Origin of the sequence: uncultured Algibacter sp., from assembly GCF_947490405.1 — a bacterium.
Classification (GTDB): Bacteria; Bacteroidota; Bacteroidia; order Flavobacteriales; family Flavobacteriaceae; genus Algibacter_B.
Window position 1 is genome coordinate 57,672 of record NZ_CANLGU010000008.1, and the last position, 57,671, is coordinate 115,342.

The window sequence follows — 57,671 nt, forward strand, 5'->3', positions numbered from 1 at the left end:
CTTATTTAATGTTTAGTTTTTTTCTGTAAGGTTTGTAGGTTTTTTGATACTATTTGTTAGTTTTGTGTGTTTTGATTAATAAAATAACACTAAACTTTAAACATTATCAAAAAAAATAAAAACCACTCATGCCTTTAATACAAGTTCAAACTAAAATTAATGCGGATTTAGAAATATGTTTTGATTTAGCTAGAAATATAGATTTTCATAAAGAATCTTTAAAGCATACTGACGAAATTCCCATTGCTGGTAAAACTTCAGGACTAATAAAATTAGGCGAATGGGTTAGTTGGGAAGCTAAACATCTAGGATTTGTACAGCATTTAACTACTAAAATCACAGCGTTTGAAAGTCCAAATTATTTTGTAGGTGAGATGATTTTAGGCGCTTTTAAATCATTTAAACACGAGCATATTTTTAAGGTCTCTAATATGGGAACTCTAATGATTGACAAATTTCACTTTGAATCTCCTTATGGTTTTGTTGGAAAGTTTGCCAACTGGTTATTTTTAAAAAAATACATGACCAAGCTTTTAAGTATAAGAAATACAGCCTTGAAAGAACGCGCAGAGATAGAACAATTGAAAAAAAACTTAAAAAGAAGAAATGTAAAAGGTTATTTATATTCTTGAGTTTAGAGTAACTATTCCATTCTTTAAGTTATTATTGTTGAGCTTTGAGCATCGTAATTTGAAATTTTACTTTAAGCCTATCGAGATAAGTGTTTTTAACTTCGTTTTATGCAAAAAGCGAAAACATTCTGGTTAGGTATAGGTATTGGTGTTTTAGGAGTTGTTTTATTCTCTTCTAAAGCTGTTATGGTAAAATTAGCTTACAAGTATCAAGTAGATGCCATAAGCATATTGCTTTTGCGTATGTTATTTTCATTCCCTTTTTATGTAGTTATTGCTTATTTGTATCGCAATCAAAATGAAACTATTAGTATTGATAAAAAAGAATACTTATGGGTTGTTTTTTTTGGTTTTATAGGGTATTATTTAGCAAGTTATTTTGACTTTGTTGGACTAACATACATTAAGGCTAGCTTAGAGCGAATCATTTTATTTTTATATCCTACGCTAGTACTACTTTTAAATAAATTCTTTTTGAAACAACCAATTACCAAAATCCAGACAGGTGCCATAGTTTTAACTTACTTTGGTGTAGTTTTGGCTTTTTCAGAGGAGATAAATATATCTGGAAAAGAATCAATTGTTGGTGGTTTATTTATATTGCTGAGTGCACTTACCTACGCATCGTATTTGGTGGGAAGTGGTTGGCTTATTCCAAAATTTGGTGTTATGAAATTCACTGCCTATGCTATGTTAGTTTCATGTTTCTGTGTGTTTATTCATTTTAGTATAATCGGTAAAACGGATATTTTTAGTTTTTCTTGGCAGGTGTATCTCTTAGGGTTTTTAATTGCAATTTTTGCAACGGTTATTCCTTCTTTTCTAGTATCTGCATCCATTAAAATGATAAGTTCCTCAAATTTTGCTATTGTTGCAGGAGTAGGCCCTATTTCCACCATTATTTTGGCTGCAATTTTTTTAAATGAAAGATTAACGTTGTTGCAACTATTTGGTGCTTTGGTAGTTATAACTGGAATTCTATTAGTTTCTTTGAAAAAACGCAATAAAATCTAAGTTGAGGTAATCAACAATATTTATTTTTCATTGTTAATTACTTTGTATCGCAGCTATTTTATTTTTTGAAAGGTTGTACTATATTAGCGTGCTAGCTTCTATTTTTACTGATAAGAAGTTTTAAAATTCACTCGTTTTTATGGCTCAAGAAACCAAATATACCGAAGACAATATACGTTCACTAGATTGGAAAGAGCATATCCGTATGCGTCCAGGAATGTATATTGGCAAATTGGGTGATGGTTCTTCACCAGATGATGGTATATATATTCTTCTTAAAGAAGTTTTAGATAACTCCATAGACGAGTTTGTAATGGGGTCAGGTAAAACTATTGAAATTTCCATTCAAGGCACTAAAGTTATTGTTCGAGATTATGGTCGAGGTATTCCCTTGGGAAAAGTTGTTGATGTAGTTTCTAAAATGAATACTGGAGGCAAGTACGACTCAAAAGCATTCAAGAAATCGGTTGGATTGAATGGAGTTGGTACCAAAGCTGTAAATGCACTTTCAAATTATTTTAGAGTTGAATCAAACAGAGATGGTAGATCAGCCTCAGCTGAATTTGAAAAGGGAGAGCTTATCAATAAAGAAACGCTTGATGATACAACTCGAAGAAAGGGGACAAAAGTTTCATTTATACCAGACGAAACTATTTTCAAAAACTATAAGTATAGAAGTGAGTACGTTGTAAAAATGCTTAAGAACTATGTGTACTTAAATCCAGGTTTAACCATAGTTTTTAATGGAGAAAAATACTTTAGCGAAAACGGTTTAAAAGATTTACTAGCAGAAAAGATTGCTGAAACAGATTTGTTATATCCTATAATTCACTTACGTGGAAATGATATTGAGATTGCATTAACGCACAGTAAAACACAGTATAGCGAAGAGTACAATAGTTTTGTTAATGGACAGAATACAACTCAAGGAGGTACCCACTTAAATGCATTTAGAGAAGCGATAGTTAAAACTATTCGAGAGTTTTATGGAAAAAACTACGATGCTTCTGATGTAAGGAAATCTATAGTAAGTGCCATAGCTATAAAAGTGATGGAGCCAGTTTTTGAAAGTCAAACTAAAACTAAATTAGGTTCAACGGATATGGGTGGTGATTATCCAACGGTAAGAACTTATATCAATGACTTTGTAAAGACAAACCTAGATAACTACTTACACAAAAACACAGATACAGCAGAAAAAATACAACGTAAAATTTTACAAGCAGAGCGTGAGCGTAAAGAATTATCTGGAATAAGAAAATTAGCCAAGGATAGAGCAAAAAAAGCTAGTCTTCACAATAAGAAATTAAGAGATTGTCGTGTTCATTTTGGAGATACTAAAAATGAAAGAAATCTAGAAACAACACTGTTTATTACAGAGGGGGATTCTGCTTCAGGTAGTATTACAAAATCTAGAGATGTTAACACGCAAGCCGTTTTTAGTTTAAAAGGAAAACCACTAAACAGCTATGGTTTAAGCAAAAAAATTGTTTATGAAAACGAAGAGTTTAACCTTTTACAAGCAGCTTTAAATATTGAAGAATCTCTAGAGGATTTACGTTATAATAATGTAGTAATTGCAACTGATGCTGATGTTGATGGAATGCATATTCGTTTATTGTTAATTACATTCTTTCTGCAATTTTTCCCAGAAGTAATTAAGGAAGGGCACTTATATATTTTACAAACACCACTATTTAGGGTAAGAAACAAGAAAGAAACTATTTATTGTTATTCTGAAGAAGAGCGTGTAAATGCCATTGCTAAATTAAAGCCAAAACCAGAAATCACGAGATTTAAAGGATTAGGTGAAATATCTCCTGACGAATTTAAACATTTCATTGGAGATGATATTCGTTTGGATCCTGTGATGCTTGATGATAATATGTCAATAGAAGAGTTATTAGCATTTTACATGGGGAAAAACACCCCAACACGTCAAGAATTTATTATTGAAAATCTAAAGGTTGAGTTAGATTTGATTGAAGAAGAAAACTAAACATATTATTGTGAACGCTGATTTTAAATCGGTGTTTTTAGAAAAACTAATTTTATGTTGTACAATAAAAATAAAAAAATAAAGCAAAGATCTTATGACTATTTGCATAAGTATGATGTAACAGCTAAAGCAAAAAAACGTAGAAAAAAAGGAAGAACTTACCTTAACGGTAAACCAAAAAATTAAGGAGTTTTAATGACTGAAGACCAAAATGACGATTTAATAAACGATAATAACGAGCCTCAAGAAACAATTACCAGAGTCACTGGTATGTATAAAGATTGGTTTTTAGATTACGCTTCGTATGTTATTTTAGAGCGAGCTGTACCAGCAATAGAAGATGGTTTTAAACCTGTACAACGACGCATCATGCATTCCATGAAGGATCTTGATGATGGACGCTATAATAAAGTAGCAAACATTGTTGGGCATACTATGCAATATCATCCACATGGAGATGCCAGTATTGCTGATGCTATGGTGCAAATTGGTCAGAAAGATTTATTGATAGATACTCAAGGAAACTGGGGTAATATCTTAACAGGAGATAGAGCAGCAGCATCCCGTTATATTGAAGCACGTATTTCCAAATTTGGTTTAGATGTTGTTTACAACCCCAAAATAACCGAGTGGCAAGCCAGTTATGATGGCCGAAGAAAAGAGCCAGTAAATCTACCTGTTATGTTTCCGTTACTTCTTGCACAAGGTGGGGAAGGAATAGCTGTTGGGTTGTCTACTAAAATACTACCTCATAATTTTATTGAACTTATTGATGCTTCTATAAAGCATTTACAAGGGAAAAGATTTACTATTGTTCCTGATTTTCCAACTGGAGGTATAGCTGATTTTTCTAATTATAACGATGGAAATAGAGGTGGAAAGGTTCGTGTTAGAGCTAAAATTTCTCAGTTAGATAAAAACACCTTAGTTATTACTGAGTTGCCATTCGGAACAACAACGTCTTCATTGATTGACTCTATCTTAAAGGCTAACGATAAAGGAAAAATCAAGGTTAAAAAGATTGAAGATAATACGGCTGCAGAGGTTGAAATTTTAGTGCATTTACCTTCGGGTTTATCTCCAGATAAAACCATTGATGCTTTGTATGCATTTACGAGTTGTGAATCGTCTATTTCACCACTAGGTTGTGTAATTGAAGATAACAAGCCACTCTTTATTGGTGTTTCTGAAATGCTACGGCGTTCTACTGATAATACAGTACAGCTTTTAAAACAAGAACTAGAGATAAAACTAGGCGAGTTAGAAGAGCAATGGCATTTTGCATCTTTAGAGCGTATTTTTATTGAAAATAGAATTTATCGTGATATTGAGGAAGAAGAAACATGGGAAGGTGTTATTGCTGCTATTGATAAAGGTCTCCAGCCTCATACTAAACATTTAAAACGTAAAGTAACTGAAGATGATATTGTACGTTTAACCGAAATACGAATTAAGCGTATTTCAAAATTTGATATTGATAAAGCACAACAAAAAATTGATGCGCTTGAAGATCAAATTGCTGAGGTAAAACATAACCTAGAGCATCTTATCGATTATACAATTGCCTATTTTAAAAGACTAAAAAAAGAATATGGAGAAGGTAGAGCGCGTAAAACAGAAATAAGAACCTTTGAGGATGTAGATGCTACCAAAGTTGTTATAAGAAATACGAAACTATATGTGAATCGTGAAGAAGGTTTTATTGGAACTTCATTACGTAGAAATGAATATGTCTGTGATTGTAGTGACATAGATGATATTATAGTTTTTACAAAAGAAGGAAAAATGATGGTAACAAAAGTGGACTCTAAAACTTTTGTTGGTAAAGATATTATCCACGTAGCTGTTTTCAAGAAAAAAGATAAACGTACTATTTATAATATGATTTATCGAGATGGTAGAAAAGGGCCATCATATATAAAACGTTTTGCTGTAACCAGTATAACTAGAGATAGGGAGTATGATTTAACTAATGGTAATAAAGGCTCAGTGAATTTGTATTTTTCAGCTAACCCTAATGGAGAAGCAGAAGTTGTTAGTATAAATCTAAGACAAGCTGGTAGTATTAAAAAGTTAAAATGGGATATTGATTTTGCAGATATTATAATTAAAGGGCGTGCATCAAAAGGAAATTTAGTTACTAAATACCCTGTTAAGCGTGTTGAATTAAAAGAGAAAGGTGTTTCAACATTAAAACCTCGAAAAATTTGGTTTGATGATACCGTACAGCGTTTAAATGTAGATGGTAGAGGCGAACTTATAGGCGAATTTAGAGGGGAAGATAAATTACTTATAATTAATCAGTCTGGAATTATTAAAACGGTTACACCAGAAGTAACGATGCATTTTGACGACGATATGATTGTAATGGAAAAATGGATTCCTAAAAAACCTATTTCTGCTATTTATTTTAATGGTGAAAAAGAACTGTATTACGTTAAACGCTTTTTGATTGAACAAGAAGGTCGAGAAGAGTCTTTTATTTCAGAGCATCCAAATTCGCAATTGGAAATTGTATCTACAGATTGGAAACCTATGGCAGAAGTTGTTTTTGCCAAAGAACGCGGTAAAGACCGAAAAGATAATCTTGAAGTTAATTTAGAAGAATTTATTGATATTAAAGGAATTTCGGCTCAAGGAAATCAATTGACAAAAGATAAGGTGAATCAGGTTAACTTATTGGATTCATTACCTTACGAAGCTCCAGAAGAAGTGCATGCTGATGATTTAGAGGTTGTGGATGAAAAAGAGGTGTCTTCTGAAAACAACTCTTCCGACGATCCAGAAGAAGATGAAGGACAAATAACATTATTCTAAAACAATCTAAAATTGTTACAAATAGCTAAACCTAAAAGAGTTATTAACGGGTTTAGTAACGTTTTGGTTTTATTACCAAGTATTCTATTAATTTTTTGCTGTTTTTATGTTTTTGTAGCAGATAATCTTTTGTCTTTTGTTTGCTCTATTGGTATCCCTATTCTTTTTGTTTTTAATTTACTATTAGGCGTTTATTGGTTAATTAAGAAAAAAAAACATTTTTTACTAGCATTAACAGCTTTAGCGATTTACTTTATTTATTTTGATTCATTTATTCAATATAATCAAGTAGAAGAAGACTTAAAGAAGGCGTCAAGCTCTAAAACATTATCTCTTTTATCTTATAATGCAAATGGATTCAATAAAAATAATGGTGACAATGAAGATACAGATCTAAAAATTATAAATTTTATTAAGTCAAAAAATGTGGATGTTTTTTGTATTCAGGAATTCTCTGCAATCAAATACAAATATTTTTTAAAAGAGTATCCATATTTTTCTAAGACTAATATAGTGGCAGGTAGTGGTAAATCGGTTATGGCCATATTTTCTAAGTACCCCATCACAAATAAAGACTATGTTAATTTTCCTAATTCTGATAATGGCGCTATGTATGTTGATTTAAAAGTTAACAACCAATACATTAGAATTTATAATATACATTTAGAGTCTTATAAATCAGATGCTATGCATCAGTTAAACAACCCAAAAAGCTATTCTGCTGTAATAAAGAGAATTGCTAAAGCTGAAAAAATAAGAAAAGAGCAAGCTGTCTTGGTAAAAAATCATATTGATAACTTTGGTGGTAAAGTAATTACATGTGGTGATTTTAATGCCACTCAGTTTTCATCGAGTTATGATATTTTAAGTGACTCCATGAAAGATTCTTTTATCGAATCTGGAAAAGGATTTGGCTCAACTTATAAATTGTATAACTATCCGTTTAGGTTAGATTATATTTTAATCGATAATAATTTTAAAATTCTTTCTCATGAGAATTTTGAACTTGAACTATCTGACCATGAACCCATCATTTCTGTAATCGAATTAGAGTAACTTAATTACGTTCGCTTTAATTGTTTTTGAATTTTTTTAATAGCAGATTCAATAGATTTTTCAGGCTCTATTATATTGTAAGCACCCCAAAATCTTGGATCAGAAAAACCGGAAGCTTTTTCGCTTAATATTGTTGAAGGACGAATTAATTGGTTTCTGTTTTTAACAAGATTAGTATCGTAAGTTTTCCAATCTGTAATAGCCATTTCGCTACTTAATGTATATACATTATTAAAAAGCTTCCCTTTCCAATTAACTTTAAAAGTTAATGAAATATTACTATAAGCATAATGCCATTTGCCATTTGTAGTTCTATAATTAACACGGTACGAAGCTTCTGTTGGATACACATCAACTTTTCTTGGTTTTTTTCTAACGTACAACCTACTCGATAATTCCTTATTAGAAACATTTAAACTATACACGGCATTGCTAAGTGCAAACGTTTCAGCGACAATATATAGTTTGCCATAATATAGAGGTTGCTCTACGTGATCTTTCTGCTTGAAATTAATTACATAGATTGTTCTATCATTAATACTTGTAGATTTATCAAAACTAAAATTATAAAAATCCATGTCTTCTTCAGTAAAAATAAATTCAGGATATTTAATGATATCTGTATATAAGTTACTAAATGGTCCACCTTGTAACTTAAGTGCAATTGTGTCTAATTTAGAATAATTTGTGTTTTTTCTGGCCTTTATTAGTTCAATATGATCGTTTCGTATATTGTTATATGGTTGTTTATGAATTTTTACAACGGCTTCAGAAAGTGAAGCGTTTTTTCTTCTTTTCTTTATGGTTTCTCTGTAAAAAGCAGTCATCAATGTTCTATCGTTATTGTAAATACTACTTTTCTTTTTAAGAGTTTCTTGTACTATTTCTTTTGCGTTTTTTGAGGATGTAGTAATGCTTACCTCTTTTAATTGAGTGGTAGCAGGTTTAAGGAGTATCTTTACATTATTTTTTAGAGAAGAAACTTTTAGTATTTTATCCTCATACCCTAAGTGCGTAATAACAACATTGCTTTCAATTAAGCTATTTGGAATTTTTAAAAGAAACTCACCATCACCATTACTTACTGTACTTATGTTAGAACCTTGAATAACAATACTTGTAAATACTAAAGATTTTTTTGTTTCACTATCTATAATTTTGGACTCTACTTCTTTAAAATTTATATCGGCTTGTTGTGATATAAGTATATTAGAAGACATTAGTGTTAGTGAAAAAACAAAAATGAGCTTATAAATCTGTAACTTTTTCATGACTCTAGTTTTTTGTTAGGCAGCTATAAGATACAAAAAATTACTTGTAGATATTTAAATTTTAACTTTTTCAGTAATAATTGGAATTCTAGTAAATTTCTGTATTCTAGATGTTTAATGAGTTTTTTTAGTTGCCATTGTATTTTTTTTGATAAACTCAATTTTTGAAATTTATGGTAAAGATGGATTTTTTGAAAGCTATTTCTTTTTATCATATTTCCAAAAAGCATATATGAACGGTTGTATAACTCTTAACCAATTTTTAAGACTCGAAAAAACAGAATAGCTGTATATTTACATGATTTTTAATTAAAACATGAAGCAAAATCACATAGCATTTCACAAAACTGGGTACTTTTCATCATTAATTTGTGATTACTTGGATGAGAAACCTGAATTAAAGCAGCTTTATAATTACTTTCCTAAGCTTAATAATTTTGAAAATCAAATTAATCAAAAATCTAAATCTTTTTCTTTAGAAAGTAGAAATGTATTAGTTTCAACATTAAATAAACAATATCAAAATACTGACACTTCTAAATTAACATCAAAGCATATAGAGATCCTAAGCTCTAAAAATACATTTACAATTACCACAGGGCATCAATTAAACTTATTCAGTGGGCCACTATATTTTCTTTATAAAATTATATCAACAATAAATCTTTCAAATGAATTAAAGAAGAATTATCCAGAGTATGATTTTGTCCCTATTTATTGGATGGCTACTGAAGATCATGATTTTGAAGAAATTAACTATTTCAATTTTAAAGGCAAAAAGTTCCAGTGGAATAGAGAGGCAAATGGAGCAGTAGGTGAGCTTTCAACAAAAGGATTGGATGAGGTTTTAGAGATGTTATCTCTAGATTTAGGAGTTACAACAAATGCTGAAGCTATTAAAGGTCTTTTTAAAAGCGCCTATTTAGAGCATGATAATCTTGCTGACGCTACTCGTTTTTTAGCAAATGAATTATTTAAAGATTATGGACTAGTTATTATTGATGCGAATGATGCTGAATTAAAACGTTTATTTATCCCTTACCTTGAAACAGAATTATTCAATAAAACCTCATTTAATGAGGTCTTAAAAACTAATAAGAAGCTTTCAAAATTATCAGAACATTATAAAATACAAGTAAACCCAAGAGAGATAAACCTTTTTTATTTAGATAAAGGTATACGAGAGCGTATTGTTTATGACGAAAATGTTTTTAAAGTACTTAACACAAATATTGTTTGGAACAAGAGTGAAATAAAAAAAACATTACTTGAGTTTCCTGAACGGTTTTCACCTAATGTAATTATGCGTCCTTTATACCAAGAGGTGATTTTGCCAAATTTATGTTACATAGGTGGCGGTGGAGAATTAGCATATTGGATGCAATTAAAAGATTATTTTGAAAAAGTAGACGTTGTGTTTCCTATTCTATTATTGAGAAATTCGGTTTTAATTAAAAACAGTAAGCAAACTAAAAAACTTCAAAAATTAAATATATCAAATGAAGACTTATTTTTAAGAAAAGATTCTTTAATCAATAAAAAAGTAAGAGAAATTTCGAATATTGATATTGATTTTTCAACTCAAGCAATTCATTTAAAGCAGCAATTTAAAGATTTATACAAACTGACTGAACAAACTGACAAATCGTTTCTTGGAGCAGTAAAAGCTCAAGAGATAAAGCAGTTAAAAGGGCTTGATAATCTTGAGAAGCGATTATTAAAAGCACAAAAAAGAAAACTTTCTGATGAAGTTCAAAGAATGACAGATATTAAAAATGAACTATTTCCAAATGGGAGTTTACAAGAGCGCAACACAAATTTTTCTGAATTTTATTTAGAGTATGGCGAACAGTTGATTCCGAAACTAATAGAGAGTTTAGAGCCTTTAAAAGGAGAATTTACCATAATAACAATTTAAAAAAGCAAACCAATTATTGGCTTGCTTTTTTGCTAACTCAAAAAAATAATGGTTTTTAATTACAATCAGGATCTGTAGAATCTGCACGACTTTCTACATGAAGAATATCTCCAATTGTGTTTGTGCCCCTTACTGTTAGTTCTATATATTTCGATCCTATTGTAGTGACTAAACCGCCATTGGCATTTGTAAATAAAAATTGTGTAAATATTTCATCACCAGTTAACTCAGTACCTCCAGTTTGATAAGTGCCTTTAATACGGTAACGCTGTATAAAAGGGACTTTTACCTCTCTATAAATTTGAGTCGCGTCATACACATATACTGCAGTGCCTGGTATAACTTCAATGGTTCTGCTGGCTGTAAATGATCGCTCTTCACTATTAATATCGCTAACGTATTGGGTGTTAGTACTGGTTATACTAGTTTCTTGTTCATAACTGGCTGTAGCTTCAGCTGAAACGTTTACACCAGTTCCAAAAAATCCCATTTCTGTTGATACACCTAAAGTTAAAGAACGACCTACTGTATTTCTTGAGGTCATGCTGAAAGATTCCTCAAAAGAAGCTTGAGAGGTTTTGGTTTTAGATTCGTTAAGTGTAAAAGTTTGTGTTAATGGACCTTGTGTGCAGTTAGAAAGTTTTGTATTGGTTTCGGTAAATCCAGAAGTTGGAGGAGGTAGAATAGGTGTTAGAAACTTTGTGTCTAGCACTTCAATATTCCAGTCTATATCTACTGTTAAAATTCTAAAATATGCTGCCTCGTAGTCTGAATTTGATGTAGCAATAAGTCGTGTTCTTCCATTAATTATTCTTTTTCTGAGAGCACCTTTTTCCTTGGGAGAAATTCTATAAAAATTGTTATTATTATCACGAACAAATTTAAATCTATGATCAACAGGTAAAGTGTTTAGGTCGGTGTCTTCAACAAACCTAGTTTGATCTTGAAAAAGATAAGCGTCTCTTATTCTTAAAAACAAGTGCTTAGAACCTGACGTTACACCACTAATAATAGCAAAATATTCAGGGTCATTTGGAATTCTTTTAAATGTAAATTGATGGAGATTTTTTAGGGGATTAGTATCTTCAAAATCATAATTATCCCTTAAATGGACAGGGACACCAAACGTATCGCCAACATTATAATCAACAAAAGCAGCTAATTTACTTTCATTCTGGTTTTCTTTTACTATTTGTATATAATATGGGATGTCTTCTTTAAACGTTAAGTTATTTCTAACGTCGTTTAAAGTATTATTATCAACTTCTTGAGCGTCGGGATTGCTTTTAAAAGACAAAATTGAAAAGCTCTTGCTTGCTAGTGAGTTATCATTTTCATCATGTATATCTACATCAATGGGAACACCAGCTTGTAATTGTGCCTGAGCCTCTTTACTTAAGTCTTCAGCTTTAATTGATAATTGAGCTAAATAGGTATCTGAGTCGATTGCAATAGTTTGATTAAAATTGCCAGTATTAGCATCAACTGTTATAATTGCTTTGGTAGGTTTATAGCCTTTTTTTGCAATTTCTCTAGTGCTAAAACTTAAACCTAGATCGCCAGCATAGGTGTCTAAATCGTCTACAGTTATACCTTGTCCTTTCACTAATTCTCCGTTTTCATTGCCTGAGCTTGGTGAATCATCTTTACTACATCCAATAATTATATTTATTGTAAAGAGTAAGATGACTGTTTTAAATAAATGGTTTTGTGGTTTCATAATAGTCATTGTTAATAGGTTTATAATACGGTTTTGTGTGACCTTGCGCTTTAAAGGTCTGCAGACCATAGTAGCGCAAGAGACCACAAAACGGTTGTTGTCAAATTAATGACACCACAAACCTATTTCATAAAACTGCTTAATGAAAAAACTAAGGGTAGACAAGAGGTAGACACCCTGAAATTAGATAAACGACAAATAGTAGACACTTAAAAAAAAAACACTGTTTCTTAAAGTCTTAAGACCAAGTCTTGAAGCGAATCGTCAGTATTTATATTTAGTTTTTTTCGAAGACGATACCTTGCTTTTTTAATACCTGCTGGAGAAATATTAAGAATATTAGCTATCTCTTTTGAAGATAAATTCATTTTTAAAAGTGACATTAAGCGTAACTCATTTGGAGTTACTTCAGGAAACTTTTGTTTTACAACACTGTTAAAATCTTTATGAACCTCCTGGAAGTATTTAGTGAAGTTTTCCCAGTTATTATCATCTTTCAAATCAAAATTAATAGTTCTTATTAATTGTTGATACCCATTTTGACTGTTATCAGATGCGTTAAATTCTTTTGCTTTTTGTTTTAAACCCTCTAATACTTCATTCTTTTTAGCCAGATGTAAGGCATGCGTGGTAAGCTCTTTCTTTTTAAAAGCCAGTTCGTTATCTAACTTTTCTTTTTCTAGTCTATTTCGTTTTAATTTTTGCCTAACACCATAAACACCAATAATAGATAATAGAAAACCTATACCTAGAAGTAAGCGTTGTAGATTGTTATTTTTCTCCTTTTGTTTTAGCAAATCGATTTCTTTATTCTGAAGAAGAATTTGATGTTCCTTTTTTTCGGTTTCGTATTGAGTTTTTAATTCATCAATTTGCTTGGTTTTTGCAATATCAAAAATTGAATCATTTAGGAGAATGTGTTTTTTATAATCAAGAGTAGCTTTCTTGTAGTTATGTATTGCTTCAAATACTTCAGCACGTTCTTTGTAATTATCTGATAAATTATCAAGAGAGCCAATTGAATCTGCAATTTGGATAGCTTTATTATAGTTTTTTAAAGCATTATTGTAATCTTTTTTTCCAAAATAGGCAGATGCAATATCATTAAAAAAAATAATTTGGTTGTTAATAGAACCATGCTTTGATGAAATCTTATTTGAAGCAAAAAAATTATTTAAAGCTTTGTCGTACTTTTCAGTGTCCAAATATACGGCGCCAATATTCTCTAAATAAGGAGCAATAAAATAATTCCATTTGTTGTCTTTACTAATTTCTAATCCTTTGTTGTAATAAAGCAAAGCATTATCATAATCTTTCAAGCTGTAATAAGTGTTTCCAAGCTCCATGTAAGATATGGCTAACCATTTTTCATGTCCTATATTTTCAAAGATTGATATGCCATCTTCAAGGTTTGGAATAGCTTCCAAATAATTATTTCTCAAAGTTTCTGTTCTACCAACACCTACTTTTATAATAGCTTCTTTTAAAGGGCTTTTTTTCTCAAGAGTATCTAATGCTTTTGAAGCTAAAATTAATTCTCTCAGTGCGTTATTGTAGTTGCCATTATCAAGAAAAATTGTAGCTTTTTGTTGATGAGCATCACTTAATTTTAGTCCATTTTGTAAATCATAGGCTATTTTTATGGAATTATTATTTAAGTCTAGAGCCTTTTCAAAATTGCCTTCGAGATTTTCAGCTTTAGCCCAACGGTACAATACTTTAAAAAGAAGCATCTTATTATCATTTCTTAAACAGCTTTTTTTGGCTTTTGAAAAATAGAATCTTAAAGAATCTAGGTTATGATAATTAACATAGTATAAACCCAAATTGGTGTAGGATTGGTCTAATCCTTCTTGAAAATTTAAATCTTTTGATAGACTTACCCCTTTATGTAAATACTCTAAAGCTAATTTGGGGTTAGTCTGTCTTGAATTAATGAAAATGTTTTCAGCGGTGTTTATTTTTTTAATACCAACAGATTGGTTTTTGTAAACTAATAAAAGACTATCAAGATTTTTTGTGTTCTGAGAACAAAGAATAAAAGGCATTAAAAATATTATAACAATTAGAATATTTTTTTTCATAATTAGATTAATATTTCTCTAAAATACTTTTTAATTTTCTGATATTCAAAACTGTATAAGTATTTTGAGTTGGCTATCTAGTCTTTAGTTTTTCAAACTTAATTTTGCGTTTTCCACTTCCGGCTTTTTTTACTGTAAATGCATAAGCTTCTTTAACCCATGGTTTACCGCTATGTGTAAAAACAAGAACGCGTTCTCCATCAGTTCTAAACTCGATTAAACCAAAATTTGTGCGTTCAAACCCAGAAAAAGCCAACTTTTTTAGGTCTTTATCTTTTATACTTTTAGAAAATAATTTAGTGAGTTCAGCTTTTGTGTAACTATCTTTATCGTTGTTTTTGAAGAATGATTTTAAGTCTGAATTTTTAAAACTAGTATCTTTATATTTGAAAAAAGCAGCCAACTCCGTTGAAAAAATAATACCTTGATCTTCTCTTGAAATTTTTCCTAAGGCATTCATAAGAGTAGCTCGTGGGTGCATATATTCCCAAAACTCACTATCGTCACCAGAAGATATTAATGACACTATTGGCGCCATTTTTTTTAACGTTTTAAAATCAAATTCATGCGAGCCGTGGTGAGGTGCTTTTAAAACTTCAGCTTTTAATAATCTATCATCAAGTTTTTTGTCTAAAACATGCATAGATTCCTCATTGAGGTCTCCTGTAAAATTGATACGTACATTACCGTAAGTTAATCTAAATGCTATAGAATGACCATTAATAGTATGTGATGCAGAATACTTATGTTTACTAATATCAATATTCTGTGTTTCTAATTCGGGGTCTGGAGCATGCTTATGCAAAAAGGGTAAGGCGTCGATTTGTTGACTGTTCTGTGTAACTTTTTCTGGAAAAGGCCCATGCAAATCAATTTTAATGTTTTCATCATCAAAAAAGTCAAACACATCAGCTTCATCCATACCATGAAGTACTTTTTTGAATGTTATTGGTGCTCTTGTTTCCCAATGATCCAAAGTTTTAGACCATTGTTTGAATTTTGAATTTTGTTCACTGATTGGAATAGCTCTTGGATCCTCAACTAAATCTGTGATATAAATTTTATTATTGTGAACTGTAGTTTTTCCCAATCTATCGGTTTCTGGGACAGAGGTTGGTCGTTTTACCAAACCATTATGTAATATACGTTTTGGTTGAATAGCTACTCGTTTTTTTGAATTATGCTCTGCTTTTTTAAATTCATTTAATCCGTTAAAATGATCTGCATCGCCATGCGTAATAATTATGGCATCTACATCAATAGGGTTATTGCTATTTGACCTTTTGTATTTGAATCGTGCTGTGAAGTGCCTAGTAAATAATACATTATGTCCACCATCAACAATAATTATTTTGTCTTCTGGAGTTTGTATCACCATGCCATCTCCTTGCTGTACATCTACCATAGACATTTTTAGAGTACCTTTTTCCATGGTTTTTGGTTTACCTTTTATGTATCCCTCATAAGGGCTAAAAAAACGATTTAATACCCTAACCTTGGTTTCTTTTGTTTGACTGGAGTAACTTATAATTTCTATGGGATCACCAAAAATTAGGATGTCAGATTTTTTGTTTTTTCCATTTCTATTCTTTCTAAAAATAGAAACAAAGTCTTCTGAGATGTAAGTTGCCATAATAATAGTTATTGAATCTATGCAAGTTACGTAATTTTTAGTAAGAAAAATAAGATGACAAGTGAGCTGAATGTTATTTCTTATAAAAAGTTTTTATGAAAAACATGTAAAAACTAGATTTAAAAAAATGTCAAACCATATGCAATATTATAGGATATAGCAAGTCTGATAGGGTTATCAGCTTCATTTGTATCGTTAGGTTGTGTTTTAGTAAGTTTTATTACGCTGTCAACTTTTCAGTAAAATTTTGACTTGATACAGATAGGCTGCAAAGAAATATTAATTTAAAAACCAATTTCATAACACCTTTTCTATTTTAGGTTATGATTTAAAGGTACTAATTATAAAACCTTATAAAAATTAACAGGTAAGACAAAAGGGGTACAACGTTAAAATGGCCTGTGTTTAAGGAGTTTTTTGAATGTTGAAAAAATGTTTAAAAAAGAGTAAACAGTAATTCCTCAAAACCAAATCAATTCCTATTTTTGCGCATGCAACATGACAAGGTACTGATTTTAGACTTCGGATCGCAATACACACAGCTTATTGCCCGTAGAGTTAGGGAACTCAACATTTACTCCGAAATACATCCATTCAATAAAATTCCAAAAAACATAGAAGAATACAAGGCGGTTATTCTTTCTGGTAGTCCAAATTCTGTTAGAGGTGAAGATGCTTTGCATCCTGATTTATCAGAGATTAGAGGGAAAAAACCCATGCTAGCCGTTTGTTATGGCGCGCAGTATTTAGCACATTTTTCTGGTGGCGAGGTTGCCCCTTCTAATACAAGGGAGTATGGTAGAGCCAATTTGTCTTTTATTCAAAAAGGTGAACCATTTTTTGCAAACATTTCTGAAGGGACTCAAGTTTGGATGAGCCATAGTGATACCATTAAAGCATTACCAACAAATGCGGTACTATTAGCGAGTACAAATGATGTTAAAAATGCTGCTTACAAGATTCAAGGAGAAACAACTTATGCCATTCAGTTTCATCCAGAGGTTTATCATTCTACTGATGGTAAGCAATTACTGGAAAACTTTTTGGTAAGTATTGCAGATATAAACCCAGATTGGACACCAGATTCTTTTGTTGAAGAAACGATTGAAGCTATTCAAGAAAAAGTTGGGAATGATAAGGTGGTCTTAGGACTTTCTGGAGGTGTAGATTCTACGGTGGCTGCTGTATTATTAAATAAGGCTATTGGAAAAAACTTGTACTGTATTTTCGTTAACAACGGTTTATTACGTAAGAATGAGTTTGAAAGCGTGTTGAATCAGTACGAAGGTATGGGGCTTAATGTGAAGGGTGTAGATGCTTCTGGTAGATTTTTAGATGCTTTAAAAGGTATTGAAGACCCTGAAAAAAAACGTAAAGCTATTGGAAATGCTTTTATTGAAGTATTTGATGATGAAGCCAATAAATTAGAAGATGTAAAATGGTTAGCACAAGGTACTATCTATCCAGATGTTATTGAAAGTGTTTCGGCTACTGGTGGGCCATCGGCAACTATTAAAAGTCATCATAACGTAGGCGGTTTACCAGATTTTATGAAGCTTAAAATTGTAGAACCACTTCGCGCTATTTTTAAAGATGAAGTAAGACGCGTTGGTGCTACTTTAGGTATCGATCCAGAATTACTTGGGCGTCATCCATTTCCTGGTCCAGGATTAGGGATTAGAATTCTTGGTGATATTACTGCTGAAAAAGTACGTATGTTACAAGAGGTAGACCATATTTTTATTCAAGGTTTAAAAGATTGGGGACTTTATGATAAGGTTTGGCAAGCTGGTGCTATGTTATTACCTGTTAACAGTGTTGGGGTTATGGGAGATGAACGTACCTATGAAAAATGTGTGGCCTTACGTGCTGTTGAAAGTACAGATGGTATGACTGCAGATTGGGTAAACTTACCGTATGAGTTTCTTCAAAAAACATCAAATGATATAATAAATAAGGTTAAAGGCGTTAATAGAGTAGTTTATGACATTAGCTCGAAGCCACCGGCTACCATAGAATGGGAGTGATTTATTAGAAGGCGGAAAACAGAAGATTGAAATTTTTAAGTGTAGATTATTGCGACTGAAAACTTTAATTTAGCGGATATCCGCGTTAGGGATTGAAGTGGTAGCTTTTGGCGAGGCGTGCATCGAGCCAAAACTTTTAACAAAAAGCCCGACCCTTGTGGTAACGCCCAAATTATTTTGGCATGTTATATGCTTATATTAAAAAAATGATTGCGTTTTAATCTTTAATTAAGAATGAGACGTATATGTTTTAGAAATAGGTTTTATTATATTTATCGAGCAGATTACAACAACATGAAGAGATTTTTATTAGTACTAACTCTGGTTTTCGCTTTTAGTTTTATGCCAATTAATGCGCAAAATTTCAGCACACATCAGGTTAAAAAAGGGGAGACGATAGAAGGAATTGCAAAGCGTTATTTTGTAACACCTTTTGATATTTATAAGTTAAACCCAGACGCTAAAAAAGAATTGAAGCCAAATACGGTTTTGATTATTCCTATTTCAAAGGCTAAAAAGCCTAAGGTTACTATAAACAAAGAGCTTCAGGGATTTAAGGAGCATAAAACTAAACGTAAAGAAACACTTTATAGTTTGGCTAAAAAGTACAATGTTTCTGAGGATGATATTAAGAAATATAACAAGTTTTTATATGCAAATCCCTTAAAAAAAGGCGATAAGCTGCAAATTCCAAAATACAAAATTACAGAAACTGTAGAAGAAGTAAAAGCTACCAAAGAATATACGGTATTACCCAAGGAAGGGAAATGGCGTATTGCTTATAAGTTTGGGATAACTGTTGATGAATTACAGATTTTGAACCCTAATATGGCAGAGGTTTTAAAGGAAGGCGAAGTAATTAATGTGCCAAATTTAGAGAAGGAAGCTGAGAAAGTATTTGATGAGCAATATGGCTATTATAAAGTTTTACCAAAAGAGGGTTTTTACCGGTTGAAATTGAAACTAGGATTGGAGCAAGAGGAAATTGAGGCTTTAAACCCTGGGTTGAAAGATTCCGGTTTAAAATCTGGTATGATTTTGAAAATTCCACATTCTAGTGTTGTTGATGGTATTATTGAAGGTGAAGGAGATGTTGTTAATTTAACAAATAGCATTACCGATTATGATACAAAGCATATTGTGGTTATGTTGCCTTTTAGGATGCACCGCGTAGATTTTGATTCTATTAGTGATGCTAAAAGGAGTTTAAAAAAGGATCCGTATTTAGATGTTTCTCTTGATTTTCACTCAGGTGTTTTAATGGCTTTGGATTCATTAAAGTCTTTAGGAGTGTCACTTAAAGTTGATGTTTACGATACACGTTATGAAGTTAGTGAAGTTGCTAGAATTACTAGAGAAAATGATTTTGAAAATGTTGATGCCGTTATTGGGCCTTTAACGCCAGCAAATTTTAATAAGGTTGCCTCTGAATTAAAAAAATATAACACGCCAGTTATTTCACCTATTGGTACAAATTTAAAATTGCACGATAATGTGTTTCAATCTAGACCATCGGATGATTTACTAAAAATGAAGGTGGTTAATTTTGTAAAATCTGATACATTATCGCATAATATTATTGTAATTACAGACAGTAAAAATAAAGCTATTGCAAGTATGCTAAAACGCGAATTTAATACTGTTAAATTGGTTTACTCTAGAAAAGATAAAGAGGGTAAAGATGAATTTTTTGTTACTAAAGAAGATATAGAAGAGGCATTAAAACCTGGAAAAAACTATGTGTTTTTAGAGACAAAAAATGAAGGTTATGCTTCAAATGTAACCAGTGTTTTAGCATCCTTGAATAATAAAATTGATCCTGAAAAGGAAAACGTTACTCCTTCAGAAATTGTTTTGCTAACAACTAGTATAAACAAAGCTTTTGAAGGCGACCAGATAAATAATATGCATTTATCCAACTTACAGTTTCATTTTGCTACAGCGTCTAAAGAATATAGTGATGATAGTAATGCTTTTGTTAAAAAGTATAATAAATTATACAATATCACACCCAATAAAAGAGCTGTAAAAGGGTTTGATTTAACAATGGATGTTGTTTTGAGATTAGTGTCTTCTGAAGATTTATATGCGTCTGTAAACAGCGCTCCACTAACAGAATATGTTGAAAATAAATTTGCCTACAAGAAAAAAATGTTTGGTGGCTATTTTAATGATTCGGTATATCTTGTTAAGTATGATGATTTAACAATTGTGGAAGTAAAGCAATAAGGTTTAAAGCTTCTCGTTTTATATTTTATTGGCTTTTAATCTATGTTAAGAATTCTTCTTTTGCTTTGTTGCTTTGTATGTTTCCAGAAGGATGAACCCACTATGTCTTGGAGGGAATCTTATAAACTATCTTGGTCTGATTTTAAAGCGAAACCTCAAAATAATGGTGATGCTGCTGCTGTAACAGCTTCTGGAATTACCTTTGGGTTTTCAATAAGACAAACTAATAGAAATCAAGTTGTTAGTTTTAATACAGACATACACGCACATTTTTATCCAGAACAGTCTTGGTATAAGGTAGAAGTTGCAGACAATCATATTTTAGGACACGAACAATTACATTTTGATATTACAGAATTGTATGCGCGTAAATTTCGATATCGAATAAGTCAATTGCGGATTTCAAATGGTGTAAAAAAGCAGTTAAAAAAAATTCATAATGATATAAAGTCTGAATTATCTAGCTTACAGACTAAATATGATAATGAAACTGATTATTCCAGAAATTATGAAGCTCAAGCAAAGTGGAAAAAAATTATAAAAGCAGAACTTAAAACTTTTTCAAAATTCAAATCTGTAGATTAATTTATGTTACCCGATAAACAGTTTTTAATAGATTTAGCGCATACTAAAATGCCATTCGGAAAATATAAAGACCGTTATTTAATAGATTTACCTGAGTATTATGTGGTTTGGTATCATAGCAAAGGATTTCCTAAAGGAAAATTGGGTATGATGTTAGAGCAGGTTTACGAATTGAAATTAAATGGCTTGGAGGATTTAATACGTAATATTAAGAAACAGTATCCTAAATAGTATTTAAAAAAAAGCTTTAGAATCTAAGATAACAAAGCTTTTTTAAGATATGTTTTAAACCTAGCACCCAATTAACCCAAAAGAAACAACTAATTCTTGATCAACAGTTTTTCCTTCGCTGTTTGTAGCAGGAATCCATCCACCAGGAGTTTCAGAAATTAAACGAGTTACTAAATTATCTATTTCTGGATAGCCTGAAGATCTATCTAAATAAACACCATCAATCGTTCCTTTTTTAGTCACTGTAAAATATAGTTTTGCAGGTTTTAATTTATCTTCAGGGATTTTAGCAGTTGCTTCTTTAGTATTACTAATAAAGTATTTAACCAAGGCATCTTTACCATAAATATATTCAGCTTGTACTTCTGGAACAATCGTATAGTGCGGTGTTGAAATTTTATCTTTATAATTAATCTTCATAAGAAAGCTGGTAGAATAATCAAAAGCATTTAAGAAATTGACCTGAGTCTTATTAAGTGATGCGCTATTTCCTGATGCTCTCTTATCGGTTCGCTCATCTTTTTCCAGAATAATAAATTCAACCGATTTAACAGATTCGATTTCTCCCATTTCATGTTCATCAACAAAATTCTTGATAGAAGTAGCATGAATTACATCACTTTTCTTAATTGGTCTAAACCTCGTACCTATGTCATAAATAAAATCAGAAAAGCGATTGTTTTCTTTCTCTTTTTTATTTTCTTCCGAAGCCTTAATATTTGCAGTTTTTGAGATATCTGCTACATTTTCATTAATAAGTGTAAAAGCTACTAAGCTTAAAGTAGCTAGAATTGCTAAGGATATTAGAATTGTTTTTTTCATAGATCGTTAATTTTTTGATTAATTTCTTTCAAATCTATATGAAATGTAGCTTGAGTGTGACTATTGAATGTAAATTAGTGTAAATTTTGTGTAAAACAGTATAAATTGTCGCTTATTCGAATAGTTTTGTAGTATGAACTCAAAACAATTTGAAATTATTTATTGCTTTTTAAGCTTGTTTTTTCTTTTTAATCATGCAGGTTTTACGCAAAATAGTGCTAAAGAAAAACATATAGAAGTTGCGCTTCGTATGCTTGGTCACGAAGTTTTGTTACATGCAAAAGATAGTACATCTAGAGTTCTGCCAATAACAAAAGAAAATAATCAATATCGTATTCAGTTTGAATCAGATTTTGTTTTTAATTCTGAAGATTTAGTTACAACCGTTAAGCAGGTTGTTGATAAAACTGGAATAGCAAGTAATTACATTGTAGAAGTTGAAAACTGTAAAACTTCACAGATTGCTTATAGTTTTGAAGTAAATTATTTGGAAAAAGAAGATATAGTTCCTTGTCATTCTCGAGTTCAGCCAAAATCATGTTACAATATTGTGTTTACAATTGTTGATGAATTGGTTGATAATAATAAATTGGCTAATAAAGTTTCAGAATCATCAAAAGAAACGTTTGGTAGTGGGGTTTACCTCGGAATTTTTGCTTTAATAGTTTTAGTTATACTATTAATTTATTTTTTAAGGAAGATTTTTAATCCTAAAAAAACTAATCCTAATTTAATTTCGTTAGGAGCTTATCATTTTGATAAGCACAATACCGAACTCGTTATAAACAATCAACGTATAGAGCTAACAAGTAAAGAAACAGATTTGCTGATTTTGCTCTATAACTCTGCTAACTCAACAGTTGAGCGTGATGTGATTCTAAATATGGTTTGGGGAGATGAAGGTGATTATATTGGTAGAACGGTTGATGTTTTTATATCAAAACTAAGGAAGAAACTAGAGTTTGATTCTAAAGTAAAGATTGTTAATGTTCGTGGTGTTGGATACAAACTTGTTATGGATACTTAACTTTTTTAGCAGTAATAAAAAGATAGTCTCCTAAATCATTTTCATAGGATTTAATAATCTCATTAATATTATTAGATTCTATATCCTTTTCAAGATTAATCAAACCTTTTTCTACTTCATCTTTATTAGCTAATGATGAAAATGAGGAAATTCCATGTCTTATTTCAGATTTTAAATAAAGTTTCGGGTTTTGTTTTCCACAGTATAAAAATAAATCTTCTAAATCAGGTTTAACAAAATAAGGTTCTGTTTCAATATTAAAGAACTTAGCATTTAACAGGGCGTTTTTAACGGCTTCTAAAGTTGGCATTTGTAGCATAGAATCTCCAAGCATCTTTGGGAAATAATGATTTAACCAATAGCCTTTCATTTGTCTAGGTGTTGAAGTAAAAATAACGATTAGTCCATCAGGTTTTAAAACCCGATTTAATTCTAAAAAACTATTGTTTAAATCGTTCCAATGATGCATTGTTAAACTACCAATTATACCATTTACACTTTCGTTTAATATGGGTATATTTTCAGCTTGTCCAAGTTTCCATGTTATATTAGAGTTTTTTGTTTTAGCTTCCTTAAGCATTCTTTCGGATGGATCAATCCCAATAAATTCATACCCTTTTTTTTGAAATACGCTAGTGTAATTACCAGTGCCGCAACCTATATCTAAATAGAGGCCTTTGATTTTAGGGCGTAATTTTTTTAAAAGCTGATTTGTAATGTAAGGATCTGCTGAGCGCGTTTCATTGTAATTTATTCCTATGTCATCATATTTAGATTTCATATTATTGTTCAGAATAAACCTGCCCTCTATGAGGTTTTAAAGCATCTCTCAAGGGTTTCATTTTGTCTTCGTTAACCACCAGAAAAGCTATAGTGTGGTTGTTACTTAAAGTTTCATATCCCGTGATTTTGATATCCAGTTTTTCCAACAGAATATATTCCTTTAAGTGCATTTCATGATGCTTAGCTGTTTTGCTGGCGTTGGGACCATAAAAATCCCAAATTAGTTTTAATTTACGCATGAATTATAACTAGTTTTCAAGTTTATGATTAAACCATTCAAATATACTTTAAAATGGTATACGAAATGCTTTATTTAATCGTTTGCTAAACAACTTGTATTATAGGTTTATATTAGTATTTTTGTAATCGTTGAAAAAAAAAATACCATATGCAATTAAGATATTTATTCACTCTATTTTTAGCATGCACAATGTTAATTGTAAAAGGACAATCCACTGATAAAGATGTTCTTTTTACTGTTTCAGAAGAACCTGTTCATGCCTCAGAGTTTTTAAGGGTTTATAAAAAAAATCTTGATTTGGTTCAGGATGAATCTCAGAAAGATATAGATGAGTATTTAAAGCTATTTACAAATTATAAATTGAAGCTAAAAGAGGCTAGAAGTTTGGATTTACATGAAAAGCCATCTTACATAAGAGAGCTTACAAACTATAAAAAGCAACTGGCTAAAAATTACATTACAGATTCTAAAGTTACAGACGAACTAGTCAAAGAGGCATATGAGCGTATGTCTTATGAGGTTAATGCAAATCATATACTAATTAAATTAAATGAAAATGCAAACCCGCAAGATACTCTTGCCGCATATAATAGAATAACAAAATTGCGTGACAGAACTTTAAATGAGGGCTTTGAAATCGTTAGAGCAGAAGTGCATAATGGACAAACAGTTTTTGGTGAAAAGCTCGGTTATTTTGGAGGCTTTAAAATGGTATATAAATTTGAAAGCGCTGCTTTTAATACTGGGGTTGGCAAAGTATCAAAACCTTTTAGAACCCGTTTTGGTTACCACATTGTTAATGTATTGGATAAAAGAAAATCACGGGGTGAACGCACAGTTGCTCATATAATGGTTATTGAAAATAAGCAAGATACTCTAGCAGAAAAACCTGAAGTAAGAATTCAGGATATTTATAAAAAACTAAATCAAGGAGAGGCTTTTGAAGCTTTAGCGAAACAATTTTCGGATGATAAAAGTACATCATCAAAAGGAGGGAAAATGCAACCATTTTCTGGAGGTCAATTAAGATCTAAAGAGTTTGAAGATGTGGCTTTTAGTTTAGAAAATGAAGGTGATATTTCTAAGCCATTTAAAACTCAGTTTGGGTGGCATATTATTATGTTGCATAATAAGAATCCAGTATCTGGTTTTGAAGCTATGAAACCAGAATTGGTAGAGAAAGTTAAGCGTGATAGTCGTTCTAAGTTGATTGATGACGCCCTAATTAGTAAATTAAAAAGTAAATATGGTATTAGCGAAAACCGACCAAACTTAGATTATTTTATTTCAATTTTGAATGATGACTATTTTAAGAGAACTTGGAAATTGCCTCAAGATTTTAAAGGAAGGCAACCCCTAGTTAAAATTGATAACAAACAATATACCTATAACAACTTTGGCGTTTATTTGTCTAATACGCAACGTAATACCAGAGAAAAGGAAACTTTAGAATCCTTAGTAAGGAAAAAATATGATGCCTTTTTGAATGATAACTTAATAAAATATCAAGAAGATAACCTAGAATTTGAGAACGACGATTATGCAAATATAATTGCAGAATATAGAGATGGTTTATTGTTATTTGATTTAATGGAAAACACCATTTGGAATACAGCAAAGACAGACTCAATCTCTATAGCAGATTTTTACGAATCTAACAAAGCAAATTATATCAAGCCTAAAAGAGTTGATGCAGTTGTAGCTTCATCAGCAAAACAAAAAACGCTTAAAAAAGTATCTAAATTGTTAAGTAAAAATATGAGTATAGATCGTATAAAATCCCTTATAAATAGTAATAATCAGGTAGATGTTATTTTTACTTCTGGTATCATGGACAAAAGTAATCAAGCAATTCCAAAAGATTTTGAATTCAAAAAAGGTATTTCAAAAATATATAAGCATAATGATGCTTTTACTTTGATAAATGTTAAAGATATTTTATCTCAAGAACAAAAAACTTTCGATGAAGCTAAAGGTTTAGTAATCAGTGACTATCAAAATCACAAAGAACAAAAATGGCTTGAAGGCTTAAGTACTAAGTATCCTATTAAATTGAATAATGAAGTACTTGAAAGTATTAAAAAGGAACTAAAAAAATAGTTTGTGAGATTTAAAGAGATTTTTATTTTGTTACTATTTGTGTACTCATGTGATTTTATAAATAAATCCGATGATCGCATTCCTGTAGCTAGAGTCAATGATAATTACCTATATCAAGACGATATTCTTGGTTTAGTAGCTAAAGGGACTTCTAAGCAAGATAGTACACTATTAATTCAGAATTTTATAAATAAGTGGGCTACACAACAATTGCTTATGGATGGAGCCAAATTAAATCTGACTGAAGAAAAACAAGAAGCATTTAATAAATTAGTTGTTCAATATAAAAATGACTTATATACAAAAGCTTATTTGGAAGCACTTGTAAAAAGAAGCATAGATACTGTAGTTGCAATGAATGAAGCAAAGGCGTATTATACTAATAATAAAGAAGTCTTTAAATTAAATGAAGAACTTTTAAAGTTTCGTTACATTCATGTGGATGAAAATATTATTAATTATGATAAGATTAAAGAACGCTTTAAACGTTATGACAAAGATGATATAAAAACTTTAGATTCTATTTCTATCCAATTTAAATCGTATTCATTTAATGACTCTATATGGATCAAATTAAGTCATGTTATTAAAAAAATCCCATCGGTAAATTCTGAAAATAAAGATCAACTGTTAAAAAAATCTAATTTTGTACAACTCAAAGATTCATTAGGAGTATATTTGATGCAGATTAATGATGTTCTAGTTAGAAATGATACTGCACCACTAGAGTATGTGAAGCCAACTATAGATCAAATAGTTATAAATAGACGAAAATTAGAACTGATAAAAGAATTAGAAAAAGATATTACAAAAGATGCAATTAAAAATAAACAATTTGAAATATACGATTAACTTGAAATTACTTATAACTTTATGTATTGCATTCAGTTTTGTGAGTTTTTCTTTTGCCCAAGAAATAATAGAAGAAGAAGTTAAGGAAGCAGAAAAAAAAGTTGATTCAGTTGATTTAACTAAAGCATTAAAAGTTGATGGAGTAGCAGCTGTTGTTGGAGATTTTATTGTTTTAGAGTCGGATCTTCAGAAGGAAAAAGATCAGATTAAAGCAGCAGGAGGGTCTGTTGAGGGTATTGAAGACTGTGAATTATTTGGTTTAATGTTAGAAAGAAAACTTTATGCACATCATGCTATCCAAGATAGTATACCTGTTTCAGATTCAGAAATAAGAAAAAATGTAGATTATCAAATTCAACAGTTTCTTCAACAAACTAATGGTTCAATGGATCGTCTTTTGGAATTTTACAAAAAAGATGATGAACAAAGTTTTAGAGATGAAATGTTCGAAATTAATAAGTCTAACTTATTAGCTCAAAGAATGCAAGCTAAAATTGTTGAAGAAATTGAAATAACGCCAGAAGAAGTAAGAACATTTTTTAATAATATACCAGAAGATGAAAGGCCAACATTTGGTACAGAACTTAAAGTAGCTCAAATCATTGCTGAACCTAAAGTGTCTGCTGCAGAAAATCAAAGAGTTATTGATCGTTTAAAACAATTTAAGGCTGATATAATTGAAAGGGGAGCTAGTTTCCGTTCAAAAGCTGTTTTATATTCTCAAGATCCAGGTTCCGCAAGTAAAGGAGGTAAATATACTCTAAATAGGAAGCAACCAAGAATGGTAAAAGAATTTAGGCAAGTTGCCTTTGCTCTTCAAGTTGGAGAAGTGTCAGAACCTTTTAAAACCGATTTTGGATACCACATTATTACCTTAGAGAAAATAAGAGGACAAGAATACGATGTTGCACATATATTATTAACTCCAAAAGTTTCAACTGAAGCTGTTCTAGAAGCAAAAGAGCGTTTAGAGAATGTTAGAAAACGGATAGTTGATGGAGATATTTCTTTTGCTGATGCAGCAAGAGAAGTAAGTGATGAAAAAGAAACTAAGAATGATGGAGGTCAATTAATAAATCCAACCACACAAGATTATAACTTTGAATTAACAAGAATGGATCCTGAACTTTATGCACAGATTCAGAATTTGAAAGATGGAGAACTGAGTTTGGTTTTAAAAGAGGAAGACCGAACAGGCAAAGTAAAGTTTAAAATTTTAACTGTTACAGATCGAATTGATGAGCACAAAGCAGATTATGCTCGTGACTTTCTGAAAATTAAAGACTTAGCTTTAGAAGAGAAGAAAATAAAGGCCATTGAAAAATGGCAGCAGGAAAAAATAATAGATACCTACATTAAAATAAGTAAGGAGCATCGAAATTGTGATTTTTCTAGTAACTGGTTAAAAAATAATTAATATGTCAGATGTTGCTGCTATTGAAACGTTTGTAAAAAAGTTTAAAGATTTAAAAACTGAAGTTGCCAAAGTTATTATTGGACAAGATGAAGTAGTTACTCAAATATTGATTTCGATTTTTTCTGGCGGACATTCATTATTAATAGGTGTACCTGGTTTAGCAAAAACTTTAATGGTAAATACCATTGCTCAAGCTCTGGGCTTAGACTTCAAACGTATTCAATTTACTCCAGATTTAATGCCTAGTGATATTTTAGGAAGTGAAATATTAGATGAAGACCGACATTTTAAATTTATAAAAGGACCTATTTTTTCTAATATTATTCTAGCAGATGAGATTAATAGAACGCCTCCAAAAACTCAAGCTGCCCTATTAGAAGCGATGCAAGAACGCTCAGTTACAGTAGCAGGTCATCATTACAAATTAGACTTACCGTATTTTGTTTTAGCAACTCAAAACCCTATTGAGCAAGAAGGAACCTATCCATTACCAGAGGCCCAATTAGATAGATTTATGTTTGCTATCAATCTAGATTACCCATCATATCAAGAAGAAGTAGATGTTGTAAAGGCCACAACAAATGATGATAAGCCAGAGGTTAATGCTTTGTTTTCTGCAAATCAAATTGTTGATTTTCAACATTTAATTCGCCGTATTCCAGTAGCAGATAATGTAATTGAATATGCTGTAGCTATGGTTGGGAAAACCAGACCTAATTCTGATGCAGCTCCAGAACTTATAAAAACATATATTGATTGGGGTGCAGGCCCAAGAGCTTCTCAAAATTTAATTTTAGCTGCTAAAACTCATGCTGCAATTCATGGTAAGTTTTCTCCAGATATTGAGAATGTTCAAGCAGTAGCGCAAAGTATTCTTCGTCATAGAATTATAAAAAATTATAAAGCTGAAGCAGAAGGTATTTCAGAAGAACTGATTATTAAGAGTTTGTTTTAATGAAAATCAAAAGGTTCTTCATTCCTCTAAATTATATTTCTTTTTGGTTGGGGGTAACTTACATAGGAGCTTTGTTATAAATAATTCATTTTGAAATAGGATTTTTAACTGGTATTACGCTATTATCTATTGCAACTATATTAAAGGTTATAGCGGTAGTATATGTTATAATTATGTTGATAGTATTTTATAATAAGAAATAGTTTAGCAAATCAATAAATTTCTTTCCAAATTACTGCTAAATACGAAATGATATTAAATTATAATGGCACAATAATAATTTAGTATTTATACACTTTGTATTGTCTGATTTATTTTTAGAAAATTGCATTAATTTCGTATTTTGCGTCGCCTTTAAAAATAAGGTTTAACGCCACTTTTTTAAGTTAATTTTAAAATAGAAACTTTCATTTATGAACTACAACGATTACATCAAGGAAATCGCAGAAAGAAAAGCTTTAGGGTTGCACCCAAAGCCAATTGATGGAGCTGAATTATTAAGCGATATTATTTCGCAGATTAAAGATTCAAGCAATAAGCACAGAGAAGATTCTCTAAAGTTTTTTATTTATAATACTTTACCCGGTACAACAAAAGCTGCAGGGGTTAAGGCTAAGTTTTTAAAGGAAATTATTCTTGGTGAGTCAATAATAGAAGAAATTACACCAGAATTTGCTTTTGAGCAATTATCACATATGAAAGGTGGTCCTTCAATTGAAGTTTTACTTGATTTAGTGATTCTAAATAAAGATATTGAAATTGCTAAACAAGCAGCAGAAGTATTAAAAACACAAGTATTCCTTTATGAAGCAGATGTTGAGAGATTGGAAGAAGCATATAAAAAAGGGTGTCCCATTTCTAAAGAGTTAATTGAAAGTTATGCACAAGCAGAATTTTTTACAAAACTTCCAGACGTAGATGAAGAAATTGAAGTAGTTACTTATATTGCTGGTGTAGGAGATATTTCTACAGACCTATTATCTCCTGGAGCTGATGCGCATTCAAGATCAGACCGTGAATTACATGGTCAGTGTATTTTTGAGCACAACAAAGACATGCAAAAAGAAGTACTTGAACTGAAAGCGCAACATCCTGATAAACGTATTATGTTACTTGCAGAAAAAGGAACAATGGGTGTTGGTTCTTCTAGAATGTCTGGTGTTAATAATGTGGCATTATGGACAGGGATTTCTTCTAGCCCATATGTGCCATTTATCAATATAGCTCCAGTAATTGCAGGAACAAATGGTATTGCGCCAATTTTTTTAACCACGGTTGGTGTAACTGGAGGTATTGGTATCGATTTAAAAAACTGGGTTCAACAAAAAGATGCCGAGGGTAATACAATTGTAGATAAAGATGGTGAACCAATATTAAAACAAACATATTCTGTAGATACGGGTACTGTATTAACTATTAATACAAAAACAAAAAAATTATATAACGGAGATAAAGAATTAAAAGATATTTCAGCAGCATTAACACCACCAAAAATGGAGTTTATTAAAGCTGGTGGATCTTATGCAGTTGTTTTTGGAAAAAAATTACAAACAATAGCTTGTAAAATTTTAGGAATAGATATCCCTCAGGTATATGCACCTTCTAAAGAGGTTTCAATTGATGGACAAGGTTTAACAGCTGTTGAGAAAATTTTCAATAAGAATGCTGTAGGAACTACTCCAGGTAAAATATTACATGCTGGTTCTAATGTTAGAGTAGAAGTCAATATTGTAGGGTCACAAGATACTACAGGTTTAATGACTTCTCAAGAATTAGAAATGATGGCAGCTACTATTGTATCTCCAATTGTAGATGCAGGTTATCAATCAGGATGTCATACAGCTTCTGTATGGGACGATAAGTCCAAAGCAAACATCCCAAGGTTGATGACATTTATGAATGATTTTGGGTTAATTACTGCTCGAGACCCTAAAGGCCAATACCATGCCATGACAGATGTTATACACAAAGTATTAAATGATATTACTGTTGATGATTGGGATATTATTATTGGTGGAGATTCACATACACGTATGTCTAAAGGTGTTGCTTTTGGAGCAGATTCAGGAACAGTTGCTTTAGCATTAGCCACAGGAGAAGCTACTATGCCAATTCCAGAGTCAGTAAAAGTTACATTTAAAGGAGATATGAAGAGTTTCATGGATTTCCGTGATGTAGTACATGCAACACAACAGCAAATGCTAAAGCAGTTTGGTGGAGAAAATGTGTTCCAAGGACGAATCATAGAGGTTCATATTGGAACGTTAACTTCTGATCAGGCCTTTACATTTACAGATTGGACTGCAGAAATGAAAGCTAAAGCTTCTATTTGTATATCAGAAGAAGAGACTTTAATTGAATCTTTAGAAATTGCTAGAGACCGTATCCAAATCATGATTGATAAAGGAATGGATAACAAAAAGCAAATGTTACAAGGTTTAGTAGATAAAGCTAATAACAGAATACAAGAATTAAATTCAGGATCTAAGCCAGCATTAAAGCCAGATTCTGATGCTAAATATTATGCTGAAGTAGTTATTGATTTAGATCAAATTGCTGAACCAATGATTGCAGATCCCGATGTAAATAATGATGATGTTTCTAAACGTTATACACACGATACAATTCGTCCATTATCTTTTTATGGTGGAACTAAAAAAGTAGATTTAGGTTTTATCGGATCATGTATGATTCACAAAGGGGATATGCAGATTTTAGCTCAAATGTTAAAAAATATTGAAAATCAACAAGGTAAAGTAGAGTTTAAAGCGCCATTAGTCGTTGCACCTCCAACTTATAACATTGTTGATGAGCTCAAGGCCGAAGGAGATTGGGAAATATTACAAAAATATTCAGGATTTGAGTTTGATGATAGTGCACCTAAAGGTTTAGCGCGTACCAAGTATGAAAACATGCTATACTTAGAACGTCCAGGATGTAACCTTTGTATGGGTAACCAAGAAAAAGCAGCACCAGGTGATACTGTAATGGCAACCTCTACACGTTTATTTCAAGGAAGAGTTGTAAAAGATACAGATGGAAAAAAAGGAGAATCTTTATTGTCATCAACTCCAGTGGTAGTTTTATCAACTATTCTGGGAAGAACACCTACTATGGCAGAATACGAAGCAGCAGTTGATGGAATCGTGTTAACGAAATTTAAACCTTCACAAAAGCAGTTAGTAACAGCCTAATTTTCTGTTATATAAATTTATTTAAGCCTGAGTTTAACAACTCAGGCTTTTTTTTGACTCATTTTCATAAATATCATTAAACTTTGGATAAATAGATTTTTACTAAATCATTATAAAGTAAGTCTATTTTTTTAGGTTTTATAAGGTGACCTAATTTCGTATATTAGTAAACCTAAAATAAGCAATAGTAAAACTTAATAAATAAATCCATGGCATTTGATATTGAAATGATTAAAGGTGTTTACACCAAAATGGCTGATCGTGTAGACAAAGCACGAGAAATAGTAGGCAAACCATTAACCCTATCTGAAAAGATATTATATTCTCATCTTTGGGATGGAACGCCTACAAAAGCTTTTGCAAGAGGAAAAGACTATGTAGATTTTGCACCAGATAGAATTGCATGTCAAGATGCAACAGCTCAAATGGCATTATTACAATTTATGCAAGCTGGAAAAACAAAGGTAGCTGTTCCAACAACAGTACATTGTGATCACTTAATACAAGCCAAAGAAGGTGCTGCAACAGATTTAAAACATGCAAATAACGTAAGTAGTGAGGTTTTTAACTTCTTAGAATCTGTTTCTAATAAATACGGTATAGGTTTTTGGAAACCAGGAGCAGGTATTATTCATCAAGTAGTATTAGAAAATTACGCATTTCCTGGGGGCATGATGATTGGTACCGATTCGCATACGGTAAACGCTGGCGGATTAGGTATGGTTGCTATTGGTGTTGGTGGTGCTGATGCTGTAGATGTTATGGCAGGTATGGCTTGGGAATTGAAATTTCCTAAGCTAATAGGCGTAAGATTAACAGGTAAATTATCTGGGTGGACAGCACCAAAAGATGTTATTCTTAAAGTAGCCGAAATTCTTACTGTAAAAGGAGGAACAGGTGCAATAGTTGAATATTTCGGGCCTGGAGCAACATCAATGTCTTGTACAGGAAAAGGAACCATTTGTAATATGGGTGCTGAAATTGGAGCAACTACATCAACATTTGGGTATGATGAATCTATGGAGCGTTATTTACGCGCTACTGATAGAGAAGATGTTGCTGATGCTGCTAACCAAGTAAAAGAGCACTTAACAGCTGATGCTGAGGTTTATGCAAACCCAGAGCAATATTTCGATCAAGTTATTGATATTAATTTGTCAGAATTAGGACCATTATTAAACGGTCCATTTACTCCAGATTTATCAACAACAGTTGGTAAAGCCATGACTGAAAAAGCAACGGCTAACGAGTGGCCTTTAAAAGTAGAGTGGGGATTAATAGGGTCTTGTACAAACTCATCTTATGAAGATTTATCAAGAGCCTCATCTATAGCACAACAAGCTTTAGATAAAGGTTTGAAAATGAAGGCTGAATTAGGAATTAATCCAGGTTCAGAGCAAGTACGCTTCACAGCAGAACGTGATGGTATTCTTGGTATTTTTGAAAACCTTGATGCTAAAATATTCACCAATGCATGCGGACCATGTATCGGGCAATGGGCAAGATATTCAGACCCTAAAAACGCACCAAAAAACAGTATTGTACATTCTTTTAATAGAAACTTTGCAAAACGTGCCGATGGAAATCCAAACACACATGCCTTTGTAGCATCACCAGAATTAACAGCAGCTATTGCAGTTGCAGGTCGATTAGATTTCAATCCATTAACAGATAAGTTAATTAATGAAGACGGACAAGAAGTGATGTTTGATGAGCCAACAGGATGGGAATTACCACCAAAAGGTTTCGCTGTTGATGATAACGGATATTTAGCTCCAGAAGCAGATGGAAGTCATGTGCAAGTTTCTGTAAAAGGTGATTCAGAGCGTTTACAACTATTAACACCGTTTACGCCTCTTGGAAATTCAATTACTGGTGCCAAATTATTAATAAAAGCCTATGGCAAATGTACTACCGATCATATTTCTATGGCAGGACCTTGGTTACGTTTCAGAGGGCATCTAGATAATATTGCAAACAATACCTTAATTGGTGCAGTAAATGCCTTTGGGCAAAAAACCAACTTCGTTAAAAACCAATTAACAGGAGAGTATGGTGGAGTTCCAGATACGGCCAGAGCTTATAAAGCTGCTGGCGTTAAGTCAATTGTAGTTGGAGATCATAACTACGGGGAAGGATCTTCCAGAGAGCACGCAGCAATGCAACCCCGTCATTTAGGGGTGGCTGCGGTAATCGTAAAGTCGTTTGCACGTATCCACGAAACAAACTTGAAAAAGCAAGGCATGTTAGGTTTAACCTTTGCTAACGAAAGCGATTACGATGTAATCCAAGAGAACGATACATTTAACTTTATAGATTTAAATGAATTCGCTCCAGGAAAACAATTAACGCTAGAAGCAATTCATGAAGATGGATCAAAAGATCTTATCAAATTGAATCATACTTACAACGATTCGCAAATCGAATGGTACCAAGAAGGTTCAGCACTTAATTTAATTAAAAAGCAAAACGCTTAAATTTCAAGCACATATATTTAAAAATCCAGTCTGCAAAGGCTGGATTTTTTAGTTTATAATAATGTCACTTCGAGTGATGTCGATTTTTTAATCGGAATCTTATCGAGAAGTTGGGCGTTACCCTAAAGGGTCGGGTTTTCCGTTATATCTTTTGTTTTTTGTCATTCCTGCGAACGCAGGAATCCACAACATAGTTCTAGCCTATAATCAAAAGCATTCTCTTCATTCAAGACAAACAAAAGGATGCCACTGCAATCCCTAACGCAGGTATCCGCTAACTTTGTTTTTAAATTGAAAGTTGTTTTGTTTTGGAAAAGTTCGTTTAACGGTTTTACGGATATGCGTCGTTTTAATACTGAAACAAGTTCAGCACAGGTGACTTATATCCGACGTTAAACGAAAGTATAATTTTTTTCTGACAAAATCAAGTTATAGATTATATTGGCAAGAGCTAATTATTAAACAAATTACTCATTATCCAAAACATCAAAATCGTATTTTTGAAAAAAATTCCAAAAATGAACTCCAGACAAGATCAGCTTAAAGCGTTTGATAGATTATTAACCATTATGGACGAGTTGCGAGAGCAATGTCCGTGGGATAAAAAACAAACTATGGAAACCTTACGCCACTTAACCATAGAAGAAACTTACGAATTAGGAGATGCTATTCTAGATAAGGATTTAGAAGAAGTTAAAAAAGAATTAGGCGATGTGTTATTACATATTGTATTTTATGCTAAAATAGGAAGTGAAACCAACCATTTTGATATAGCAGATGTATGCAATTCCATTTGCGAAAAACTAATAAACAGGCACCCACATATTTATAGTGATGTAAAAGTAGAAAATGAAGACGATGTAAAACGCAATTGGGAAAACTTAAAGTTAAAAGAAGGTAAAACCAGTGTTTTAGAAGGTGTTCCAAAAAGTTTGCCTGCTTTAGTAAAAGCCAATAGAATTCAAGAAAAAGTAGCAGGTGTAGGTTTTGATTGGGAAGAATCCAATCAAGTTTGGGAAAAAGTTGAGGAAGAGTTAAACGAGTTTAAAACAGAAGTAAAATTGGGAGACCAAGATAAAATGGAAAGCGAATTTGGAGACGTTATATTCTCGATGGTTAATTATGCTAGGTTTTTAAATATTAACCCTGAAAATGCTTTAGAACGTACCAATAAAAAGTTCTCAAAACGGTTTCAATATCTTGAAGAAAAAGCAAAAACCTTGAATAAACCATTAGCACAAATGACTTTAGCAGAAATGGATGTATTTTGGGAGGAAGCAAAGCAATTAGCTAAATAATCATTAGAAAATCTCTAATTTTCTAATATCATAGAAGTTAAAAGCTATTAATCTGGTTATCATGTTTTTTAACTTAAACATTTGCCTTTAACGCTAATTTTAGGCTATATTTAATTAAAATAATAGCTATTGTTTCCAAATGCTTAGTATAAAACATAGTGTAATCACCGTTTTATTTCTTTTATTATCTAATGGGTTTTGTTGGTCTCAAAACATAGCCCCAACATTAACTGCTACTGGGAATCAGCCATATTGCCCTAATAGTCAAATAAATATTGTAACAGATTTTAATATTACAGATCCTGATGACACAGAGATAGAAGCATTGTTTATACAAATATCTACAGGTTATGTTTTAGGAGAAGATAGATTAACTTTAACAGGTTCTCACCCTAGTATACTAACATCATGGGATGCCATACAAGGAAAGTTAACACTTTTTGGGGTTGGTTCATCTTTGGTGAGTTACACAAAATTAATAGCAGCTACAAAAGCAATTGTTTTTCAAAGTACCAGTAATAATCCTATTGATAAGACTTTTTCTATAACTATCGGAGATGCCAATTATTTGCCTTCAACAGATCATTATTATGAATATGTATCTGATGTTGGTATAATATGGACAGCTGCGAGAGCTGCCGCAGAGAACAGAACATACTTTGGTTTAAAGGGGTATTTAGCAACTATAACATCAGCTGATGAAGCTCAATTAACGGGGGAGCAAGTACCAGGAGCAGGTTGGATTGGTGGTAGTGATGAGGAAACTGAAGGGATGTGGAAATGGGTTACAGGACCAGAAGCTGGAACTGTTTTTTGGAATGGGGCAATAAATGGTTCTTCTCCAAATTTTGCTTTTTGGAATACTGATGAACCTAATAATTGTTGTGGTGGGGAAAATTATGCTCATGTTACGGCACCAGGAGTTGGTATACCAGGTTCGTGGAATGATTTAACGCTTACTGGAAATGCTAGCGGTAATTTTCAGCCAAAGGGTTATGTTGTAGAGTATGGAGGAACACCAGGCGACCCTATTTTAAATATAGCAACAAGTTCAAGTATTTTTATACCTAAGATAATAGACACCCAACCTGCAGTAAGGTGTGGTAATGGAACAGTTATTCTAGAGGCAACTTCTTCATCAGGGGATGTTTTGTGGTTTGATTCTCAAACAGGAGGTATCCCTTTATTTAATGGACCTAAATATACAACTCCAACACTTAGTAATTCAAAAACATACTATGTTTTAGCATCCGTTAATGGTTGTACTGAGGGTCAGAGATCAATTGTGGAAGCAACGGTTACTCCTATACCAACTATTAATACCTTAAATGATACTGTAATTTGTGAGTCTGGTTCAGGAATGTTATCTGCAACAGCATCAGCAGGAACAATAAACTGGTATGAATTATCTTCTGGAGGCTTACCATTATCAACGGGAACAACATTCACCACGCCAATATTAAATTCGACAACTACTTATTATGTTGACGCTACTTTTAATGGGTGTACTACAGCATTCAGAGTTCCAGTTACCGCAGAGGTAGAAAAGACGCCTCTACCTAGTGGCAATTCTAATCAATTTTTTTGCGATATTAATCAAGCTACAATTTCTGATTTAATAGTTACAGGAAATAATGTACAATGGTATAGCACAAGTGAAAGCGGAGTCCCATTGAATGATACAGATTTACTAAAAACAAATACTACTTATTATGCAACACAAACAGTGAATGGCTGTGAAAGTGCAAATAGATTTTCTGTTAATGTTTTTGTATTTGAAACAGTTGCTTTACCTAATAATATACCAGACTTAAACGAATGTGATTCTTTAGTAGATAGTGATAATACCAATGGATTTACCGTATTTGATTTAACCAATAATGAAGTTGTTATTTTAAACGGGAAACAAGCATCTGATTTTACATTTTTATATTTTACAGATGCATCATACACAAACCCAATAAAGACACCTTCAAATGCTTTTGTTAATACTACTATAGATGGTCAGACAATATATGTTAGGATAGTAAACAATACAAACACGGTGTGTTTTACAGATACATCTTTTAATGTAGTGGTAAATAAATTACCTGTAATTCAGAATACTATAGTGTTTAAAAACTGTGATGAAGATGGAATGACTGACGGTTTTACAGATTTTAATTTGAATGAAGTTAATGATGTTATAACGAACAACAAAAGTTCTAACTTAATATTTTCTTATTATGTATCGTTAAATGATGCTAATACAGAAAGCAATCCAATATCTTCAATATTTAATAATCAAAATACTAGTATAATTTATACTCGTGTTGAAAATAATGAAGGCTGTTACCGTGTTTCTACTGTGAATTTAGAAACATCGACCACTTCTTTTCCTTTGGGTTATTTGGAAACATTGGTATCTTGTGATGATGATGATTTTAATGATGGGTTTTATAGTTTTGATTTGGAAACCGTTACACCATCATTCATAGGCCAGTTCCCAAGTGGTCAAAATTTAAGTGTCCATTATTTTGAAAACTTAAATGATGCTCAGTTAGAGCAAAATGAAATTCTTCAACCTAATAATTATTTCAATACTCAAGCATTTTCACAAACGATTTATGTACGTATTGAGAGTAATGATAATGGAGACTGTTTTGGTATTGGGCCTCATCTACTTTTAACAGTAAACCCAAGACCCGATTTTGAAGTAGATAATTCGGAGATATATTGTTTAGATAATAATCCAATAACTCTATCAACCTTTAATTCAGGTGGTGATAATTACACATATCAATGGAAAGATAGTAGCGGAGAGTTATTAAGTAGTTTGCCATTTGCTGAGGTTGTAGCTGGGGGTGATTACACTGTTACTGCGACATCTGATTTTGGCTGTGAGTCTTTTCCAGTCGTATTTTCAGTAATTGAGTCTGCGATAGCAGATATTGACATAGAAGATGTTAATATTGTTGAGCTGTCTGATAATAATACAATTGTAATTAATAATGAAGTAAATAATTTGGGTGTTGGTGATTATGAGTTTTCATTAAATGATATTAATGGATTTTATCAAGATTCTCCTGTTTTTTCAAATTTGCCAGCAGGTTCACATACCATTTATGTGAAAGATAAAAATGGTTGCGGTATTGAATCTTTAGAAGTTTTTATTCTAGGTTTTCCAAAATTTTTCACGCCAAATAATGATGGGGTTAATGACACTTGGAAAATAAGAGGTTTGGGTTCAGATTTCACAAATACTTCAAAAATAAATATTTATAATCGTTATGGGAAGTTACTGAAAGTAATAAATGCTAAAAATGGTACTTGGGATGGGACATTAAATGGTAGTTTATTACCTAATTCGGACTATTGGTTTGTCGCAGAACTTGTTAAAGATACGGGTTTGGTTAAAACCTATAGAGGGCATTTTAGCTTAATTAGATAAATTAAAACGATTATTATTTTAAAAGTGAATTAATATAATTCTTTAATCTTGCTTAACTTTGCTTTCCAAACGTCCAAGGCTTCTCTATGCTTTTTTATGTTGGTATGTACCTCTTTAACTAGAGGATTGTCTTCATCAACATTAGTAAAAAACTGTAAGTTGTTTTCTAATTGATTTATCTGCCCTTTAACTTCATCAATCTTTTTGCGGATAAAATTACGCTCATTATCTAAGTTTCTTGTATCATCAGGATTACTTAAAGTGTCAAGCTTATTTTGGTATTTAATCATTTCAGCTTCAGCTTTATCCACCTTTAAGTTAGTTAGTAAACCATCAATAGTTTTTTGAAACTTACCATCAATATAGCGCTTATCATTGGGTACACGCCCTAAGGTTTGCCATTCTGAAATTTGTGCTTTTATAATTTCAACCCCTTTTTCTTTATCCTTTGGCAGTTTTAAATCTTTAAGAGTATTTAGTAGTTCATTCTTCTTGGTATAAGCTTCAATTTGCTCTTTACTCGCAGCATTACGTTTGGAATGAATTCTATCAAAATAATAATTACAGGCTGCTTTGAATTGTTTCCATATTTTGTCACTGTCTTTTCTTGGAACATGACCAATTTTTTTCCAATCACTTTGGATTTTCTTCATCAATGGGGTAACGGTCTCAAAATCCTCACTGTCTTTATTGTCTTCAGCTATCTTAATTAAATCTAACTTAAGCTCTAGATTCTTGTACTGGTCTTTTTTTAGGTTTTTATAAAAAGCATTCTTCTTACGGTTGAAAGATCGAACCGCTTCTTTGAATTTAGCCCAAGTGGCTTCGTTTACTTTTATAGGGACTTTACCAGCACTAAAAAATGCTTCTCTTAGTTCTTCAATAGCTTTAATTTTCTTTTGCCACGCTCCATGTGAGTTTGTGCCTTCAGTAGCAAAATTTTCAATATTAGCAATAATCTCTTCTTTCTTTTCAAGGTTCTTTTCGTAAACCTTGTCTATTTCTTTATAGTAAACTTGTCGCTTATCGTTTATAGTTTTTGTGGCTGCTTTAAAACGTTCCCAAATTTCTTCGCGATATTCTCTTGCTACCGGTCCAAGTTCTTCTTTCCACATTTTATGAAGTTCTTGAAGTTCTCTAAATGCACGCATCGCATCATCATCTTTAGCTAGGGTTTCAGCACGTTCAATAATTAATAATTTCTTTTCTAAGTTGTGTTTAAAATCTAGATCGCGTAATTCTCTATTAATATTTAGAAAATCATAGAAACGTTCAACATGGTGATGATAACTATTCCATGCGTTATTGTATTTATCTCTGGGAATAGGTCCTGTATTTCTCCAACGCTCTTGTAATTCCTTAAAATGTTTGTAAGTCGTGTTGATGTTTTCTTCAACATTAATTAAACTTTTTAACTCTTCAATAATTTCAAGCTTATCAGTTAAATTTTGTTTTAAATTTTTTTCTAAATTTTGGTAATGTTCGTTAACTTTTTTCCGATACTCTCGGTAAGCATTTTTATATCGTTTTTGGACAGGAGACGAGTAATAGAAATCTATTTCATTACCGCCGTCATTTATAAAATCTTCTTTCTTCTCATCAACTAAAGCTTGAAACTTAGTTTTAAATTCTGCATTAATGCTATCAACATGCTGTTTTATGGCCTGTACTTTTTCATTTTTAACTAGTTTCTCCAACTCAATAGCTAAAGCTTCTAAAGACATGCTATCGTATTCTTTTACTTCAATTTTGTGGCGGTCTTTATTACCTTCATCTTCAGCATCTTCAGCATTTGATTCTTCTATTTCATTAATTACTTCATCATGTTCTTCAACAGGTTCAGAACTCTCAACAGGCGTGTCAGTGATAGTATTATCTGGTTCAGTAGATTCATCAAGAGTTTCAGCTTCATCAGTTGATGTAGCTTCAACACTTTGATTTTCGTTTAATTCTATGGAATTCTCTTTCGAACTGTTTTTTGCAGTTTCTTCTACTTTTTGAGATTTGTTAGTATCAGACATTTTTAAAAATGTTAAGGTTCGTCAAAATTACTTTCGACATTAAAGATACTAACAAGTAAAGTAATTACAAAGTACTATAAGGTTTTAATTGCCTTGAAAAAGTTTTATTTAATATTCCAGATGGACCATGCTTTTTCTGCTTGAAACTCAAGCATTCCTAACCCGTTTATTATTCTAGCTTGATTTTCCTTTCCGTGTTTTAAGAATTTTGTTTCTTCTGGGTTATATATTAAGTCGAAAAGAATATGCTTTTTACTAATACCTTCATAAGGGATGTTAGGGCAATCTTCAATATCAGGAAAAGTACCAAGAGGTGTGCAGTTGATAATGATTTGATGGTTTTTTATATCATCTTCAGTTAGTGTATCGTATGAAAATCCAATACCTACAGATAGTTTTCTTGAAACATACTTATATGTAATCCCCATCTCATCTAAAGTATAAGCTATGGCTTTACTTGCTCCTCCTGTACCTAGAATTAAAGCGTTTTTGTGATGCGATTTAATTAGAGGTTTTAATGTTTTTTTAAAACCATAACAATCTGTATTATAGCCAACTAATTTTCCTTTTTTTGTGATTTTAATCGTGTTAACGGCACCAATAGCTTTGGCTTTTTTATTAATTTTATCCAGATAAGGAATAACTTTTTCTTTATATGGAATGGTTACGTTTAATCCTTTTAAGCCTTTAGTATTTTTTATTATTGTAGGGAATAATTCTATATTTTCAATATCAAAATTATCGTAGGTTGTGTGGTTTATATTTTCAGTTTCAAACTTTTCTTTAAAATAAGCTCTTGAAAATGAATAAGATATGTTTTTACCTAGAAGACCTAGTTTATTCATGTAATTTTTCTTGTTTTTTGTCCGTACCATTCTAGTGCCAAAACTATCAAAATTCCTAATAAAATAAAACCAATTGCATAATAGGTTTCAGTATTTAAATCAGGTTTATAACGTTGATAATTTTCTATAATTTTTTTCCCTGTTGAATCAAGAAGATAGCTTCCATCTTCATTTATTTTATAAATTGTTTTTTTCCAAGGCCATACAACTCCTAAAGATCCTATTATAAATCCAATAATTGCAGATAGAGTAATACTTTTATAATGCTTTAAAATATAACTTAGAACATGAGAAAATGTTACTAAACCCGTAAGAGACCCTAATGTAAATACTACAAGAACTTTTAACATTCTTATGCGTTCAATATTTTCTATAAAGCCAAAATCTCCGCTAAAAACATCTGAAACAGTATCGTACAATGCATTAACAGAATCAACTAATAACAACACATAATTTCCGAGCAGAATAAGAATAAATGATCCTGAAAAACCTGGAAGCGTCATCCCAGAAACGCTAATAATTCCACAGAAAAACACAAACCAAAGGTTATCGTTTTCTTTTGCAGGGTTTAAAAAGCTAATACTAATACCTAAGATTATTCCCAGAGCAAGGGATGTATAAGTTTTATAATTCCAATCTTTAAAATCTTTATTTATGTAATAAATGGACCCAATAATCATCCCAAAGAACACACTCCAAACATAAAGTTCGTAATGTTGAATTAGGTAGTCTAAAATCTTTGAAACACTAAAATAGCTCACTATCATCCCAAAGAAGAGTAAGCCTAGAAATTTACCATTTATATACCTGTAAAAACTTTTGAATCTCCCATTAAAAAGGAGTTTGAAAGCTGTTCTGTTAACTTTTTTTAGTGAATAGATAAACTCTTCGTAAAAGCCAGCAACAAATGCTACAACACCGCCAGATACCCCCGGTACTTTATTAGCAGCACCCATTCCTAATCCTTTTAAGATTAGAAATAACTTATCTGTAAGTGTTCTGGTGCTTTCCATTACTATTTTTTAGAGCCAAGTCTTTCAAGAATAAAAATAGTTAAAAAGCCTAAAACCATAAGAATGGTTGCTAATAGAATGTGATTATCACCGTTAAAAGAAAAAGGCGATATGCTTTCTTGTAACAAAGGCGTTTTTATACCTTTTGAATTTGTATGCCATGACAATGTGTTTTTCCAAGGCCAAACCTTATTTAAAGACCCAAAAATAAACCCTGTTAATAAGGCCAATGTGACATTATGATAGTGTTTAAAAAGCCATTTTAAAACATGGCTAAAACTAAGTAAGCCTATTATGGCTCCTGTACCAAAAATGATGATTTTTTTTATGTCTATATCGTGAATGGCATCACTGAGCGTTTTATAAGCTCCTAAAATGATGAGAATAAATGACCCAGAAATACCTGGTAAAATCATTGCGCAAATAGCTATAGCACCAGCTATAAAAAGAAACCATGGACTATCGTTAGTTCCTAAAGATGGCAGTTTACTTATATAAAATGCAATACCTGTACCTATGATTAGGGCTATAATATTAACAAGGTTCCAATTTGTAATTTGTTTACCAACAAAATAAATACTGGCTACAATAAGACCGAAAAAGAAAGACCAAATCAAAACAGGATGATGTTCCAATAAATACTTTGCAAGTCGCATAAAGGATACAAAGCTGATAATTATACCAGTTAATAAGGCTAATAAGAAGTTGCCATTTGCTTGTTGCCAAAAAGCTTTGAAACCTTTACTAAACAAGGTCTTGAAAAGCGAACCATTTATATTACTTATAGTCGTAATCAATTCTTCATAAATACCTGAAATGAAAGCGATAGTTCCTCCTGAAACACCAGGTACAGCATCTGCTGCTCCCATAGCTAATCCTTTGAGTGAAATAATTAAGTAATCTTTAAGACTTCTTTGCATAGTGATAGATTATAGAAATCTCAAAGGTATTCATTTGACCACTAAAAAAAAATTAATACAAAAAAGAAGAAATAATTACTTGTATATTTGTTTAAGTATATTTTTTACTAATAATTCTTCAGAAATTTTTGGAAAGAGTTCATCAATAATAAACGCATAGTCCTCATCTAATTTAAAACCGTTCTTAAGGTGAAATGTTGCTTTTGCATATTCCTTTAAAGTAAAAAATAAGCCTGCTAAACGATATTCTAATTCTGCATTTTCAGGATAAAACTCTAAAGCTTGTTGGAAATTGAAAATGGCAGCTTCTAATTCGCCTAATTTAATAAGTAAATCGCCTCTAGATAGCCAAGTGTTTAACTCATAATTACCTAACTCTAGAGCCTTTTTATAGCCACGCTCAGCTTCTTCATAAAACTTTAACCTTTGGTTTATTTGTGCATAAAGTTTCCAATAAACAACATTTTCAGAATCAATGTTTATAGCTTTATTTATAAAAAATAAAGCTTTTTGACTGTCTCCTTTTTTGTTATAAAACTTCGTTATTGCAATCCAGCCTTTATCCAGTAATGGGTCTTCATGAACTGTTCTATCGTAATATTGAAGCGCTAAATCTTTGTTATCTAATTTTTCATGACAACTTCCTATTCGTAATAATGCAAAAGATGTTGGTTCGTCTAGTTTTAAAGTGATTGTATAGTTTTCTATGGCATCTTCGTAACGTTTAAGCTGTTCTAAAACCTTACCGCGCTCTAAGTAAGCACCAACAAATGTATCATCTGATATTATGGCAAAATCGAAAGATGTTAATGCTTTTTTGTAATCTTTTAAAGTAAAATATTGTTTCCCTAATTGATGCCATGCAACTTCGCAATAGGGGTTTTTGTCTAAGAATATATTTAGATATGAAATGGCATCTTCATTTTGATTTAAAAACTCAAAGCAATAAATGACATTGTATAGCGCTGAATAATCGTTCATATCAGCTTCAAGGCATTTCATAAAATACGTTTTAGCATCTTCATATTTATCAAGAAACAAATATTCCATCCCAATTAAAGAATATAAATCCACCACATCATTTGTTAATTCTAATGCTTGCTTTAGAACTTCTATGGCTTGCTCATGATTGTCTTTTTTTGAAAACACATTAGCTTTTTGAATGTATATTTCTTCATTAGTAGGGTCAATGTTGTGTAATTCGTTTAGAAGCGAATCTGCCTCAGGAAGTTTGTCTTCAAACACGTAAAGCTCTACTTTAAAGAGTCTTAAGTTAATTGAAGTGGGGTGTTGATCAAGGCCTAGTTTGATAGCTTTTTTTGCTAGGGCTATTTTACCTTGGTTTAGGTAATGGTGAATGATGTTTTCAAATTCTTCAGAATCAAAGAACAAAACATGATTTGTTTTTAACATTGATTCAAACTTGGTAAGTGGCAAATAGTTGTTGTCGTTATGACTAAACTCCATAAGCAAATTTGTCGGTTTCTTCTTGAATAAATTTAAGCTTCTAATTGCTTGTGTTTTGAAGATTAAACAAATGTTTTTAACAAAGTAATCAACACCTAAAGTGCTTTTGGAGAGAATTAACTTGTTTTAATTTGATTATCAGTAATTTGAATATGTTTTAGTGGTGCTGTATTTCATCTAAAACTTTTAATATTATGGCACAACCTTGGATAATTTCCGTTTTTGATATGGTTAGAGGTGGAGTAATTCTAACTGCTTTTGGTTCAAAAAGTAGCCAAAAAAGAATTAAACCTTTGTCTTGGCATTGAAGAACTAATGAATTTGTAATTTCTAGCGATTCCATTATTAGAGCCAACATTAAACCTTTACCTCTTATCTCTTTTATTAATGGATGTACTAAGTGCTGCCTAAAAATCTGTTCTTTTTCAAGAGTATCTTTTATTAAATCACTTTCTGTAATTTCTTTTAATGTTGCAAGGGCAGAGGCAGCAATAACTGGGTGCCCTCCAAAAGTTGTAATATGGCCAAGTTTTGGGTTATCTTGTAATAGATTCATTAATGTGCTAGATGCAGTAAATGCCCCAATAGGCATGCCACCTCCTAAACCTTTCCCAGTAACCAGTATATCTGGAGTACAATTATAATTTTCAAAACCAAAAAGTTTCCCCGTTCTCCCAATACCGGGTTGAATCTCATCTAAAATCAGAAGTGCTCCAACTTCAGAGCACTTTTTTTTAACCTTTTTTAAGTAATTGTTTAGAGGCTCTATAAATCCAGCACCACCTTGAATAGTTTCTAGAATAACACAGGCAGTTTTGTGGGTTATTAATTTTATTTGATCTTCATTATTGAAGTCAATAAATTTTACATCAGGAAGTAAAGGTCTAAATGCTTGTTTTCGTTCTTCATAACCCATAACACTCATAGCTCCCATGGTATTACCATGATATGCATTATTTGCAGCAATAATTTCGCTTCTCCCTGTAGCTCGTTTTGCTAGTTTCAGTGCGCCTTCAATAGCTTCAGTTCCAGAATTTGTTAAGTATGTTTTTTCTAGTGGTTTAGGTAAGTATTTAGCTAAAAGCTTTGTGAGTTCCACTGCAGGTTTTTGGATATATTCCCCATACACCATAACGTGCATGTATTTGTCTAATTGTATTTTTATGGCATCTATAACTTTTGGATGGTTGTGGCCTAATGGACAAGCAGAAACTCCAGCTACAAAATCAAGATATTCCTTATTGTTATTATCATAAATAAAAGAACCTTTAGCACGAGAGATTTCCATTGCTAAAGGATGAGGTGTTGTTTGAGCTTGATATTTGAAGAAGTTTACCTTCATAAATTATCAATTGTTTTTTGGAGACTTATCGACAGTTAGTTTTTTTTGATCGTGTTTACTTATTATTTTGTCTTCTAATTTTTTTGTTTGATTCAGAGATTTTGATTGTTTTATTTCTGTTAATTCAGCTTGCCATAAATAAAAACTATCATCTGTTTGAATATTGCTAATAATACATCTTAGATTATTTCCATCATTTTCCTTATCTGATATTATTTGGTACTGTTCCCAACTATCTGATAAATTGATATTAAGTGTTTTATATGATGTGTAATCTATTCCTGCTTCTTGAAATCTAATTCTAATTTCCCCAGAGCCTTTAAGCCAAATATTAAATTTAAAATTACCCTGTTTATAGTTAACTGCTTGTGCAATATGGCCATCTTTTTGCCCAGTACCAATTACTTTAATAGCATTATTTTTGCCATTTGGAGCTTTTTCTTTATTACTCAATACTTTTACATCATGTTTATACCATTTTGGGTTATCAAATTTATTTGGATAGAGTAAAAGATTGTTCTTTTCAGGAATTTTAAATTTATATACCTTTTTTGATGCACTTAGCCTTTCTTTTAAATCAGCATCGAAAAACTGTTCCTGAGGGACATAGTCTTCCAAACCTTTTATGATAGGAAGTTTTAATGGTGGGTCGTCTCTAAATAAATCTTCTACACTTGTTGGACGTTCGTCTTCTCGCCAATCAAAACCTTTGAGAACACGTTCCTTATCAGGGAATTGAGATTCAGGATACATATCACCATCTACTTGATTGAACCTAGTATATTCATCAATATCACCATCCTCAAACAGAATAGATATACTTCCTGATTTTGATTTATCTATACCAATAAGTTCTTGTTTATCATTTCTAGCATAAAAAATAGACTGTGCATTTTTTGTAACATCTACTTGTTGTAATTCATTTTTATCATTAAAAAGTCCCACTAAACGTTTACCTGAAATTTGATTGTAACCATTTTCACTAATTGTATCCTTACTAATGATAAATGCATTCTCAAAAACTAGTAAAGAGTCTATTTTCTGAGTTTCATTGTCAGAGAGTAAATGGATAGTGTCACCAGTCATTTGACTATCAAGATTCCATAAAATGGGTTTGCGCTTTACAGAAAATTTATCATTTGAGGTTAAACTAGGAATGTTTAAAAGTTTGGTAACCCCGGTTTTTTGGTCGGAGTGAATAGAATCAGACTTACCACTTAAATCTGTTTTAAAAATTTTCGCGTTATAATAGGCTCTAATAATACGATTTTCTGGTTTCCCCGTAACCATGATTTTATCTGCATGTATATAAACAGAATCTTGTTCTTGCAGAGTAATAGCTAATGCACGCTTAGTTATAAATAAGGAATCTTTGTCTTTAAAAACTTCAGCATAATGGCCTTTTACGATACTTTCATTTATAGTATCAGTAACTTTTATATTGTTTGTAGCAGAGGCAAAACTTGTGTTGTTATCAAAATACAAACTATCGCCTTCTATAATTCTATTATCATAATCAATTCTTGCCTTTTTTAAAGCATAACCTGTTTTGTTTTCAGTGTCATAGAAACCTTTTTCACAGTAAGTTTTACTATCTGGGGTTGTTATTGTTGAAGGACCAAATAAGTAAGCATGTTTTTTTTCATCATAAAAATCGAAGTAATTAGATTCAATTAAAGTGCTATCATTTTTAAGAATAACGTTTTCAACAAATTGATATTTTTTGGCATCCATGTAATAACGCCCAATTTTGCTAGTTATAGTTCCAGACGAATCTATTATTACAGTTCCATCGTTTTTATAAAAAGCTTGTTGCCTAAGCTTGTCAAAATACAGCGTGTCTGAGGATATTTTTGAGTCTGGGTTTTCTAAAACCACATTACCACTAGCAAAAGCAAATTCAGTAATGCCACTATATTCAATATAATCTGATGTCATATTAATAGTATCACCTTGTTTAAGGATTACATTTCCGTAAGCTTCAATAAAGTTTTCTTTACTGTAATGAATCGCTTTATCACACCAAAGGTTACTGCCTCCATGTTCTATATGAACTTGTTCTGCATCATCTCGAGTTAAAATTTTTGCTCCAGGATAATTGTCCTCGTCAATGGTTAATTTACCTGCGTATTCAATTTGAATTTTCTTTTTTGACTGAGCGTGTATATTAATTGTATGTGCTAAACCAATTAATAGAATAAAAAGTAAAGTTTGTAGTTTGTTCAAAATGAGAAAATATTTGTCGCAAAAATAACGATAATTATAATGTATAATTGTTAACAAACAAAAAACGCTCCAAAATGTTTTGGAGAGATTTAGAATACTTTTATTTACCGTAATTGTTTTATACTTAAAAATAGTTGCTCTATGACAGCACTCATTTTATCAATATTTAAAGTTTCAATAGTGTCATTTTTAGTGTGATAATTTTTATTTCTATAAAACGCAGTATTAGTTATCATAATAGCAGGGAAATTAAAAAACCAATAATTTCGATGATCTGAAAAATCTACACCAGAAACGGAACGATTACCTTTAAAATTTATGGTTTTAATTAAATGCTGTTGTTGCATCGAAGTGGAGATTTCATTGCCAAAATTCCCGCTTTTATCGCTTTGAGTTACTGTTATAAAATTCGCAGTATCTCCATACATTAATTTCATTTCTGGAATTGGATATTTTTGAGACCCTTTTCTTTCATCATAGTAACCTATCATCTCTAAACAGATCATGCCTTTAATGGGTATTTTGTTAGTATATAAATAATTGGCATGTATATAGCTCCCCATTTGTTTGGTTCCAAAAAAAGGGGGCTCTTCTAGAGTATATGCCACAAAATCAATTCTATAATTTAGTTTTTCTTTTGAAAGCAATCGTGCTAATTCAAGTATGCCAACTACACCGCTAGCATTATCGTCTGCACCTTGTTGATTACCACATACATCGTAATGGGCACCAATAATAAGTCTTTCTTTATGGTTTAAACCAATAGAGCCAATTACATTGTTGTAAATATTACTATTCACTGAAAAAGGTTGAAATACAACAGAATCACACACTTTAGACAATTCAGTTTTAATATAACTGGCAACTGTATCAAGTGTTTTTATATTTTGAAAGTTTCTGCTTTTATGGGTTTGAGTGATTTTTGTTAAGTCTGTTCTTATTCTATTTTGGTTTACAAATATGAGTGAATCTAAGGGCTTTGTTTGCGAGTCGACAAAGATTGATACTATTAAGAAACAAAAAATAGAATAGGATTTCATTAGTTTGAATAAGGTTTTGAGTTTTGTATGAATTCTAGCAACAATATTATTGAATAAACGCTCCAAAATGTTTTGGAGCGTTTTTATATATTAGATTACAATAAGTTAATAGACAAAAAACCAAGCCAGATTATCTGATTTTATAAATAAACTAAATGAAATTATTTTATTTTTTGCATCGTTTAGGAGAAAATATTGCAATATTCTCTCCTTATTTGAGTCTAATAATATATATATGTTATCTTCATATTTTGTAAAAGATGCTACCCCTAGACTATCTAAATCCTTGTGTTTTTTAAGTAAGTCTACTTTTGGTTTTTTAATATTTTTAATTTCATAGTTTGGTATTAACCACCCCATATTTTCACTCTTTCCTTTTCTAGTTTCTATAATTATATTTTTCGCAAAATCTTTTCTTTCATCCAAAGAAAGACTACTTTTTTTATTCAAATCTATATCTATGTATTTATCAATTATTATATTAGCTGGTATTGTTTCATCAAATAAATCTTGAGTGAATTGAGCTAACATTTTTTTTTGATTTGATTGTTGACATGAGATTAAATTAAATGTAATTATAAATAATACTAGAGTTATTTTTTTCATGTTAATGTAAATTTAGTTACAATCTCCTTGTTTATTAGGAGAATTACTTTTTATTTTTGAAATTGTTTTATTAGCGTCAGAATTCATTGCTCTAATCTCCTGTCCTAGCTTGCCTGGGCTTCTACCTTTGTAAGTAAGTTTTGACACAGTTGTTGAAGATAAATTCATATCTCCTAAATTACCAATTTCAATAGCAAAGTCTGCACAAGCATATTTATTTACATTATATGTGTTAGGAAATTTTTTAATGTATTCAGTGATTTTTGTCAATTGAGAACTTGTAATATTTTTTGAGATACTTATGTGATATAAATAATTATAGTTATTTCTTAATTCAGAATCATGATCAATGCCAATTCCTACAAATGCTTCATTAGAAGATGACTCAGGATAAAACCCTAATTGTCTTCTTATATTGCCTTGTTCAATTCCAATAAATGCATGACCTGGACCATTTTGTAAGGTATATATTTCAGCGGTGTTTTCTTCTGGTTGTTGAACATAAACTGTAAGTTTTGCCCTTTTTGTTAAATCAAAACATTTTAGTTCTTCATTGGGATCAATTTTTTCTGTATCATCAGTATTTGGAGCAAAATTAGCTTCAAAAATTATTTTTGCTTCTTCAAAACTTTCAATTTCTCTACCAATCAATGCATCAATAGCTAATTTAGTAAACTCTTTAGCAGCATCATTACAGTTATTCTCATTTAAAAAAATACTAATGGGTACTATATCAAATTCATCTTGGTCTTGTAACCAAGTTAAAGTATCAGCACTTAAATAATCTTCTCCTAGACCAGAATTCATACACCACTCAACAGATTCCCAAGCTAATATAGGTATGGTTACTGGATTGTTTGAAGGAGTACTTCCTGTATTATTACCTCCGCCTGTGCCACCATAACCTGTTGTGGAGTCGCCTGATTCTCCAGTGCTGTTTCCATCATCACCCCCTGATGGAGTTGAACCTCCTGTACAACCACCACCACTTCCTAGTACATTTTCAGAACTATAGCCTGGGCATCTACTTCCGTTTTCTTCTCTTCCTCCCATGTGGTCTTCGTTGCCATAAATACAATATTCATAAATTAATTCAACACATATATTATTTGTATAGTCATAATCAATAGGGGTTCTTTCTTTTCCAAAAAGTATATCAGTTAACTCTTCATCCTCTATCAAAGTACTGGTGATTTTTCCAGATATTTCACCAACATGTCCTTGCCTTATACTTTCATAGTCTCCTTTTGTCCAATCATAATTCAGTAAAACTAATGAATAACTTCCATTTGGTTCTAAAGAGACTACCAGGTTTTCTACATTCCCTTTATTATTTGGTCGGGTTACTGTAAAAGTATATGAATGATAGTTTCCATCAGTACTTTCTATATATTTGCATAGGTTAGTATGTACTTTTAAATCATATTTAACAGAATATTTATCTTTTCCATTTTTTGCATATATATTACTAGGGTTCCATTTTTCATTTAGCTTATTAAGTTTATTAGTTAATTTAGTATTGGCTTGAATTTCTGAAGACTCAAGGGTTGTAACATTAAAAGGATTTAAATGAGCTTGGTTTTTTGAGATTTCTAATTGTTCTTCTTCAAATCTGTTTTCTTTTTCACAATTAAAACACAAAAAAGAGATAGTTAATAAAAGAAATAATTTAATACATGTTTGATTCATTTTAAAATATTTTTGGATTATTTAATGAAACAATAGTATTATTAATTAAATGTATTAAAGTCCAAAATATCTATAAGGTTAAAGATTTCGGACTTCTTTTTTATATTCAGATGGTGTTTTTCCTGTATGTTTTTTAAAAGCAGTATAAAAACTAGATTTAGAGTTAAACCCAGCTTCTAATCCAATTGCAACAATAGTATAATTGTCATATTCTAAATTTATTAACATTTTTTTAGCTTCTTCAACTCTTAGCAAGTTTACATAATCATTAAAATTTTGCTTAAAACTCTTATTAATAAGTTGTGAAATATAGCCTTCACTCAAGTGTAGTTTTTCGGAAAGAATTTTTAGTGATAATGAAGGATCTAAATATAGCTTTGTGTCAATTAGTAATGAATGAATTTTAGATGATGTTTCAGAATTTTCCTTATTTTCTTTTATAATAGTAGTTTTCTCAATCACTAAAGAAGTCTTTTTCCTGATTTCTTTTCTTTGTTGGTATAATTTTTTTTGTTTAATAGAAGTATAAGCTATCCAGTAAATTAATATTGACATACCAATCCATAAAGGGTATAAATAATAATATCCTGATTTGTAGAAACTTTTAGTTAAGCTTAAAGATATAAACCATATTAAACAAAGTAATATGCCTATATTTAATATTCTACTCAGCCAATTAGTTTTTATTTCAACATTATGTTTGTCATAAAATTGATGTTCTTTTTTGTAGACAGATAAAAGTTTAAATATTAAAATTATTATGGCTATTGAAAAGAATATTGAAATATATTCAACTACTGTATTAAAGATTTTTATTATTGAAATGTCATGATGGATTAAATTTCGAACAAGAAGGTATACTATGCTTAATACAAAAGGAATAAATAAATAGATGCTTTTTAATTCATCAATTTTTCTATTTAGGTAACTTTTGATAAAAAGAAAAAAGAAAGGAAGTATTAAAAACTCAAATGGAATGAAAAGAATAGTATTATTTTCATATTTGTAACGCGGAATTAAGCCTGTATCAATAAACCAATATTGCAAATTACTAAAGGATAAAGCAAGAATAGTAAGTATCAGAAAACGATTCGTTTTTGTGTTTAGTTTTTTATTGAAGAGAATAATTAAACTAAAAAGAAAACCGAGAATAATCCCAATAAGAATTATTATATTAAAAACATTAAAATTCAAATCATTCATAAATCAAATATAAAGAAAAAGACTACTTAAAAAGTAGTCTTTATTTATGATTTAATATTATAATAAAAATATTATTCCCTAAAAATAGTCTGTTTTCTATCTGGTCCAACAGAAACAATCGTAATAGGAATTTCTAATTCTTTTTCTAAAAATGCAATATAATCATTCAATGCTTTTGGCATTTGCGATGCTTCAGACATTTCAGTTAAATCTTCATTCCAGCCACTAAAATCTGTATATATAGGTTCTACATTTTCAGGTTCAATATTATATGGTAAATGTTCTATTACATCACCTTTATACTTATATGCTGTACAAACTTTTAGCGTTTTAAAACCAGAAAGTACATCGCCTTTCATCATCATAAGTTGAGTAACACCATTTACTTGACACGCGTATTTTAAGGCTACTAAATCTAGCCAACCGCAACGTCTTGGTCTGCCTGTAGTAGCACCAAATTCGTTACCAACTTTAGCCATAGTGGCTCCATCTTCATCAAACAACTCTGTAGGGAAGGGGCCAGAACCCACTCGCGTGGTATATGCTTTGAAAATCCCGAAGACTTCGCCTATTTGATTTGGTGCAACTCCTAAACCTGTACAAGCACCAGCAGCGGTAGTGTTACTTGAAGTTACAAATGGATAAGTTCCAAAATCTATATCTAATAAAGAACCTTGAGCACCTTCGGCTAAAATACTTTGTCCTGATTTCTGCGCTTGGTAAATATATTCTTCAGAATCAATAAACTTCAGAGATTTTAGAACCTTTACAGCTTTAAAAAACTCTTCTTCTAATTCTTTTAAATCGTATTCAATTTCAACATTATAAAAAGCAATCATTGATTCATGCTTATCTGCTAGAGCCCTGTATCGTTCTTTCCAGTCACTTAATTCTAAATCACCAACACGAATACCATTTCTACCTGTTTTATCCATGTAAGTTGGACCAATACCTTTTAGTGTAGAACCAATTTTGGCTTTCCCTTTTGAAGCTTCACTGGCGGCATCAAGTAATCGATGTGTAGGTAATATAATATGTGCTTTTCTAGAAATTAATAACGATTTTCTATAATCAACATCTTGCTCTTCCAATTTATCCAGCTCCCCTTTGAAAATAACAGGATCTATTACTACACCATTTCCAACTAGGTTAGTGGCATCATCATGAAAAATTCCTGATGGTATGGTATGCAATACATGCTTTCTTCCGTTAAAAACTAAAGTGTGTCCTGCATTTGGTCCACCTTGAAAACGAGCTATAATGTTATAGTTTGAGGTAAGTACGTCAACAATTTTTCCTTTGCCTTCGTCTCCCCATTGTAGTCCTAGTAGTAAATCTACTGCCATTGTAAAAAATTAGTTATTGGTTGTTGATTTTCTATTTCCGTAGAAATAAAGCGAGTGGTTATTAATTTCAATATCGAAAACTTCTTCGATCGTTTTTTTTATAGATTGAATTCTTGGATCACAAAATTCAATAACTTCACCTGTATCTGTTAGAATAACATGATCGTGTTGTCTATCAAAATACGACTTCTCGTAATGTGCTTGATTTTGTCCAAATTGATGTTTTCTTACCAATTTACATTCTAAAAGTAATTCTATGGTATTGTATAATGTAGCACGAGATACGCGATACTTTTTATTTTTCATGTTGAGATATAGAGATTCAATATCAAAATGTTCTGTATTATTATAAATCTCTTGGAGTATGGCATAGCGTTCGGGTGTTTTACGGTGCCCGTTTTCTTCTAAAAAGCTTGTGAATACGCTTTTTACTATCTCTTGATTTTTTGAATCTGCCTTACTATCCATAATTTCGTCGCAAATTTACACTTTTTTAGACTCTTCTTACCTTATCTATACCATTAATTTTTTTAAGTTTTTCTAAAAGCTTTCTTATTATGGTATTATTCTTAACAACGACATTAATTTTACCTGAAAAAAGCCCGTCATTACTTTCAAAACTGATACTCTTCATATTCACGTGCATGTTTTCAGAAACAATACTAGTTATGTCGTTGACTAAGCCAATATGGTCTATACCAGTTAATTCAATTTTTGCTAAAAACTCTTGTTGTGTTGAATCTATCCATTTTGCTGGCATAATTCGGTATGCGTAGTTAGATTGTAAGCTTACCGCATTTGGGCAGTTTTTTTTATGCACTTTAATACCTTCGTTAACTGTTAAAAAACCAAATACTTTATCTCCCGGAATTGGGTTACAACAGTTTGCTAGTTTGTAATCAAGTTTTTCTTCTTCTTTACCAAAAACTAAAGAGTCATATTTTATAGTAACTTCTTGTTTTTCTAGGTCTTCTTTTGAAATAGTTTGTTTCCTAGAAATCTTATTTTTGATAAAACTCATCAATGCATTACTTCTTGATGAAGCATAGTTTTTTAGCATGGTATTATCAATAGTGCCTACTCCAATTCTATAAAACAAGTCTAGACTTGTTTTTAGTTTGAAATAGCTAACCATTTCGTTAATGGTTTTCTCATCAAGGGTAATTTTTAACTGTTTAAGTTTTCTTCTAAGAATTTCTTTACCGTCCTCACCAATACGTTTTTTGTCTTCTTTTAAAGCAGATTTTATTTTACTTCTAGAACGTGCCGTAGTGGCGTAGTCTAGCCAGTTTGGATTGGGTTTTACGCTCTCTGAAGTTATAATGTCTACTTGGTCTCCACTCTGTAATTCATGGCTTAAAGGTTCTAACTTTCCATTTACTTTTGCGCCACGAGTTTTCATCCCCACTTCTGTGTGAATACTAAACGCGAAATCTAAAGCCGTAGCTCCTTTGGGAAGTGATTTTAAATCTCCACCAGGAGTGAAAACAAATATTTCTTTTGAATATAGATTTAATTTGAATTGCTCTACAAAATCTACAGCATTCATATCAGGATTCTCAAGAGCTTCTTGTAGTCGGTTAATCCAGCTTTCTAAATTATCTTCTTTTTCGTTTACTTGCTTGTATTTGTAATGTGCAGCATAGCCTTTTTCAGCAATTTCGTGCATACGCTCACTACGTATTTGAACTTCAACCCAATTGCCTTTAGGTCCCATAACAGTTATGTGTAATGCCTCATATCCAGTGGATTTAGGAGAAGAGATCCAATCTCGTAATCGAATCGGGTTTGGTCTAAAATGATCTGTAACTATCGAGTAAATTTTCCAAGCGATAAATTTTTCGTTTACTGGATCAGAATCACATTTATAAATAATTCTAATAGCAAACTTATCATAAACCTCATCAAAGGAAACGCCTTGAGCAATCATTTTCTTTCGGATAGAAAATATCGATTTTGGTCTTCCTTTTATTATATAGTTTAAGTTTTCTTTTTTTAGAGAATTTTCAATGACTTCACTAAACTGAGCTATATAATCATCCTGCTCTTCTTTGCTTTCTTTTATTTTGCTAAGGATATCATTATAAACATCGGGCTCAGTATATTTTAAACCCAAGTCTTCAAGCTCTGTCTTTATATTG

General features: G+C 31.3%; 41 protein-coding genes (2 of these 41 cut by a window edge). 20 read left to right on the forward strand and 21 right to left on the reverse strand.

Annotated features, from left to right (window positions below):
- The 6 genes from ychF to Q0772_RS15270 all read left to right on the forward strand — a co-directional run.
- Positions 1 to 16, forward strand: the end of a protein-coding gene (gene ychF / locus Q0772_RS15245) for a redox-regulated ATPase YchF (protein ID WP_298346566.1). 1,079 nt of this gene lie to the left of the window's left edge; only the last 16 of its 1,095 coding nucleotides appear in the window; its start codon lies beyond the left edge, outside the window; the stop codon is at positions 14 to 16.
- Positions 17 to 128: 112 nt separating this feature from the next.
- Positions 129 to 632, forward strand: a complete 504-nt coding sequence (locus tag Q0772_RS15250; protein ID WP_298346568.1) for an SRPBCC family protein — start codon at positions 129 to 131, stop codon at positions 630 to 632.
- Between the two features lie 108 nt (positions 633 to 740).
- Entirely contained in the window at positions 741 to 1,646 is a 906-nt protein-coding gene (locus Q0772_RS15255) for a DMT family transporter (protein WP_298346570.1), read from the forward strand.
- A gap of 139 nt (positions 1,647 to 1,785) precedes the next feature.
- Positions 1,786 to 3,645: a DNA topoisomerase IV subunit B gene (locus Q0772_RS15260; protein ID WP_298346572.1), complete on the forward strand. Its 1,860-nt coding sequence runs from the start codon at positions 1,786 to 1,788 to the stop codon at positions 3,643 to 3,645.
- 195 nt (positions 3,646 to 3,840) lie between these two features.
- Positions 3,841 to 6,462 carry a DNA gyrase/topoisomerase IV subunit A gene (locus tag Q0772_RS15265; protein ID WP_298346574.1) on the forward strand — a complete coding sequence of 874 codons (2,622 nt, stop codon included), beginning with the start codon at positions 3,841 to 3,843 and terminating at the stop codon, positions 6,460 to 6,462.
- A gap of 12 nt (positions 6,463 to 6,474) precedes the next feature.
- Entirely contained in the window at positions 6,475 to 7,518 is a 1,044-nt protein-coding gene (locus Q0772_RS15270; RefSeq protein ID WP_298346576.1) for an endonuclease/exonuclease/phosphatase family protein, read from the forward strand.
- Positions 7,519 to 7,523: 5 nt separating this feature from the next.
- On the opposite strand, the gene Q0772_RS15275 is transcribed toward Q0772_RS15270, so the two are convergent.
- Positions 7,524 to 8,789, reverse strand: coding sequence for a carboxypeptidase-like regulatory domain-containing protein (locus Q0772_RS15275; protein WP_298346578.1), 1,266 nt, complete (start codon positions 8,787 to 8,789; stop codon positions 7,524 to 7,526).
- Between the two features lie 316 nt (positions 8,790 to 9,105).
- On the opposite strand from Q0772_RS15275, the gene bshC reads away from it, so the two are divergent.
- Entirely contained in the window at positions 9,106 to 10,707 is a 1,602-nt protein-coding gene (bshC, locus tag Q0772_RS15280) for a bacillithiol biosynthesis cysteine-adding enzyme BshC (protein WP_298346580.1), read from the forward strand.
- 55 nt (positions 10,708 to 10,762) lie between these two features.
- Here the strand turns inward: bshC and Q0772_RS15285 are convergent, their stop codons facing one another.
- The 3 genes from Q0772_RS15285 to Q0772_RS15295 all read right to left on the reverse strand — a co-directional run bounded on the left by Q0772_RS15285 (position 10,763) and on the right by Q0772_RS15295 (position 16,144).
- Complete coding sequence (locus tag Q0772_RS15285) at positions 10,763 to 12,427, reverse strand: hypothetical protein (RefSeq protein WP_298346582.1); 1,665 nt, start codon at positions 12,425 to 12,427, stop codon at positions 10,763 to 10,765.
- 230 nt (positions 12,428 to 12,657) lie between these two features.
- Complete coding sequence (locus tag Q0772_RS15290; protein ID WP_298346584.1) at positions 12,658 to 14,511, reverse strand: tetratricopeptide repeat protein; 1,854 nt, start codon at positions 14,509 to 14,511, stop codon at positions 12,658 to 12,660.
- A gap of 73 nt (positions 14,512 to 14,584) precedes the next feature.
- Complete coding sequence (locus tag Q0772_RS15295) at positions 14,585 to 16,144, reverse strand: MBL fold metallo-hydrolase (protein WP_298346587.1); 1,560 nt, start codon at positions 16,142 to 16,144, stop codon at positions 14,585 to 14,587.
- Between the two features lie 491 nt (positions 16,145 to 16,635).
- Here Q0772_RS15295 and guaA point away from each other — a divergent pair, with 491 nt between their 5' ends.
- The 4 genes from guaA to Q0772_RS15315 all read left to right on the forward strand — a co-directional run bounded on the left by guaA (position 16,636) and on the right by Q0772_RS15315 (position 21,216).
- Complete coding sequence (gene guaA / locus Q0772_RS15300; protein WP_298346589.1) at positions 16,636 to 18,171, forward strand: glutamine-hydrolyzing GMP synthase; 1,536 nt, start codon at positions 16,636 to 16,638, stop codon at positions 18,169 to 18,171.
- A 294-nt stretch (positions 18,172 to 18,465) separates the two neighbouring features.
- Entirely contained in the window at positions 18,466 to 20,400 is a 1,935-nt protein-coding gene (locus tag Q0772_RS15305; protein ID WP_298346592.1) for a LysM peptidoglycan-binding domain-containing protein, read from the forward strand.
- A gap of 102 nt (positions 20,401 to 20,502) precedes the next feature.
- Complete coding sequence (locus Q0772_RS15310; RefSeq protein WP_298346594.1) at positions 20,503 to 20,985, forward strand: DUF922 domain-containing protein; 483 nt, start codon at positions 20,503 to 20,505, stop codon at positions 20,983 to 20,985.
- Between the two features lie 3 nt (positions 20,986 to 20,988).
- Positions 20,989 to 21,216: a DUF3820 family protein gene (locus tag Q0772_RS15315; RefSeq protein WP_298346595.1), complete on the forward strand. Its 228-nt coding sequence runs from the start codon at positions 20,989 to 20,991 to the stop codon at positions 21,214 to 21,216.
- Between the two features lie 60 nt (positions 21,217 to 21,276).
- On the opposite strand, the gene Q0772_RS15320 is transcribed toward Q0772_RS15315, so the two are convergent.
- Positions 21,277 to 22,038: a hypothetical protein gene (locus Q0772_RS15320; protein ID WP_298346599.1), complete on the reverse strand. Its 762-nt coding sequence runs from the start codon at positions 22,036 to 22,038 to the stop codon at positions 21,277 to 21,279.
- 133 nt (positions 22,039 to 22,171) lie between these two features.
- Here Q0772_RS15320 and Q0772_RS15325 point away from each other — a divergent pair, with 133 nt between their 5' ends.
- A complete protein-coding gene (locus Q0772_RS15325) occupies positions 22,172 to 23,065 on the forward strand; it encodes a winged helix-turn-helix domain-containing protein (RefSeq protein WP_298346601.1) in 894 nt (297 codons plus the stop codon).
- Here the strand turns inward: Q0772_RS15325 and Q0772_RS15330 are convergent.
- Positions 23,052 to 23,846 (reverse strand): class I SAM-dependent methyltransferase, encoded by a 795-nt coding sequence (locus tag Q0772_RS15330; RefSeq protein WP_298346603.1) that lies wholly within the window; start codon positions 23,844 to 23,846, stop codon positions 23,052 to 23,054. The two genes, Q0772_RS15325 and Q0772_RS15330, sit on opposite strands and share 14 nt — an antisense overlap.
- Position 23,847: 1 nt before the next feature.
- Complete coding sequence (locus tag Q0772_RS15335; RefSeq protein ID WP_298346605.1) at positions 23,848 to 24,087, reverse strand: hypothetical protein; 240 nt, start codon at positions 24,085 to 24,087, stop codon at positions 23,848 to 23,850.
- 149 nt (positions 24,088 to 24,236) lie between these two features.
- On the opposite strand from Q0772_RS15335, the gene Q0772_RS15340 reads away from it, so the two are divergent.
- The 8 genes from Q0772_RS15340 to Q0772_RS15375 all read left to right on the forward strand — a co-directional run bounded on the left by Q0772_RS15340 (position 24,237) and on the right by Q0772_RS15375 (position 39,812).
- A complete protein-coding gene (locus Q0772_RS15340) occupies positions 24,237 to 26,189 on the forward strand; it encodes a peptidylprolyl isomerase (protein WP_298346607.1) in 1,953 nt (650 codons plus the stop codon).
- 27 nt (positions 26,190 to 26,216) lie between these two features.
- Complete coding sequence (locus Q0772_RS15345; protein WP_366105907.1) at positions 26,217 to 27,041, forward strand: peptidyl-prolyl cis-trans isomerase; 825 nt, start codon at positions 26,217 to 26,219, stop codon at positions 27,039 to 27,041.
- A complete protein-coding gene (locus Q0772_RS15350) occupies positions 27,025 to 28,458 on the forward strand; it encodes a peptidylprolyl isomerase (RefSeq protein WP_366105908.1) in 1,434 nt (477 codons plus the stop codon). The genes Q0772_RS15345 and Q0772_RS15350 overlap by 17 nt, the downstream gene beginning before the upstream one ends.
- Position 28,459: 1 nt before the next feature.
- Complete coding sequence (locus tag Q0772_RS15355; RefSeq protein WP_298346609.1) at positions 28,460 to 29,413, forward strand: MoxR family ATPase; 954 nt, start codon at positions 28,460 to 28,462, stop codon at positions 29,411 to 29,413.
- A 413-nt stretch (positions 29,414 to 29,826) separates the two neighbouring features.
- Positions 29,827 to 32,607 carry a bifunctional aconitate hydratase 2/2-methylisocitrate dehydratase gene (locus Q0772_RS15360; RefSeq protein WP_298346610.1) on the forward strand — a complete coding sequence of 927 codons (2,781 nt, stop codon included), beginning with the start codon at positions 29,827 to 29,829 and terminating at the stop codon, positions 32,605 to 32,607.
- Between the two features lie 209 nt (positions 32,608 to 32,816).
- Positions 32,817 to 35,084, forward strand: a complete 2,268-nt coding sequence (locus tag Q0772_RS15365) for an aconitate hydratase (protein ID WP_298346612.1) — start codon at positions 32,817 to 32,819, stop codon at positions 35,082 to 35,084.
- A gap of 518 nt (positions 35,085 to 35,602) precedes the next feature.
- A complete protein-coding gene (gene mazG, locus Q0772_RS15370) occupies positions 35,603 to 36,382 on the forward strand; it encodes a nucleoside triphosphate pyrophosphohydrolase (protein ID WP_298346680.1) in 780 nt (259 codons plus the stop codon).
- A 139-nt stretch (positions 36,383 to 36,521) separates the two neighbouring features.
- A complete protein-coding gene (locus tag Q0772_RS15375; protein WP_298346614.1) occupies positions 36,522 to 39,812 on the forward strand; it encodes a T9SS type B sorting domain-containing protein in 3,291 nt (1,096 codons plus the stop codon).
- Between the two features lie 29 nt (positions 39,813 to 39,841).
- Here Q0772_RS15375 and Q0772_RS15380 read toward each other — a convergent pair whose 3' ends face one another.
- The 14 genes from Q0772_RS15380 to Q0772_RS15445 form a co-directional block, all read right to left on the reverse strand.
- Entirely contained in the window at positions 39,842 to 41,833 is a 1,992-nt protein-coding gene (locus tag Q0772_RS15380; RefSeq protein WP_298346616.1) for a DUF349 domain-containing protein, read from the reverse strand.
- 104 nt (positions 41,834 to 41,937) lie between these two features.
- On the reverse strand, positions 41,938 to 42,678 hold the full coding sequence (locus tag Q0772_RS15385; protein WP_298346618.1) for a shikimate dehydrogenase: 741 nt from the start codon (positions 42,676 to 42,678) through the stop codon (positions 41,938 to 41,940).
- Positions 42,675 to 43,691 (reverse strand): DUF368 domain-containing protein, encoded by a 1,017-nt coding sequence (locus Q0772_RS15390; RefSeq protein WP_298346620.1) that lies wholly within the window; start codon positions 43,689 to 43,691, stop codon positions 42,675 to 42,677. Before Q0772_RS15390 ends, Q0772_RS15385 begins: the two co-directional genes overlap by 4 nt.
- A gap of 2 nt (positions 43,692 to 43,693) precedes the next feature.
- Positions 43,694 to 44,611, reverse strand: a complete 918-nt coding sequence (locus Q0772_RS15395; RefSeq protein ID WP_298346622.1) for a DUF368 domain-containing protein — start codon at positions 44,609 to 44,611, stop codon at positions 43,694 to 43,696.
- 75 nt (positions 44,612 to 44,686) lie between these two features.
- Positions 44,687 to 46,078 (reverse strand): tetratricopeptide repeat protein, encoded by a 1,392-nt coding sequence (locus Q0772_RS15400; RefSeq protein ID WP_298346624.1) that lies wholly within the window; start codon positions 46,076 to 46,078, stop codon positions 44,687 to 44,689.
- Between the two features lie 157 nt (positions 46,079 to 46,235).
- Positions 46,236 to 47,420 carry an aspartate aminotransferase family protein gene (locus Q0772_RS15405; RefSeq protein ID WP_298346626.1) on the reverse strand — a complete coding sequence of 395 codons (1,185 nt, stop codon included), beginning with the start codon at positions 47,418 to 47,420 and terminating at the stop codon, positions 46,236 to 46,238.
- A 6-nt stretch (positions 47,421 to 47,426) separates the two neighbouring features.
- Positions 47,427 to 49,646 carry an OstA-like protein gene (locus tag Q0772_RS15410; protein WP_298346628.1) on the reverse strand — a complete coding sequence of 740 codons (2,220 nt, stop codon included), beginning with the start codon at positions 49,644 to 49,646 and terminating at the stop codon, positions 47,427 to 47,429.
- 104 nt (positions 49,647 to 49,750) lie between these two features.
- Entirely contained in the window at positions 49,751 to 50,752 is a 1,002-nt protein-coding gene (locus Q0772_RS15415) for a M28 family peptidase (RefSeq protein WP_298346630.1), read from the reverse strand.
- A 39-nt stretch (positions 50,753 to 50,791) separates the two neighbouring features.
- Complete coding sequence (locus Q0772_RS15420; RefSeq protein WP_298346632.1) at positions 50,792 to 51,292, reverse strand: hypothetical protein; 501 nt, start codon at positions 51,290 to 51,292, stop codon at positions 50,792 to 50,794.
- Positions 51,293 to 51,304: 12 nt separating this feature from the next.
- Positions 51,305 to 52,981 (reverse strand): hypothetical protein, encoded by a 1,677-nt coding sequence (locus Q0772_RS15425; protein ID WP_298346634.1) that lies wholly within the window; start codon positions 52,979 to 52,981, stop codon positions 51,305 to 51,307.
- A 78-nt stretch (positions 52,982 to 53,059) separates the two neighbouring features.
- Positions 53,060 to 54,175, reverse strand: a complete 1,116-nt coding sequence (locus tag Q0772_RS15430) for a helix-turn-helix domain-containing protein (RefSeq protein WP_298346637.1) — start codon at positions 54,173 to 54,175, stop codon at positions 53,060 to 53,062.
- Positions 54,176 to 54,255: 80 nt separating this feature from the next.
- Positions 54,256 to 55,530 (reverse strand): adenylosuccinate synthase, encoded by a 1,275-nt coding sequence (locus Q0772_RS15435; protein WP_298346639.1) that lies wholly within the window; start codon positions 55,528 to 55,530, stop codon positions 54,256 to 54,258.
- A 9-nt stretch (positions 55,531 to 55,539) separates the two neighbouring features.
- Complete coding sequence (locus tag Q0772_RS15440) at positions 55,540 to 55,998, reverse strand: transcriptional repressor (RefSeq protein ID WP_298346641.1); 459 nt, start codon at positions 55,996 to 55,998, stop codon at positions 55,540 to 55,542.
- Between the two features lie 25 nt (positions 55,999 to 56,023).
- A protein-coding gene (locus tag Q0772_RS15445) for a RelA/SpoT family protein (RefSeq protein WP_298346643.1) crosses the window boundary here: on the reverse strand, positions 56,024 to 57,671 show its 3' portion. 578 nt of this gene lie beyond the right edge of the window; the window shows 1,648 of its 2,226 coding nt (coding positions 579-2,226); its start codon lies beyond the right edge, outside the window; it ends in the stop codon at positions 56,024 to 56,026.

Bases quoted from the DNA above. Each gene is read 5' to 3' on its own strand.
- Q0772_RS15315 (WP_298346595.1), top strand. From the start codon at position 20,989: ATGTTACCCGATAAACAGTTTTTAATAGATTTAGCGCATACTAAAATG.
- Q0772_RS15380 (WP_298346616.1), bottom strand. From the start codon at position 41,833: ATGTCTGATACTAACAAATCTCAAAAAGTAGAAGAAACTGCAAAAAAC.
- Q0772_RS15250 (WP_298346568.1), top strand. From the start codon at position 129: ATGCCTTTAATACAAGTTCAAACTAAAATTAATGCGGATTTAGAAATA.
- Q0772_RS15340 (WP_298346607.1), top strand. From the start codon at position 24,237: ATGCAATTAAGATATTTATTCACTCTATTTTTAGCATGCACAATGTTA.
- Q0772_RS15290 (WP_298346584.1), bottom strand. From the start codon at position 14,511: ATGAAAAAAAATATTCTAATTGTTATAATATTTTTAATGCCTTTTATT.
- Q0772_RS15260 (WP_298346572.1), top strand. From the start codon at position 1,786: ATGGCTCAAGAAACCAAATATACCGAAGACAATATACGTTCACTAGAT.
- Q0772_RS15330 (WP_298346603.1), bottom strand. From the start codon at position 23,846: ATGAAATCTAAATATGATGACATAGGAATAAATTACAATGAAACGCGC.
- guaA (WP_298346589.1), top strand. From the start codon at position 16,636: ATGCAACATGACAAGGTACTGATTTTAGACTTCGGATCGCAATACACA.
- Q0772_RS15305 (WP_298346592.1), top strand. From the start codon at position 18,466: ATGAAGAGATTTTTATTAGTACTAACTCTGGTTTTCGCTTTTAGTTTT.
- Q0772_RS15405 (WP_298346626.1), bottom strand. From the start codon at position 47,420: ATGAAGGTAAACTTCTTCAAATATCAAGCTCAAACAACACCTCATCCT.
- Q0772_RS15375 (WP_298346614.1), top strand. From the start codon at position 36,522: ATGCTTAGTATAAAACATAGTGTAATCACCGTTTTATTTCTTTTATTA.
- bshC (WP_298346580.1), top strand. From the start codon at position 9,106: ATGAAGCAAAATCACATAGCATTTCACAAAACTGGGTACTTTTCATCA.
- Q0772_RS15365 (WP_298346612.1), top strand. From the start codon at position 32,817: ATGGCATTTGATATTGAAATGATTAAAGGTGTTTACACCAAAATGGCT.
- Q0772_RS15275 (WP_298346578.1), bottom strand. From the start codon at position 8,789: ATGAAAAAGTTACAGATTTATAAGCTCATTTTTGTTTTTTCACTAACA.
- Q0772_RS15440 (WP_298346641.1), bottom strand. From the start codon at position 55,998: ATGGATAGTAAGGCAGATTCAAAAAATCAAGAGATAGTAAAAAGCGTA.
- Q0772_RS15265 (WP_298346574.1), top strand. From the start codon at position 3,841: ATGACTGAAGACCAAAATGACGATTTAATAAACGATAATAACGAGCCT.
- Q0772_RS15360 (WP_298346610.1), top strand. From the start codon at position 29,827: ATGAACTACAACGATTACATCAAGGAAATCGCAGAAAGAAAAGCTTTA.
- Q0772_RS15400 (WP_298346624.1), bottom strand. From the start codon at position 46,078: ATGGAGTTTAGTCATAACGACAACAACTATTTGCCACTTACCAAGTTT.
- Q0772_RS15395 (WP_298346622.1), bottom strand. From the start codon at position 44,611: ATGCAAAGAAGTCTTAAAGATTACTTAATTATTTCACTCAAAGGATTA.
- Q0772_RS15285 (WP_298346582.1), bottom strand. From the start codon at position 12,427: ATGAAACCACAAAACCATTTATTTAAAACAGTCATCTTACTCTTTACA.
- Q0772_RS15385 (WP_298346618.1), bottom strand. From the start codon at position 42,678: ATGAATAAACTAGGTCTTCTAGGTAAAAACATATCTTATTCATTTTCA.
- Q0772_RS15325 (WP_298346601.1), top strand. From the start codon at position 22,172: ATGAACTCAAAACAATTTGAAATTATTTATTGCTTTTTAAGCTTGTTT.
- Q0772_RS15335 (WP_298346605.1), bottom strand. From the start codon at position 24,087: ATGCGTAAATTAAAACTAATTTGGGATTTTTATGGTCCCAACGCCAGC.
- Q0772_RS15255 (WP_298346570.1), top strand. From the start codon at position 741: ATGCAAAAAGCGAAAACATTCTGGTTAGGTATAGGTATTGGTGTTTTA.
- Q0772_RS15390 (WP_298346620.1), bottom strand. From the start codon at position 43,691: ATGGAAAGCACCAGAACACTTACAGATAAGTTATTTCTAATCTTAAAA.
- Q0772_RS15320 (WP_298346599.1), bottom strand. From the start codon at position 22,038: ATGAAAAAAACAATTCTAATATCCTTAGCAATTCTAGCTACTTTAAGC.
- Q0772_RS15295 (WP_298346587.1), bottom strand. From the start codon at position 16,144: ATGGCAACTTACATCTCAGAAGACTTTGTTTCTATTTTTAGAAAGAAT.
- Q0772_RS15435 (WP_298346639.1), bottom strand. From the start codon at position 55,530: ATGGCAGTAGATTTACTACTAGGACTACAATGGGGAGACGAAGGCAAA.
- Q0772_RS15355 (WP_298346609.1), top strand. From the start codon at position 28,460: ATGTCAGATGTTGCTGCTATTGAAACGTTTGTAAAAAAGTTTAAAGAT.
- Q0772_RS15420 (WP_298346632.1), bottom strand. From the start codon at position 51,292: ATGAAAAAAATAACTCTAGTATTATTTATAATTACATTTAATTTAATC.
- Q0772_RS15425 (WP_298346634.1), bottom strand. From the start codon at position 52,981: ATGAATCAAACATGTATTAAATTATTTCTTTTATTAACTATCTCTTTT.
- Q0772_RS15310 (WP_298346594.1), top strand. From the start codon at position 20,503: ATGTCTTGGAGGGAATCTTATAAACTATCTTGGTCTGATTTTAAAGCG.
- mazG (WP_298346680.1), top strand. From the start codon at position 35,603: ATGAACTCCAGACAAGATCAGCTTAAAGCGTTTGATAGATTATTAACC.